Origin of the sequence: Streptomyces sp. NPDC007856, from assembly GCF_042868225.1 — a bacterium.
Classification (GTDB): domain Bacteria; phylum Actinomycetota; class Actinomycetes; order Streptomycetales; family Streptomycetaceae; genus Streptomyces.
The window spans coordinates 1-56,088 of sequence record NZ_JBIAEC010000002.1 but is presented as its reverse complement, the minus strand read 5'-3'; the positions used below and the strand labels follow the sequence as shown (position 1 = coordinate 56,088).

At 70.6% G+C, this 56,088-nt stretch carries 52 protein-coding genes (1 of these 52 only partly in view); 36 read left to right on the top strand and 16 right to left on the bottom strand.

The window, feature by feature from the left end; all coding sequences use genetic code 11:
* From yvcK to ACFYOH_RS04620, 11 genes are all read left to right on the top strand, one after another.
* Positions 1–894, top strand: the 3' portion of a protein-coding gene (gene yvcK / locus ACFYOH_RS04670) for a uridine diphosphate-N-acetylglucosamine-binding protein YvcK (RefSeq protein ID WP_388621174.1). It extends 198 nt beyond the left edge of the window; only the last 894 of its 1,092 coding nucleotides appear in the window; the start codon falls outside the window, past its left edge; it ends in the stop codon at positions 892–894.
* Positions 885–1,874, top strand: coding sequence for a DNA-binding protein WhiA (gene whiA / locus ACFYOH_RS04665; RefSeq protein WP_030583311.1), 990 nt, complete (start codon positions 885–887; stop codon positions 1,872–1,874). The genes yvcK and whiA overlap by 10 nt, the downstream gene beginning before the upstream one ends.
* A 173-nt stretch (positions 1,875–2,047) precedes the next feature.
* Entirely contained in the window at positions 2,048–5,011 is a 2,964-nt protein-coding gene (locus ACFYOH_RS04660; protein WP_388621172.1) for a M14 family zinc carboxypeptidase, read from the top strand.
* 343 nt (positions 5,012–5,354) lie between these two features.
* Positions 5,355–6,362: a type I glyceraldehyde-3-phosphate dehydrogenase gene (gap, locus tag ACFYOH_RS04655; protein ID WP_069781521.1), complete on the top strand. Its 1,008-nt coding sequence runs from the start codon at positions 5,355–5,357 to the stop codon at positions 6,360–6,362.
* A 145-nt stretch (positions 6,363–6,507) separates the two neighbouring features.
* Complete coding sequence (locus tag ACFYOH_RS04650) at positions 6,508–7,719, top strand: phosphoglycerate kinase (RefSeq protein WP_388621169.1); 1,212 nt, start codon at positions 6,508–6,510, stop codon at positions 7,717–7,719.
* Between the two features lie 6 nt (positions 7,720–7,725).
* Positions 7,726–8,502, top strand: a complete 777-nt coding sequence (gene tpiA, locus ACFYOH_RS04645; RefSeq protein ID WP_388621167.1) for a triose-phosphate isomerase — start codon at positions 7,726–7,728, stop codon at positions 8,500–8,502.
* Between the two features lie 108 nt (positions 8,503–8,610).
* Complete coding sequence (secG, locus tag ACFYOH_RS04640; RefSeq protein ID WP_388621165.1) at positions 8,611–8,847, top strand: preprotein translocase subunit SecG; 237 nt, start codon at positions 8,611–8,613, stop codon at positions 8,845–8,847.
* Between the two features lie 217 nt (positions 8,848–9,064).
* On the top strand, positions 9,065–9,400 hold the full coding sequence (locus ACFYOH_RS04635; protein WP_078066843.1) for an RNA polymerase-binding protein RbpA: 336 nt from the start codon (positions 9,065–9,067) through the stop codon (positions 9,398–9,400).
* A 146-nt stretch (positions 9,401–9,546) separates the two neighbouring features.
* Positions 9,547–10,791: an MFS transporter gene (locus ACFYOH_RS04630; RefSeq protein ID WP_388621163.1), complete on the top strand. Its 1,245-nt coding sequence runs from the start codon at positions 9,547–9,549 to the stop codon at positions 10,789–10,791.
* Positions 10,792–10,843: 52 nt separating this feature from the next.
* Entirely contained in the window at positions 10,844–12,496 is a 1,653-nt protein-coding gene (gene pgi, locus ACFYOH_RS04625; protein WP_388621161.1) for a glucose-6-phosphate isomerase, read from the top strand.
* Positions 12,497–12,583: 87 nt separating this feature from the next.
* On the top strand, positions 12,584–13,357 hold the full coding sequence (locus tag ACFYOH_RS04620) for a DsbA family protein (protein ID WP_388621159.1): 774 nt from the start codon (positions 12,584–12,586) through the stop codon (positions 13,355–13,357).
* A 5-nt stretch (positions 13,358–13,362) separates the two neighbouring features.
* On the opposite strand, the gene ACFYOH_RS04615 is transcribed toward ACFYOH_RS04620, so the two are convergent.
* The 3 genes from ACFYOH_RS04615 to ACFYOH_RS04605 are packed head-to-tail and all read right to left on the bottom strand — an operon-like array spanning position 13,363 to position 16,930.
* Positions 13,363–15,663, bottom strand: coding sequence for an ABC transporter permease (locus ACFYOH_RS04615; protein ID WP_388621157.1), 2,301 nt, complete (start codon positions 15,661–15,663; stop codon positions 13,363–13,365).
* 2 nt (positions 15,664–15,665) lie between these two features.
* A complete protein-coding gene (locus ACFYOH_RS04610; protein WP_388622306.1) occupies positions 15,666–16,457 on the bottom strand; it encodes an ABC transporter ATP-binding protein in 792 nt (263 codons plus the stop codon).
* Positions 16,415–16,930 (bottom strand): PadR family transcriptional regulator, encoded by a 516-nt coding sequence (locus ACFYOH_RS04605; RefSeq protein WP_388621155.1) that lies wholly within the window; start codon positions 16,928–16,930, stop codon positions 16,415–16,417. The genes ACFYOH_RS04610 and ACFYOH_RS04605 overlap by 43 nt, the downstream gene beginning before the upstream one ends.
* 130 nt (positions 16,931–17,060) lie before the next feature.
* On the opposite strand from ACFYOH_RS04605, the gene ACFYOH_RS04600 reads away from it, so the two are divergent.
* The 5 genes from ACFYOH_RS04600 (at position 17,061) to ACFYOH_RS04580 (ending at position 23,659) form a co-directional block, all read left to right on the top strand.
* The gene (locus ACFYOH_RS04600; RefSeq protein ID WP_388621154.1) at positions 17,061–18,332 is read left to right on the top strand and encodes an ABC transporter substrate-binding protein; all 1,272 of its coding nucleotides are present in this window, start codon (positions 17,061–17,063) and stop codon (positions 18,330–18,332) included.
* Between the two features lie 135 nt (positions 18,333–18,467).
* On the top strand, positions 18,468–20,078 hold the full coding sequence (locus tag ACFYOH_RS04595; protein WP_388621152.1) for a glycoside hydrolase family 13 protein: 1,611 nt from the start codon (positions 18,468–18,470) through the stop codon (positions 20,076–20,078).
* A 28-nt stretch (positions 20,079–20,106) separates the two neighbouring features.
* Positions 20,107–21,432 (top strand): ABC transporter substrate-binding protein, encoded by a 1,326-nt coding sequence (locus ACFYOH_RS04590; RefSeq protein WP_388621150.1) that lies wholly within the window; start codon positions 20,107–20,109, stop codon positions 21,430–21,432.
* 12 nt (positions 21,433–21,444) lie between these two features.
* The gene (locus tag ACFYOH_RS04585; RefSeq protein ID WP_388621147.1) at positions 21,445–22,797 is read left to right on the top strand and encodes an ABC transporter permease subunit; all 1,353 of its coding nucleotides are present in this window, start codon (positions 21,445–21,447) and stop codon (positions 22,795–22,797) included.
* Between the two features lie 22 nt (positions 22,798–22,819).
* The gene (locus tag ACFYOH_RS04580) at positions 22,820–23,659 is read left to right on the top strand and encodes a carbohydrate ABC transporter permease (RefSeq protein WP_388622304.1); all 840 of its coding nucleotides are present in this window, start codon (positions 22,820–22,822) and stop codon (positions 23,657–23,659) included.
* Between the two features lie 65 nt (positions 23,660–23,724).
* On the opposite strand, the gene pgl is transcribed toward ACFYOH_RS04580, so the two are convergent.
* Genes pgl through tkt form a run of 5 tightly spaced genes read right to left on the bottom strand, consistent with a single transcriptional unit; the run spans position 23,725 to position 30,335 of the window.
* Entirely contained in the window at positions 23,725–24,507 is a 783-nt protein-coding gene (pgl, locus tag ACFYOH_RS04575) for a 6-phosphogluconolactonase (RefSeq protein ID WP_388621145.1), read from the bottom strand.
* Complete coding sequence (gene opcA / locus ACFYOH_RS04570) at positions 24,504–25,559, bottom strand: glucose-6-phosphate dehydrogenase assembly protein OpcA (RefSeq protein ID WP_388621143.1); 1,056 nt, start codon at positions 25,557–25,559, stop codon at positions 24,504–24,506. Before opcA ends, pgl begins: the two co-directional genes overlap by 4 nt.
* Positions 25,556–27,094 (bottom strand): glucose-6-phosphate dehydrogenase, encoded by a 1,539-nt coding sequence (gene zwf / locus ACFYOH_RS04565; protein WP_388621142.1) that lies wholly within the window; start codon positions 27,092–27,094, stop codon positions 25,556–25,558. Before zwf ends, opcA begins: the two co-directional genes overlap by 4 nt.
* A 1-nt stretch (position 27,095) precedes the next feature.
* Complete coding sequence (gene tal, locus ACFYOH_RS04560) at positions 27,096–28,214, bottom strand: transaldolase (RefSeq protein WP_388621141.1); 1,119 nt, start codon at positions 28,212–28,214, stop codon at positions 27,096–27,098.
* A 33-nt stretch (positions 28,215–28,247) separates the two neighbouring features.
* On the bottom strand, positions 28,248–30,335 hold the full coding sequence (tkt, locus tag ACFYOH_RS04555; protein ID WP_388621139.1) for a transketolase: 2,088 nt from the start codon (positions 30,333–30,335) through the stop codon (positions 28,248–28,250).
* Positions 30,336–30,711: 376 nt separating this feature from the next.
* Here tkt and ACFYOH_RS04550 point away from each other — a divergent pair, with 376 nt between their 5' ends.
* The 4 genes from ACFYOH_RS04550 to ACFYOH_RS04535 all read left to right on the top strand — a co-directional run bounded on the left by ACFYOH_RS04550 (position 30,712) and on the right by ACFYOH_RS04535 (position 34,071).
* Positions 30,712–31,668 carry a heme o synthase gene (locus ACFYOH_RS04550; protein WP_388621137.1) on the top strand — a complete coding sequence of 319 codons (957 nt, stop codon included), beginning with the start codon at positions 30,712–30,714 and terminating at the stop codon, positions 31,666–31,668.
* A gap of 69 nt (positions 31,669–31,737) precedes the next feature.
* Positions 31,738–32,058 (top strand): hypothetical protein, encoded by a 321-nt coding sequence (locus ACFYOH_RS04545; protein WP_388621135.1) that lies wholly within the window; start codon positions 31,738–31,740, stop codon positions 32,056–32,058.
* Positions 32,059–32,205: 147 nt separating this feature from the next.
* Positions 32,206–33,312: an amidohydrolase family protein gene (locus ACFYOH_RS04540; protein ID WP_388621133.1), complete on the top strand. Its 1,107-nt coding sequence runs from the start codon at positions 32,206–32,208 to the stop codon at positions 33,310–33,312.
* Positions 33,313–33,330: 18 nt separating this feature from the next.
* Complete coding sequence (locus tag ACFYOH_RS04535; protein ID WP_388621131.1) at positions 33,331–34,071, top strand: nucleotidyltransferase domain-containing protein; 741 nt, start codon at positions 33,331–33,333, stop codon at positions 34,069–34,071.
* A 1-nt stretch (position 34,072) separates the two neighbouring features.
* On the opposite strand, the gene ACFYOH_RS04530 is transcribed toward ACFYOH_RS04535, so the two are convergent.
* Genes ACFYOH_RS04530 through ACFYOH_RS04515 form a run of 4 tightly spaced genes read right to left on the bottom strand, consistent with a single transcriptional unit; the run spans position 34,073 to position 37,673 of the window.
* On the bottom strand, positions 34,073–35,083 hold the full coding sequence (locus ACFYOH_RS04530; RefSeq protein ID WP_388621129.1) for a heme A synthase: 1,011 nt from the start codon (positions 35,081–35,083) through the stop codon (positions 34,073–34,075).
* A 48-nt stretch (positions 35,084–35,131) separates the two neighbouring features.
* Positions 35,132–35,848: an ABC transporter permease gene (locus tag ACFYOH_RS04525; protein WP_388622302.1), complete on the bottom strand. Its 717-nt coding sequence runs from the start codon at positions 35,846–35,848 to the stop codon at positions 35,132–35,134.
* 53 nt (positions 35,849–35,901) lie between these two features.
* Entirely contained in the window at positions 35,902–36,825 is a 924-nt protein-coding gene (locus ACFYOH_RS04520) for an ABC transporter ATP-binding protein (protein ID WP_388621128.1), read from the bottom strand.
* Positions 36,826–36,878: 53 nt separating this feature from the next.
* On the bottom strand, positions 36,879–37,673 hold the full coding sequence (locus ACFYOH_RS04515) for an aminoglycoside N(3)-acetyltransferase (RefSeq protein WP_388621127.1): 795 nt from the start codon (positions 37,671–37,673) through the stop codon (positions 36,879–36,881).
* Positions 37,674–37,855: 182 nt separating this feature from the next.
* Here ACFYOH_RS04515 and ACFYOH_RS04510 point away from each other — a divergent pair, with 182 nt between their 5' ends.
* The 8 genes from ACFYOH_RS04510 to ACFYOH_RS04475 are packed head-to-tail and all read left to right on the top strand — an operon-like array spanning position 37,856 to position 44,403.
* Entirely contained in the window at positions 37,856–38,590 is a 735-nt protein-coding gene (locus tag ACFYOH_RS04510) for a helix-turn-helix transcriptional regulator (RefSeq protein ID WP_388621125.1), read from the top strand.
* Complete coding sequence (sufB, locus tag ACFYOH_RS04505) at positions 38,587–40,008, top strand: Fe-S cluster assembly protein SufB (RefSeq protein ID WP_388621124.1); 1,422 nt, start codon at positions 38,587–38,589, stop codon at positions 40,006–40,008. Before ACFYOH_RS04510 ends, sufB begins: the two co-directional genes overlap by 4 nt.
* 56 nt (positions 40,009–40,064) lie before the next feature.
* On the top strand, positions 40,065–41,249 hold the full coding sequence (sufD, locus tag ACFYOH_RS04500) for a Fe-S cluster assembly protein SufD (RefSeq protein ID WP_388621123.1): 1,185 nt from the start codon (positions 40,065–40,067) through the stop codon (positions 41,247–41,249).
* Positions 41,246–41,563: a bifunctional 3-phenylpropionate/cinnamic acid dioxygenase ferredoxin subunit gene (locus ACFYOH_RS04495; RefSeq protein WP_153535175.1), complete on the top strand. Its 318-nt coding sequence runs from the start codon at positions 41,246–41,248 to the stop codon at positions 41,561–41,563. Before sufD ends, ACFYOH_RS04495 begins: the two co-directional genes overlap by 4 nt.
* Positions 41,564–41,570: 7 nt before the next feature.
* Positions 41,571–42,335, top strand: a complete 765-nt coding sequence (gene sufC / locus ACFYOH_RS04490; RefSeq protein ID WP_388621121.1) for a Fe-S cluster assembly ATPase SufC — start codon at positions 41,571–41,573, stop codon at positions 42,333–42,335.
* Positions 42,332–43,588: a cysteine desulfurase gene (locus ACFYOH_RS04485; protein ID WP_388621119.1), complete on the top strand. Its 1,257-nt coding sequence runs from the start codon at positions 42,332–42,334 to the stop codon at positions 43,586–43,588. Before sufC ends, ACFYOH_RS04485 begins: the two co-directional genes overlap by 4 nt.
* 18 nt (positions 43,589–43,606) lie before the next feature.
* Positions 43,607–44,074 carry a Fe-S cluster assembly sulfur transfer protein SufU gene (sufU, locus tag ACFYOH_RS04480; RefSeq protein ID WP_388621118.1) on the top strand — a complete coding sequence of 156 codons (468 nt, stop codon included), beginning with the start codon at positions 43,607–43,609 and terminating at the stop codon, positions 44,072–44,074.
* On the top strand, positions 44,071–44,403 hold the full coding sequence (locus ACFYOH_RS04475) for a metal-sulfur cluster assembly factor (RefSeq protein WP_100825566.1): 333 nt from the start codon (positions 44,071–44,073) through the stop codon (positions 44,401–44,403). The genes sufU and ACFYOH_RS04475 overlap by 4 nt, the downstream gene beginning before the upstream one ends.
* Before the next feature lie 68 nt (positions 44,404–44,471).
* Here the strand turns inward: ACFYOH_RS04475 and ACFYOH_RS04470 are convergent, their stop codons facing one another.
* On the bottom strand, positions 44,472–45,263 hold the full coding sequence (locus ACFYOH_RS04470; protein WP_388621115.1) for an AbfB domain-containing protein: 792 nt from the start codon (positions 45,261–45,263) through the stop codon (positions 44,472–44,474).
* A 128-nt stretch (positions 45,264–45,391) separates the two neighbouring features.
* Between ACFYOH_RS04470 and ACFYOH_RS04465 the strand changes: the two genes are divergently transcribed.
* From ACFYOH_RS04465 to dapD, 3 genes are all read left to right on the top strand, one after another.
* Positions 45,392–45,715 (top strand): DMT family transporter, encoded by a 324-nt coding sequence (locus ACFYOH_RS04465; RefSeq protein WP_388621113.1) that lies wholly within the window; start codon positions 45,392–45,394, stop codon positions 45,713–45,715.
* Positions 45,715–46,248, top strand: a complete 534-nt coding sequence (locus ACFYOH_RS04460; protein WP_388621112.1) for a TetR/AcrR family transcriptional regulator — start codon at positions 45,715–45,717, stop codon at positions 46,246–46,248. The genes ACFYOH_RS04465 and ACFYOH_RS04460 overlap by 1 nt, the downstream gene beginning before the upstream one ends.
* A 64-nt stretch (positions 46,249–46,312) precedes the next feature.
* Entirely contained in the window at positions 46,313–47,299 is a 987-nt protein-coding gene (dapD, locus tag ACFYOH_RS04455) for a 2,3,4,5-tetrahydropyridine-2,6-dicarboxylate N-succinyltransferase (protein WP_388621111.1), read from the top strand.
* A gap of 68 nt (positions 47,300–47,367) precedes the next feature.
* Here the strand turns inward: dapD and ACFYOH_RS04450 are convergent, their stop codons facing one another.
* Together ACFYOH_RS04450 and dapA are read right to left on the bottom strand one after the other, a co-directional pair.
* The gene (locus tag ACFYOH_RS04450) at positions 47,368–47,871 is read right to left on the bottom strand and encodes a hypothetical protein (protein WP_388621109.1); all 504 of its coding nucleotides are present in this window, start codon (positions 47,869–47,871) and stop codon (positions 47,368–47,370) included.
* 106 nt (positions 47,872–47,977) lie between these two features.
* Positions 47,978–48,880: a 4-hydroxy-tetrahydrodipicolinate synthase gene (dapA, locus tag ACFYOH_RS04445; protein WP_388621107.1), complete on the bottom strand. Its 903-nt coding sequence runs from the start codon at positions 48,878–48,880 to the stop codon at positions 47,978–47,980.
* Positions 48,881–49,048: 168 nt separating this feature from the next.
* Here dapA and ACFYOH_RS04440 point away from each other — a divergent pair, with 168 nt between their 5' ends.
* The 3 genes from ACFYOH_RS04440 to ACFYOH_RS04430 all read left to right on the top strand — a co-directional run bounded on the left by ACFYOH_RS04440 (position 49,049) and on the right by ACFYOH_RS04430 (position 50,725).
* Positions 49,049–49,198 (top strand): hypothetical protein, encoded by a 150-nt coding sequence (locus ACFYOH_RS04440; protein WP_388621105.1) that lies wholly within the window; start codon positions 49,049–49,051, stop codon positions 49,196–49,198.
* On the top strand, positions 49,195–49,896 hold the full coding sequence (locus ACFYOH_RS04435) for a hypothetical protein (protein WP_388621104.1): 702 nt from the start codon (positions 49,195–49,197) through the stop codon (positions 49,894–49,896). The genes ACFYOH_RS04440 and ACFYOH_RS04435 overlap by 4 nt, the downstream gene beginning before the upstream one ends.
* 304 nt (positions 49,897–50,200) lie before the next feature.
* Positions 50,201–50,725, top strand: coding sequence for a DUF3618 domain-containing protein (locus ACFYOH_RS04430; protein ID WP_388621102.1), 525 nt, complete (start codon positions 50,201–50,203; stop codon positions 50,723–50,725).
* Between the two features lie 90 nt (positions 50,726–50,815).
* Here the strand turns inward: ACFYOH_RS04430 and ACFYOH_RS04425 are convergent, their stop codons facing one another.
* On the bottom strand, positions 50,816–52,642 hold the full coding sequence (locus tag ACFYOH_RS04425; protein WP_388621100.1) for an endonuclease/exonuclease/phosphatase family protein: 1,827 nt from the start codon (positions 52,640–52,642) through the stop codon (positions 50,816–50,818).
* 266 nt (positions 52,643–52,908) lie between these two features.
* Here ACFYOH_RS04425 and ACFYOH_RS04420 point away from each other — a divergent pair, with 266 nt between their 5' ends.
* Together ACFYOH_RS04420 and ACFYOH_RS04415 are read left to right on the top strand one after the other, a co-directional pair.
* Positions 52,909–54,336 carry a hypothetical protein gene (locus ACFYOH_RS04420; protein ID WP_388621098.1) on the top strand — a complete coding sequence of 476 codons (1,428 nt, stop codon included), beginning with the start codon at positions 52,909–52,911 and terminating at the stop codon, positions 54,334–54,336.
* A 184-nt stretch (positions 54,337–54,520) separates the two neighbouring features.
* A complete protein-coding gene (locus ACFYOH_RS04415; RefSeq protein WP_388621096.1) occupies positions 54,521–55,975 on the top strand; it encodes an alkaline phosphatase PhoX in 1,455 nt (484 codons plus the stop codon).
* Positions 55,976–56,088: the final 113 nt, after the last annotated feature.

Below are 56,088 nucleotides of genomic sequence, written 5' to 3'. Positions count from 1 at the left end.
ATCACCGGCGACCTCACCGCCGTCGTCACCGTGGCCGACGACGGTGGCTCCAGCGGCCGGCTGCGCGACGAACTGGGTGTGCTGCCGCCCGGCGACCTGCGCAAGGCGCTGGCCGCGCTGTGCGGCGACGACGAGTGGGGCCAGACCTGGGCCCGGGTCATCCAGCACCGCTTCCAGTCCAAGGGCGATCTGCACGAGCACGCGGTCGGCAATCTGCTGATCGTCGCCCTGTGGGAGCAGCTCGGCGACCATGTGCAGGCCCTGGACCTGGTCGGCAGGCTGCTCGGCGCGCACGGCCGGGTGCTGCCCATGTCCGCCGTGCCGCTGGAGCTGCAGGCCCTGGTCAAGGGGCATGATCCGGAGCGCCCGGAGGACGTGGACACCGTGCGCGGGCAGGCGAACGTCGCCCTCACGCCCGGCGAGGTCCAGTCGGTGCACCTGGTGCCGAACGACCCGCCGGCCGTGCCCGAGGCCGTGGCGGCGGTCCTGGACGCGGACTGGGTGGTGCTCGGCCCCGGCTCCTGGTTCTCCTCCGTGATCCCGCACCTGCTCGTACCCGAGCTGCTGGACGCCCTCACGCAGACGAAGGCACGCAAGGTGCTGTCGCTGAACCTCGCCCCGCAGCCGGGAGAAACCGAGGGGTTCTCACCGCAGCGTCATTTGGAGGTTTTGGGGCGACACGCCCCTAAACTCGCCCTGGACGTGGTGCTGGCCGACGAGGCCGCCGTGCCCGACCGCGACTCGCTCACCGAGGCCGCCAAGCGGCTGGGAGCCGCGGTCGAGCTGGCGCCGGTGGCCCGGACCGACGGAACACCCCGGCACGACCCGGAGCTGTTGGCCGCCGCGTACGACCGTATTTTTCGGATGCATGGAAGGATCGGCCCATGGCGATGACGGCAGCGGTGAAGGACGAGATCTCCCGGCTACCCGTCACCCGGACCTGCTGCAGGAAGGCGGAGGTCTCCGCCATCCTGCGGTTCGCCGGCGGCCTTCACCTGGTGAGCGGGCGCATCGTGATCGAGGCGGAGCTGGACACCGCGATGGCGGCCCGCCGTCTCAAGCGGGACATCCTGGAGATCTTCGGCCACAGCTCCGAGCTGATCGTGATGGCGCCCGGCGGGCTGCGCCGGGGCTCGCGGTATGTCGTGCGGGTCGTCGCGGGCGGTGACCAGCTGGCACGCCAGACGGGGCTCGTGGACGGCCGGGGCCGCCCGATCCGCGGCCTGCCCCCGCAGGTGGTCTCGGGGGCCACCTGTGACGCCGAGGCAGCCTGGCGCGGGGCCTTCCTGGCACACGGTTCGCTGACCGAGCCCGGCCGTTCCTCCTCGCTCGAGGTGACCTGCCCGGGGCCGGAGGCCGCGCTCGCGCTGGTCGGCGCCGCCCGTCGGCTGTCGATCGCCGCGAAGGCCCGCGAGGTGCGGGGCGTGGACCGGGTGGTCGTGCGTGACGGCGACGCGATCGGCGCGCTGCTGACCCGGCTCGGCGCGCACGAGTCGGTGCTGGCCTGGGAGGAGCGCCGGATGCGCCGCGAGGTGCGGGCCACGGCCAACCGGCTCGCGAACTTCGACGACGCCAACCTGCGCCGTTCGGCCCGGGCAGCGGTGGCCGCCGGAGCGCGGGTGCAGCGGGCGCTGGAGATCCTGGGCGACGAGGTCCCCGAGCACCTCGCCGCCGCCGGACGCCTGCGCATGGAGCACAAGCAGGCCTCGCTGGAGGAGCTGGGCGCGCTCGCCGACCCGCCGCTGACGAAGGACGCGGTCGCGGGCCGTATCCGCCGGCTGCTGGCCATGGCCGACAAGCGCGCCGCCGACCTGGGCATCCCGGGCACGGAGGCCAACCTCAGCGAGGAGCTGGCGGACAACCTGGCGGGCTGACCGGCCCACCTCAACAGGCCGGTGCCGAGGCCCAGTCGGGGCTGCGGCACCGGCCTTCCCGTGCCTGGCAAGCCTTCATTTACATGGCCGTGAGGCGCTCTTGACTCGATCATCGTCTGACATGAGCCTGGCAACCTGTTCGCCGCTGTGGCGGACCACCGCTAGGGGGGTTCATGAGACACAGAGCGAGATCGATCCTCGCTGTCGGCGCGCTTCTGATCGGCGGAGCGAGCCTTGCACCCGTAGCCCAGGCACAGAGCGGAAGTCCGGCGAAGTCCGACCCGGACGCGGTCAAGGTCTTCCGTGCCGACGTCACCAAGCAGCAGATACCCCTGCTTCTCAAGGCCGGCCAGGACGGCGACGAACTCGCCGAGCAGGTCAGCGGAGGCGGAAAGGCCGGAAAGTCCGAGGTCGAGGTCTACCTCACCGAGCACCAGGCCGCCCAACTCCGGCGACAGGGCGTCGACCTCACCGAGCACACCGTCCCGGCCAGGGCGGAGGCCCGCATCGAGAAGGCGTCCCAGGGCGTGTTCCGCCCCTACAGCGGAAGCGGTGGGCTCAAGGAGGAGATCCTGCGCACCGCCCAGGCCAATCCCCGCCTGACCAAGGTCGAGTCCATCGGTAAGACGGTGGACGGCCAGGACATCCTCGCCCTCAAGCTGACCAGGGACGCCAGGCAGACGAAGGACGGCGCCAAGCCGTCCGTGCTGTATCTGTCCAATCAGCACGCGCGCGAGTGGATCACCCCGGAGATGACCCGGCGTCTGATGCACTACTACCTGGACCGCTACAGGACCGACAAGCGCATCCGGAGGATCGTCGACTCCACTGAGCTGTGGTTCGTCATCTCGGCCAACCCCGACGGCTACGACTACACGTTCAAGAACTCCACGACTCGCCTGTGGCGCAAGAACCTGCGGGACGTCAACGGCGACGGCGTCATCGGCACGGGCGACGGCGTCGACCTCAACCGCAACTTCCCCTACAAGTGGGGCTACGACGACGAGGGATCGTCCCCCGATCCGACCAGCGAGACCTACCGCGGCGCGAGCCCCGAGTCCGAGCCCGAGACCAAGGCGCTGGACGGCTTCGAGAAACGCGTCGGGTTCAGATACGCCGTCAACTACCACTCCGCCGCCGAACTCCTGCTCTACGGCGTCGGCTGGCAGGTCGCCACCCCCACCCCGGACGACGTCCTCTACAAGGCGCTCGCCGGCACCCCGGACGATCCGGCCATCCCCGGCTACCGTTCGCAGATCTCCTCGGAGCTGTACACCACCAACGGTGAGGCGGACGGGCACGCGTCGAACGTCAACGGCATCGCGATGTTCACCCCCGAGATGTCGACCTGCCAGACCGCGTCGGAGATCGACCCGAACGACGCCTGGAAGCCCGAGGACTGCCAGTCGGTCTTCAACTTCCCCGACGACGAGAAACTCATCCAGCAGGAGTTCACCAAGAACATCCCCTTCGCGCTCTCCGTCGCCGAGACCGCCGCGCACCCTGACCGGCCGGTCTCCTCGGTCGGGCTGAGCGCCGCCGACTTCACCCCGGCCACGTTCGCCACGTCGTACTCCCGGGGCGCGGACCAGGAGGTCTCCGTCGTCGTCCGCAAGGCGATCCGCGACAAGGAGCTGAAGTACCGCGTCGACGGCGGCCGTACGCACGACCGGGCGCTGCGGCGCTGGAAGGGCGGCAGGACCTACGGCGGCCACGACGACCTGTACTTCGACGAGTACCGGGCCAGGGTGCGGGGCGGCGAGCCGGGCGACAAGGTGGAGGTCTGGTTCACCGGCGAGGAGAAGGGCGGCAAGAAGGTCTCCAGCCCGCACTTCACCTACACCGTCGCCGAGCGGCCCGAGGCCGACACGCTCGTCGTCGCCGAGGAGGGCGCGGCGGCCGCACAGGCGCAGAAGTACCTGGACGCGGTGAAGGCGGCCGGGCACCGGGCGATCGTGTGGGACGTCGCCACGCAGGGCGCCCCGGACGCGCTCGGCGTGCTGAAGCACTTCCGCACGGTCGTGCACTACTCGGGCGCGAACGGCCCCGGCAACGCCACCCAGCTCCAGCTGCGCGCCTACCTCAACGAGGGCGGTCGGCTGATCGAGGCCGGTGAACTGGCCGGCGGCAGCGTCGACCTCGGCGGCGGCACCCTCTCGGACGACTTCAGCCAGTACTACCTGGGCGCCTACAGCCGTACGTCGACCAAGGGAGCCACCGGCTTCACCGGCACCGGCGCCCTGGACGGCTACTCCGGCGCCCTCGGTGACGCGCCCGGGAACCCGCTGGACGAGGCCGGTACCTACGGCGTCACCTCCGACGAGCTTCCGGCGTCCGCGTACCCGCAGTTCAAGAGCGCGGGCGCGGGCCGGTTCGCCGGGGCGGTGAGCCCCTACGGGCCTTACTCCGGCTCGTACATGGCCGCCGCCGTGCACACCGACGACGCCTACAAGCGCCTCACCCGCACCATCGACCTCACCGGTGTCAGCGCCGCCGACAAGCCGGCCCTCACCACCCGGCTGTTGTGGGACACCGAGCCGGGCTACGACCACGCGGTGATCGAGGCGCACACCGTGGGCGCCGACGACTGGACCACGCTGCCGGAGGCCGGGGGCGCCACGAGGACGGCCGTGCCGGCGGACTGCGGGCAGGGATTCCTGATCGCCGAGCATCCCTGGCTGAAGCACTACCTGACGCTCGCGAACAACGCCTGCACCGCGACCGGCGCCACCGGCTCCTGGAACAGCCTCACCGGCAGCTCCGGCGGCTGGCGGCAGGTCGGCTTCGACCTGAGCGCCTACGCCGGGAAGTCCGTCGAGGTCTCCATCAGCTACATCACCGACCCGGGCACCGGCGGACACGGAGTCCTCGCCGACGACGCCTCCCTCGTCGTCGGCGGGACGGCGAAGGAGACCGAGGGCTTCGAGTCGTCGCTGGGCGCCTGGCACGTGGCCGGACCGCCCGCGGGCAGCCCGCCGGTCCTGAAGGACTGGGCGCGCTCCGGAGCGCTGTTCCAGACGTACGGGGCGGTCACCACGGACCACACCGTGCTGCTCGGTTTCGGCCTGGAACAGGTGTCGTCGGCGGCCGACCGGGCAACCCTGGTGCGGAAGGCGTTCGCGGCGCTCGGAGGGTGAGGGGCGCCACGTTGACAGATCCCGCTCGCCTTGTTCCAACAGGTGAGCGGGAGCCCTCTCAACGGTGCGCGAAACGGGCCCTGATCAAGTGAGCCGACCCGCTCACGAACGAGTGAAGACGACGCGAAAACCGCCCGACATTCCGTACTAAATACGAGTGAAACCACTGCCGTTCCGGCACGGTCCGTACCCCTACTGGCGGGTACGGACCGCCTGCCCGTGTATGGGCCATCTCGATGTCACCCCGGGGCCCTCCGGGAGGTAGGGTCGGTGGTGGTCGGGGACATCCCAAACAGAGCTCGCCGGCACCGCATGGCCGGCGTACCAACGAGGAGATCGGTTCGTGACGATCCGCGTAGGCATCAACGGCTTCGGCCGCATCGGGCGTAACTACTTCCGCGCGCTGCTGGAGCAGGGGGCGGACATCGAGGTTGTGGCTGTCAACGACCTGGGTGACACCGCGACCACCGCTCACCTGCTCAAGTACGACACGATCCTGGGTCGCCTCAAGCAGGAGGTCTCCCACACCGCCGACACCATCACGGTGGACGGGCACACCATCAAGGTGCTCTCCGAGCGCAACCCGGCCGACATTCCCTGGGGCGAGCTGGGCGTCGACATCGTCATCGAGTCGACCGGCATCTTCACCAAGAAGGAAGACGCCGCGAAGCACATCGCCGGCGGCGCCAAGAAGGTCCTCATCTCGGCTCCGGCCAAGGACGAGGACATCACCATCGTGATGGGCGTCAACCAGGACAAGTACGACCCGGCGAACCACCACGTCATCTCCAACGCCTCCTGCACCACCAACTGTGTGGCCCCGATGGCGAAGGTCCTCGACGAGAACTTCGGCATCGTCAAGGGTCTGATGACCACGGTGCACGCGTACACGAACGACCAGCGCATCCTGGACTTCCCGCACAAGGACCTGCGCCGCGCCCGTGCCGCCGCCGAGAACATCATCCCGACCACCACCGGTGCCGCGAAGGCCACCGCGCTGGTCCTGCCGCAGCTCAAGGGCAAGCTGGACGGCATCGCCATGCGCGTCCCGGTCCCGACCGGCTCGGTCACCGACCTGGTCGTGGAGCTCGGCCGCGAGGTCACCAAGGAAGAGGTCAACGCCGCCTTCCAGAAGGCCGCCGAGGGCGAGCTGAAGGGCCTCCTCGACTACACCGAGGACCCGATCGTCTCCTCCGACATCGTCAACGCCCCGGCCTCCTGCACCTTCGACTCCTCCCTGACCATGGTCCAGGAGGGCAAGAACGTGAAGGTCATCGGCTGGTACGACAACGAGTGGGGCTACTCCAACCGCCTCGTGGACCTCACGGTCTTCGTCGGCAACCAGCTCTGATCGCCGCAGACCGCGGCAGCAGGACCTTGAAGTGAGAGCAGGGCTCGGGCAGCGCACCGCCGCGCTGTCCGGGCCCTGTCTCGCGTACGGACCACGTCCTTTTACGATCAGGTGCACCACGAGCCCTCCTTTGGAGTCCACCTCAATGAAGACGATCGACGAACTTCTCGCCGCCGGCGTGAGCGGCAAGCGGGTCTTCGTCCGCGCCGACCTCAACGTGCCGCTGGAGAGCGGCACCATCACCGACGACGGCCGGATCCGCGCCGTCCTGCCCACCGTCAAGGCCCTCGCGGACGCGGGCGCCAAGGTGGTCGTCGCCTCGCACCTGGGCCGCCCCAAGGGCGCCCCGGACCCCGCCTTCTCCCTCGCGCCGGCCGCCTCCCGCCTGGGTGAACTCCTCGGCTCCGCCGTGGCCTTCGCGACCGACACGGTGGGCCCCTCCGCCCAGGACACGGTCGCGGGCCTCACCGACGGCCAGGTCGCCGTCCTGGAGAACCTGCGCTTCAACCCCGGCGAGACCAGCAAGGAGGAGAGCGAGCGCGGCGCCTTCGCCGACCGGCTCGCCGCGCTCGCCGACGTCTACGTCGGTGACGGCTTCGGTGCCGTGCACCGCAAGCACGCCTCCGTCTACGACCTGCCGAAGCGGCTTCCGCACTACGCCGGCCACCTCATCGCCACCGAGGTCGGCGTCCTGAAGAAGCTCACCGAGGAGGTCAAGCGCCCGTACGTCGTCGCGCTCGGCGGCGCCAAGGTCTCCGACAAGCTCGCAGTCATCGACCAGCTGCTCGGCAAGGCCGACCGGCTGCTCATCGGCGGCGGTATGGCCTACACCTTCCTCAAGGCCAAGGGCTACGAGGTCGGCATCTCCCTCCTGCAGGAGGACCAGATCCCGGCCGTCACCGAGTACATGGAGCGCGCCGAGAAGCAGGGCGTCGAGCTCGTGCTCCCGGTCGACGTCCTCGTCTCGCCGGAGTTCCCCGACCTGAAGACCAAGGCCCCGGCCAACCCCACGACCGTCGACGCGGACAAGATCCCGGCCGACCAGGAGGGCCTGGACATCGGCCCGAAGACCCGAGAGCTGTACGCCTCGAAGCTCGCCGACGCCGCCACCGTGTTCTGGAACGGCCCCATGGGCGTCTTCGAGCACCCCGACTACGCCGAGGGCACCAAGGCGGTCGCCCAGGCCCTCGTCGACTCGAACGGCTTCACCGTCGTCGGCGGCGGTGACTCGGCCGCGGCCGTGCGTACGCTCGGTTTCGACGAGAACGCATTCGGCCACATCTCGACCGGTGGCGGCGCCTCCCTCGAATACCTCGAGGGCAAGACGCTCCCCGGCCTCGCCGCACTGGAGGACTGACCCCGCATGACCACTCGCACGCCGCTGATGGCGGGCAACTGGAAGATGAACCTCAACCACCTCGAGGCCATCGCGCACGTCCAGAAGCTCGCCTTCGCCCTGGCCGACAAGGACTACGAGGCCGTCGAGGTCGCCGTCCTGCCTCCCTTCACCGACCTGCGCTCCGTACAGACCCTGGTCGACGGCGACAAGCTCAAGATCAAGTACGGCGCCCAGGACATCTCGCAGCACGACTCCGGCGCCTACACCGGCGAGATCTCCGGTCCGATGCTGGCCAAGCTGAAGTGCTCGTACGTGGTCATCGGCCACTCCGAGCGCCGCCAGTACCACAACGAGACCGACGAACTCGTCAACGCCAAGGTCAAGGCGGCCTACAAGCACGGCCTGACCCCGATCCTGTGTGTCGGCGAGGAGCTGGACGTCCGCGAGGCGGGCAACCACGTCACCCACACCCTCGCCCAGGTCGAGGGCGGTCTGAAGGACCTCCCGGCCGAGCAGGCCGAGACCGTCGTGATCGCCTACGAGCCGGTGTGGGCCATCGGCACCGGCAAGGTGTGCGGCGCCGAGGACGCCCAGGAGGTCTGCGCCGCCATCCGCGCCAAGATCGCCGAGCTGTACTCGCCGGACGTGGCCGACAAGGTCCGCATCCAGTACGGCGGCTCCGTGAAGTCCGGCAACGTCGCCGAGATCATGGCGCAGGCCGACATCGACGGCGCCCTGGTCGGGGGCGCCTCGCTGGACGCCGACGAGTTCGTCAAGATCGTGCGGTTCCGCGATCAGTGACGCACGCTGTGAGTAGGCGGTAGCGGCGATACGTCGTACCCTTGCGGGGGCACAGCCGAGACGCTGTGCCCCCGTCGTCCATCCGAATCCGAGGAAGTTGGTCCAGCCGTGGTTTTGGGGTTCTCGATCGCCCTGATCGTCTTCAGCCTGCTGCTGATGCTGCTGGTGCTGATGCACAAGGGGAAGGGCGGCGGCCTCTCCGACATGTTCGGTGGCGGCATGCAGTCCTCTGTCGGCGGCTCCTCCGTCGCCGAGCGCAACCTGGACCGGATCACCATCGTGGTCGGCCTGCTGTGGTTCGCGTGCATCCTCGTCCTCGGCATCCTGATGAAGACGAACAGCTGACACCCGCACAGCACCCACATCACGCATATTCGGCACGTATGGCCCCATGTTCGGTACGCGCTCCTGGGCGCGGCCTATCATGGGGCTTGCGTCTAGGAGCGGGGCCCTTGTAACTCCAATCACTGGACGCGCGTTGGGCCTTACGTAGACTGAGGCGCTCGCGGCGAAGCGAAACGCCGACTCGCTTCGCGGCACCATCACGCAGGGAGTTACGACCGTGGCAAGTGGCAACGCGATCCGAGGAAGCCGGGTCGGGGCGGGGCCGATGGGCGAGGCCGAGCGCGGCGAGTCCGCGCCGCGGCTGCGCGTCTCCTTCTGGTGCTCCAACGGGCACGAGACGCAGCCGAGCTTCGCCAGCGACGCGCAGGTTCCCGACACCTGGGACTGCCCGCGCTGCGGCTTCCCGGCAGGTCAGGACCGGGACAACCCGCCGGACCCACCGCGCACCGAGCCGTACAAGACGCATCTCGCGTACGTACGGGAGCGGCGCAGCGACGCGGACGGCGAGGCGATCCTCGCCGAGGCGCTCGCCAAACTGCGGGGCGAGATCTAGCACTTGACACCGGCCGGGCGCCTTGAGGTGCCTGGCCGGAGCCGTATCCGCCCGCCGGCGGCCGGACGATTGTCAGTGGCTCCCTCTACCTTGTGTCCATAGACGCATGGTGAGGGGGAGCTGTGGCGACGGTCGAGGAAGGGCGCGTGACGGCGCCCGGTTGGCGCGGGGGATTCGGGCGGCTGTGGACGGCCGCCGTGGTCTCCCGGTTCGGGGACGCGTTACGGACGTCCGCCCTGCCCCTGCTCGCGGTGCGGCTCAGCGACGAACCCCTGGTCATCGCCTCGGTGACGGCCTGCGGCTATGTGCCGTGGCTGCTGTTCGGGCTGCTCGGCGGGGCCGTGGCCGACCGGGTCGACCAACGCCGGGCGATGTGGGCCGTGGACACGGTCCGTGGCCTGCTGGTGGCCGCGTTCGCCGTCGTCGTGGCACTGGGCCACGCCTCGATCCCGCTGCTGCTCGCCCTCGCCTTCGCGCTGACCACGCTCCAGACCCTCTTCGACAACGCCTCCACGGCCCTGCTGCCCGCGCTCGTGGACCGCGCGGCCCTGGGCGGCGCCAACGCCCGGCTGATGACCGGACAGCAGATCGCCGGCGGTCTGCTCGCCGCCCCGCTGGTGCCACTGCTGCTGACGGCGGGCGCCTTCATGCCGTTCGCGGCCGACGCGAGCACCTTCCTGGCCGCCGCCGCCCTGGTGGCGTCCCTGCGGATACGTCCGCCGGAGCGCGAGCCGCACCCGGCCGGCAGCACCCTGCGGACGGAGATCGTGGCGGGCCTGCGCGCCCTGTGGGGCGACCGGGCACTGCGCGCGACCTGCATGGCCACGCTGCTGTGCAACATCGGCATGGGCGCCCTGATCGCCACGCTTGCGCTGCACGTGACGCGCTGGCTGGATGCGGGCAACACCGGATACGCGGCCGCGATGACGGCATTCTCGGCCGGCAGCATCACCGGCGGATTCCTCGCCCAGCGCCTCGCGCGCCGCACCGGCCGGGTGCGGGCGCTGCTGGTCGCCGGCTGCGTCCAGACATCGTCCCTGCTGCTCATCGGATCCGTCCGGCACCTGACCGCGCTCGCCACCGGCATGCTGCTGCTCGGCGCCATGAACATGGTGTGGAACGTCAACCAGGTCACTCTGATGCAGCAGCGCAGCCCCGAGGCGATGGTGGGCCGTATCGCCTCCGCGTTCCGCACCTCCTCCACGTCCGGCGCCCCGCTCGGCGCGCTCCTCGGCGGAGTGGCGGCGCGGACGTACGGACTGAACGGTCCGGCGCTGCTCGCCGCCGTCCTCTTCGCCCTCGCCGTCACCTCGCTGATACCGGCCCGCAAGGCGGACGTACCTGTTGTTGCGCCGGGCGACGACGTCACGACGGCTCGTGCCGCGCGCTGATCAAATAGGTTGGAACAGCTGGGACAGGCACGAAAGAAGGCTGAAGTCGGAAATGAACGCAGACGGCCGTACCAGGCTCAACCAGACGCCCGAATGGACCGCGCTCGCCAAGCACCGGGAGGAGCTGGCCGACACCCATCTCAGGGAGCTGTTCGCCGGCGATCCCGGACGCGGCGAGGAGTACACGCTCCAGGTCGGCGATCTGTACCTCGACTACTCGAAGCACCTGGTCACCGACGAGACACTGCGGTTGCTGCGCGAGCTGGCCGCCGCCACGGACGTGTTCGGCCTGCGGGACGCCATGTTCCGCGGCGAGAAGATCAATGTCACCGAGAACCGTGCGGTCCTGCACACCGCGCTGCGCGCCCCGCGGGACGCGGTGATCGAGGTCGACGGGGAGAACGTCGTCCCGAAGGTGCACGCCGTCCTCGACAAGATGAGCGACTTCGCCGGCCGCGTCCGCTCCGGCGAGTGGACCGGCCACACCGGCAGGCGCATCAAGAACGTGGTCAACGTCGGCATCGGCGGCTCCGACCTGGGCCCCGCGATGGCCTACGAGGTGCTGCGCAGCTTCACCGACCGCGCTCTGACGGTCCGCTTCGTCTCCAACGTGGACGGCGCCGACCTGCACGAGGCCACCCGGGACCTGGACCCGGCCGAGACGCTGTTCATCATCGCGTCGAAGACCTTCACCACCATCGAGACCATCACCAACGCGACCTCCGCGCGGACGTGGCTGGTGGACGCGCTAGGTGACGACTCGGCGGTCGCCAAGCACTTCGTGGCGCTGTCCACGAACGCCGAGAAGGTCACCGAGTTCGGCATCGACCCGGACAACATGTTCGAGTTCTGGGACTGGGTCGGCGGCCGGTACTCGTACGACTCGGCGATCGGCCTGTCCCTGATGATCGCGATCGGACCCGACCGGTTCCGCGAGATGCTCGACGGCTTCCGGCTGGTCGACGACCATTTCCGCACCGCACCCGCCGAGGCCAACGCACCTTTGCTGCTGGGCCTGTTGGGCATCTGGTACGACAATTTCCACGACGCCCAGTCGCACGCGGTCCTGCCGTACAGCCACTACCTGTCGAAGTTCACCGCCTACCTGCAGCAGCTCGACATGGAGTCCAACGGCAAGTACGTGGCGCGGGACGGCCGGCCGGTCGAGTGGCAGACCGGGCCGGTGGTGTGGGGCACGCCGGGCACCAACGGGCAGCACGCCTACTACCAGTTGATCCACCAGGGCACCAAGCTCGTCCCGGCGGACTTCATCGGCTTCGCCGAGCCGGTGGGCGAGCTGAGTGACCAACTCAAGGCCCAGCACGACCTGTTGATGGCCAACTTCTTCGCCCAGACCCAGGCGCTGGCCTTCGGCAAGACGGCCGAGGAGGTCCGCGCGGAGGGCGTGCCCCAGGAGCTGGTCGCGCACAAGACCTTCCAGGGCAACCGGCCGACGACGACCATCCTGGCCAGGGAGCTCACCCCGTCCGTCCTCGGCCAGCTGGTCGCGCTCTACGAACACAAGGTGTTCGTGCAGGGCGCGGTGTGGAACATCGACTCCTTCGACCAGTGGGGCGTGGAGCTGGGCAAGGTGCTGGCCAAGCGGGTCGAGCCGGCGCTGACCGAGGGCGCGGAGGTGCCCGGCCTCGACGCCTCCACCAAGACGCTGGTCGCCAAGTACAGGCAGCTGCGCGGCCGGAGCTGATCCCCGCCCGAGCCGCCGCGGCAGAACCCTCTGTGTGCCCGCTGTGCGCATCCCCTAGGGTTGGGCGACTTCAGGGGAGGAAGGCGCATGGTGCACAGAGGGTTCGCCGCGGCCGTCGCGGTGGCCGTGGTGGGGATGTCGGCGGTGGGCTGCGGCAGCGGCGACCCGTCGGCGGAGGGCAGGAGCGGCCGGTCGTCCGCCACGACGAAGGCCGCGCCGGCCTACTCCGGGCTGTCCCAGGTGCCGGAGCGGTTGGGAAACGACGGCACGACCATCATGGTCGGGGATCCCGCCGCCCGGGTGACCGTGCACCTGTACGAGGACCCGCGGTGCCCGGTGTGCAAGCAGTTCGAGACCACCGGCGGTGCCGCGCGGCTGCGCGAGGCGACCATCCGGCGTCAGGCCGAGACCGAGTACACCCTGGCCTCCTTCCTGGACGGCCGGCTCGGCGGCTCGGGTTCCGCGAAGGCGGTCAACGCGCTGCGGGCTGCGCTGGACAAGGGCAGGTTCGCCGAGTACCACGACGTGCTCTACGCCCACCAGCCCGCCGAGAGCGTCGACGGGTTCACCGACGCCTGCCTCCTCAAGCTGGCCGCGCGGGTCCCGGGGCTGCGCGGGCCGGACTTCGACTCCGCGGTGCGGACCATGAAGTACCGCTCGTTCGTCACCCGGGCCGAGAAGGCCTACGAAGACGCAGGCGGAGCGCAGGACCCCCGGGGCCCCGGCACCCCCACCGCCGAGATCGACGAGGTGCGTATACCGCCCGAGTACAACGCCGTGCTGTTCGACGCGGACGCCTTCGCCGGTCTGCTCACCAAGATCCGGGCACACCCCGAGCAGTGGCGGCAGACGACTCCCTGACCCGGTCAGGCCACCGCGCTCAGCGTGTCCGCGAGCCGTCTGCGGGCGGCACGGCCCGCCGGCAGCGCGGACAGCAGAGCGGCACCCAGGACCGCGGCGAGGCCGACCGACAGCAGCAGCACCGGCGAGGGGGACTGGGCGATCCCGGCGCCGATGCCGCTGGAACTGCCCTGGGCGTCGATGAGCCGGCGGCCCAGCGGCAGCCCCAGCGCCGTGCCGGCGATCACCGCGGCCAGGGCCGTACAGCTCGTCGCCGTGACGGTGATCGCGGTGATCTGCCGCGGCGACATGCCGATCGCCTTCAGCGCCAGCACGTCCCGCTCGCCCTCCCGGACGCTGCCGCCGATCGCGGTGAGCAGCTCGACCAGACCGATCAGGGCCAGTACGGCGATCAGCCCGGCGACGACCGCGCGCAGCGGGGACAGGCCGTCGGCCGGGTTCGTCACCGTGTGCACGTCGAGGTGGCCGTGGCCGGCCCGGGCCAGTGCGGCGGCCACGTGCTGCGGGGCGGTGCCGGGGCGCAGCCGCAGTTCGTAGAAGGCGGGGGTCAGCGCGGGGTCGTTCTCGCGGAGGGTGTCCAGGGAGGTGGTCACCACCCGGCCGGCGTTCTGCGGTTCGATGCTGCGCCCCACGATGTGCAGGATCTGCGGCCGGTCGCCCACGGTCATGCGCACCCAGTCACCGACCCGGGCGTGCAGCAGGTCCAGCAGGCCCTGGCCGGCCACCGCCTCGTCCGGTCCGCGTGCGGCCCGGCCCTCGGCGAGGGCGTAGGGGTAGGGCTCGGCGCGGGTGCCGACGCCGCGCAGCGCGATGGTGCCGGTCTGGCCGGGGACCAGCGCGGCGACCTCGACGCCGGGATAGGCGGCGGCGACCCCGTGATCGCCGCTGAGCAGGGCCCGTACGGCGGATGTGTCCAGATCGCCGTCGGAGCGGACCGTCAGGGCCGTCGGCAGACCCATGCGGTCCGGGCTGTTGTGGAAGCGGTCGATCGTGGTCCAGGCGCTGAGCGCCACCACGATCAGCAGCAGCGGCAGGGTCAGCCGGGCCATGGTGGCCAGTGAGCGGCCGCGCCCCGTGAACGCCTTGTGGCAGCCGAGGACCAGCGCGGCCGGCAGCCGCAGCCCGAGCGCCCGCCGGGCCGGTCCGGTCAGCCGGCCGCCGGCCGGTGCGGCCGGGCGCGGCACCGGAACCGGCGGCACCCGCCCGGCCCGCCACGCCGCGAGCCCCGTGGTCAGACCGATGAACAGGACCGCGCCCACGGGCACCACGAGCAGCGCCACGGTGTGCCCCGGCAACCCCTGCCACACGCCCACGGCGTCACCGAGCCGGCCGGGGATCCGGCGGCCCAGGGCATCGGTGAGCGCCGCGGCGGCCACCGAGCCGAGCAGCGCGTACGCCAGGTGCTGGAGCAGGAAGATCCGGACGACCTGACCGGGTGTGAAGCCGATCGCCTTCAGCACCGAGATGTCCCGCAGATGCCCGCGGATGCGGGTGGCGATCGCCCCGTGCACGGCGAACCCCGCGGCGATCAGGGCGCCGAGACCGAACAGGCCGAGCACCTGGCCGAGCAGCCGGTTGTCACCCTGGGCCGCGGCGCGTTCCTGCTGCCAGGTGGAGACCTCGCCGACCGCGCCCGCGCCCAGCACCGTGACGGCCCGCTGCACCGCGTAGTCCGTGTCGCCCGGGTCGCCGAGACGCAGCCCGATCACCTGGCCGCCGGGAGCATGTACGGCGGCGGGCAGCGCCCACACCAGCCCCGGCTGCTCGCCCGCGCTGTAACGGGGCTCGGCGCTGTCCGCGATGCCCTCGACGGTCAGGGCGCGGGCGGTACCGGGCAGGGTGAGGGTGTCCCCGGGCTCCGCCAGCAGCGCCCGGGCCAGGCTGCTCTCCAGCACCACGCCGTCCGGTTCGGCCGGATCCAGCCAGTGCCCGGCGGTGAGCAGCGGCCGGCCGACAGCGGGCAGCTCGGGCATGCCGCGCAGCTCCACGGAGGCGCGGGTGCCGCGTACGGAGACGGTGGCGGACTCGGTGCGGTAGGGGCCGGCCACGGACTCGACACCCGGCAGCCGGGCCAGCCCGCGGGCGTCGGCCGACGGCACGGTGTGGATCCACACGTGTGCCCCGCGGGCCTGTGTGAAGACCCGCTGCCAGGGGTTGGTGGCGTATCCGAACAGGGCGGTGGCCAGCAGCAGCGAGACGACGATCCCGGCGGTGGCCAGCACGAGGAACAGCGCTTCACCACGGTGGGTGCGCAGGTCCGACTGCGCCCAGCGCAGGGTGGCTCGTACGTCCCGGAGATCCAGCACCGTCAGTCCCTCAGCTCCAGCACGCCCGAGATCCCCGGCTTCCTGGGCGGCGGGGTGCCGTCCAGCGCGGCGTCGTCGGCTATCCGGCCGTCGAAGAAGCTGATCACGCGGTCGGCGGCGCTGGCCAGCCGGGCATCGTGCGTGACCAGCACGATCGTCTGGCCCCGTCCGTGGAAGCGGGACAGCAGCCGCATGACCTCGCGCGTGCCCTTGCTGTCCAGGCTGCCGGCGGGCTCGTCGGCCAGCAGCAGCGGGGGATGGTTGACCAGGGCCCGGGCGAGCGCGACCCGCTGCTGTTCGCCGCCGGACAGCTCGCCCGGCATGCTGCGCTCCTTGCCCCGGAGCCCCAGCTCGGCCAGCAGCTCCTCGCGCTCGGCGCGGGCCTTCTTCGGCGGGACACCGGCGAGCAGGGCGGGCAGCTCGACGTTGTCGGCGACGGACAGGTTCGACACCAGGTTGAAGAACTGGAACACGATCCCGATGGCCTTGCGGCGCTCCACCGCCCAGCGCGCCTCGCTGAAGGAGTCCGTGCACCGGCCGTCCAGCCAGATGCTGCCCTCGTCGGGGCGCTGCAGCCCGCCGAGCAGATGCAGCAGCGTCGACTTGCCGGCGCCGGACGGGCCGGTGATCGCCACGAACTCGCCCCGCGCCACGGACAGGTCGACCCCGCGTACGGCGTGCGCGGGCGCGCCCTCGCCGTGATGGGTCTTCACCAGACCCGCGGCGCGCAGCACCGGAGTGCCGTCCGTGCTCACTGAAGGTCCTCCAGTTCCTCCTGGCACCGTTCCAGCCAGTCGAGGTCGGCCTGCAGATGCAGCATCGCGCCCTCGATGAGCAGATGGGCGATGCGGTTGTCCCGGTTCTCGGCCGCGGCCAGCTTCGACAGGTTGCGCATGGTGTTGAGGTACTGGCGCCGCTGGCGGTTGATGAGGGCGATCTGGTCGGTGAGACCGGTCTGCGGGGCGAGGGCGAGCTTCATGAAGAACTCGTCCCGAACCCGCGGCTCGTCCTCGGTCTCCTCGAACCAGGCGTGCAGCGCCTCCCGCCCGGCGTCGGTGAGGTGGTAGACCTTCTTGTTGGGCCGGCTGGACTGCTCGACGTCCTCGCCCTCGATCAGTCCCGACTTCTCGAGGCGGCCGAGGGTGACGTATATCTGGCCGACGTTGGGCTGAGGGTACGCGGAGCCCAGCAGTTGCTCAAGGTCCTGCTTCAGCTCGTAGCCGTGGGCGGGGCCGCGGGCGAGGAGTGCCAGGAGGGGCAGGCGCACTCGTGCTCTCCTCCTAGTCTGCGTAATGTGCTCCAGGCCCTAGTATCGCCCATACCTAACAGGTATACATGGCCTCTGACTCCCGGGCGAGGGTGCCCGGAGCCTTGTGTACGTGTTCAGGGAGGAACCTATGCGGTGGATGCGCGCCGCCGGTAGGGGCCTTCTCGTTCTCGCCGTGATCATGACCGGGTACGTCGCCTCCGGCGCCCATGCCGACGAGGCCGCGGGCGACGGCCGCGGCCCGCTCACCCTGGCCACCGCCGGCGATCTCACCGGCTATCTCGCCCCGCTGCTGCAGGGCTGGAACCGCACCCACCCCGGCGAGAAGGTCACCCTCGTCGAGCTGCCGGACTCCGCCGACGAGACCCACGCCCAGATGACCACCGACCTGCGCGGCGGCGACCGGGGCCGGTTCGACGTCCTCAACATCGACGTCAACTGGACCTCGGAGTTCGCGGCGGCCGGCTGGATCCGCCCGCTGCCGCGCGACCGCTTCCCGCTGAAGAGCTTTCTGCCGCCGGTCGTGGACACGGCCACCTACGACGGCCGGCTGTACGCGGTGCCGTACGTCACGAATGCCGGACTTCTCCTGTATCGCAAGGACATCCTCGCCAAGGAGGGCGTACCGCCGCCGCGCACCTGGGCCGAGCTGGAGCGCGACGCGAAGACCATCGCGCCCACGTACGGACTCGGCGGCTACGCGGGCCAGTTCCTGCCCTACGAGGGCCTCACCGTGAACGCGGCCGAGGCCGTCTACTCGGCGGGCGGCACGATCCTCGGCGGCGAGGGCACCCGGGTCACCGTCGACTCCTCCGCCGCCCGCGAGGGCATCGGCTTCCTCGCCCGTGGCGTCCGCGAGGGCTGGATACCCAAGGTGGCGCTGACGTACAAGGAGGAGGAGTCCAAGCAGGCCTTCCAGGACGGCAGGCTGCTCTTCCTGCGCAACTGGCCCTACGCCTACGTCGTCGCCTCCGCCAAGGGTTCCAAGGTCGCCGGGAAGATCGGCGCCGTACCACTGCCCGGACCCGACGGACCGGGGACCAGTGTGCTCGGCGGCTCCAACCTGGCCGTCAACTCCCATACGCCGCACCCCGATTCGGCCGCCCGCCTGATCGCCTATCTCACCAGTGCGCCCGTCCAGCGCCAGGTGCTCACCCGGGGTGCGCTGCCTCCGGTGCGCGCCGCGCTCTACGAGGACCCCGGACTCGTACGGCGCTTCCCGTATCTGCCGACCCTGCGCACCGCCGTGCTCACCGCCCGGCCGCGCCCCAAGAGCCCGCACTACGACCAGGTCAGCCTGGTGGTGCAGGCCGTGATGCAGGACGCGCTCACCGGGCGCCAGACACCCGAGCAGGCCGTGCGCCGGCTCGCGCGCGAGCTCGACGCGATCGCCCGCCGATAGTTACTTGTTAAGTAACGCGCAGATCTCATCTCGATGCGTGATGCCCGGTTAAGTCCGATTTTGCGCCCTCAACTCACCGGTAGCTTCCGTTCTTTTCGTTGACACCCTCACGACACGCCTACCTAACATGCATGCATGCTGAGTAAGTACCACTGGTGGCGTGACGCGGTGATCTACCAGGTCTACGTCCGCAGCTTCCTCGACAGCACCGGCGACGGCGTCGGCGATCTGGCCGGCGTCCGGGCCGGGCTGCCGTACCTGAAGAAGCTGGGCGTCGACGGGATCTGGCTGAGCCCGTTCTATCCCTCGCCGCAGCACGACCACGGCTACGACGTGGCCGACTACTGCGGGGTCGACCCGCTCTTCGGCGACCTCGCCGAGTTCGACCTGCTGATGGCCGCCGCGCACCGGCTCGGCATCAAGGTGCTCCTCGACATCGTCCCCAACCACTGCTCCAGCGAGCACCCGTGGTTCCGCGAGGCGCTGGACAGCGAGCCCGGCAGCCCGGCCCGCGCGCGCTTCCACTTCGCCGACGGCCGCGGCCCGGACGGCGGCGAGCCGCCCAACAACTGGCACGCCATGTTCGGCGGCCCCGCCTGGACCAGGGTCGCCGACGGCCAGTGGTACCTGCACATGTTCACGCCCGAGCAGCCCGACTGGAACTGGCGCACCCCCGAGGTCGCCGCCGAGTTCGACCGCGTCCTGCGCTTCTGGCTCGACCGGGGCGTCGACGGCTTCCGCATCGACGTCGCCGCCGGCCTCTACAAGCACCCCGAACTGCCCGACTCCGAGGACCCCGAGGCCGACGCCCGCACCCGCGACTCGGTCAACCCGCTCGCCTGGAACCAGCCCGAGGTGCACGCGGTGTGGCGGCAGTGGCGCGCGACATGCGAGGAGTACACCGCACGCGACGGCCGCGAACGCCTCCTCGTCGGCGAGGTCTCCGTCCCCACCGCCCGCGAACACGCCCTGTACGTCCGCCCGGACGAACTCCACCAGGCCTTCTTCTTCGACCTGCTCGGCGCCCCCTGGGACGCCGACGCCTTCCGCAAGGTCATCTCCGAGGCCATGCAGGACATCGCCGGCACCGGCTCCACGGTCACCTGGGTCCTCAACAACCACGACCAGGTCCGCACCGTCACCCGCTACGGCGAACCCGCCCCCGAGGGCAGCGGCCTCGGCGCCGCCCGCGCCCGCGCCGCCGCGCTGCTCATGCTGGCGCTGCCCGGAGCCGCGTACATCTACCAGGGCGAGGAACTGGGCCTGCCCGAGGTCGTCGACCTGCCCGACGACGTCCTCACCGACCCCATATTCCGCCGCACCGGAAGCCGCGCCCGCATCCGGGACGGCTGCCGGGTGCCGCTGCCCTGGTCCGGTCAGGCCTCTCCGTTCGGCTTCACCTCCGGTGTCGAAGGGGCGAAGCCCTGGCTGCCCCAGCCGGACTACTTCGCCGAGTACGCCACCGACCGCGCCCTCGTCGACACCCGCTCCTTCTGGCACCTTTACCGCGACGGACTCCAACTCAGGCGCTCCCTGCCGCAGTTGGGCGAGGGTGCGCTGAGCTGGCTGGACACCCCGCCCGGCGTCCTCGCCTTCACCCGCGGCGACGGCCTGGTCTGCGCCGTCAACTTCGGCACGGCTCCCACGCCCGCCCCCGTCTCCGGCACCCCCCTGCTCTCCAGCGGCCCCTGCCCGGCCGGCGTCCTGCCCGCCGCCACGGCCGCCTGGTGGCTCAGCGACCTGTGATCAACCACTTCTCGAAGGGACATCGACGATGATGCGACGCCGTACCACCCTGCTCACCAGCTGCACCGCCCTCGCCCTGGCGCTCGGCGCGACCGCCTGCGGCGGCGGCCCCGTCTCGGCCGGCGGCGGCGACAAGGCGCTCAGCGGCCAGACCGTCACCGTGGCCGGCGTCTGGACCGGCAGCGAGCAGAAGAACTTCCAGAAGGTCCTGGACGCGTTCACCGCCAAGACCGGCGCCAAGACGCAGTTCATCTCCACCGGCGACAACGTCTCCACCGTCGTCGGCAGCAAGATCGAAGGCGGCAACGCGCCCGACGTCGTGATGGTCCCGCAGGTCGGCGTCCTGCAGCAGTTCGCCAAGAAGGGCTGGCTCAAGCCGCTGTCCCCGACCGCCCAGCAGACGGTCACCGCCGACTACGCGCCCGTGTGGAAGAAGTACGGCAGCGTCGACGGCACCCTGTACGGCCTGTACTTCAAGGCCGCCCACAAGTCCACCGTCTGGTACAGCCCCGACGCGCTCACCCAGGCCGGGGTCAAGCCGCCGAAGACGTACGACGAGCTGCTCAAGGCCGGCCACACCGTCTCCGACTCCGGGCTCGCCGCCTTCTCCGTCGCCGGTGAGGACGGCTGGACCCTCACCGACTGGTTCGAGAACATCTACCTCTCCCAGGCGGGTCCCGAGAAGTACGACGCCCTCGCCGCGCACCAGCTGAAGTGGACCGACCCCTCCGTCGTCAAGGCGCTCACCACCCTCGGCAAGCTGTTCAAGGACAAGCAGCTGATCGCGGGCGGCCAGAAGGAGGCCCTGAACACCGACTTCCCGAGCTCGGTGGAGAAGGTGTTCGGGCCCAAGCCCGAGGCCGGCATGGTCTACGAGGGCGACTTCGTGGCCGGGGTCGCGCACGACCAGTTCGGCAAGGCGATCGGCAAGGACGCGAACTTCTTCCCGTTCCCGGCGGTCGACGGCGGCACGGCACCGGTCGTCAGCGGCGGTGACGCGGCCGTGGTGCTGAAGGACGGGAAGAACGCCAAGGCCGGTATGAAGCTCCTGGAGTACCTGGCGAGCCCCGAGGCGGCGGCCGTGTGGGCGAAGGCGGGCGGCTTCCTGTCCCCGAACAAGAAGCTCGACCTCGCCTCCTACGGCGACGACGTCGCCCGCGCCACCGCCAAGTCCCTGATCGACGCGGGCGACTCGGTCCGCTTCGACATGTCCGACCAGGCCCCGGCGGCCTTCGGCGGCACCAAGGGCGCCGGCGAGTGGAAGCTGCTCCAGGACTTCCTGCGCGACCCGTCCGACCCGAAGGGCACCGCGGCGAAGCTGGAATCCGCGGCGGCCAAGGCCTACCAGGGCTGACCGGCAGCGAACATGACCGCCACCACTCTTGTGAAACAGCAGGCGGGCCCGCGGGCCGCCGGCGAGGCGCGCGGGCGCCGCAGCCGGCGGCGCGCCCGGCTGATCGCCCTGCTCTTCGTCTTCCCCGCGCTGCTGCTGCTCGGCGCGCTCGTCGTCTACCCCGTGTTGTTCTCCGTCGGCCGCAGCTTCTTCGACGCCTCCGGCACCCGGTTCGTGGGCGGCGACAACTACGCCGAGATGTTCCGCGACCCGGCGACCCTGAAGGCCATCCGCAACACCGCCATCTGGGTGGTGGTGGCCCCGTCCCTGCTGACCGGCCTCGGCCTGATCCTGGCCGTGCTGGTCGAGAAGGTCCGCTGGGCCACCGCCTTCAAGCTCCTGCTCTTCATGCCGATGGCCGTGTCCTTCCTGGCCGCCGGCATCATCTTCCGGCTCGCCTACGACCAGGACCCGAACAAGGGCGTGCTGAACGCGGCCGTCGTCTCCGTCCACGACGCCTTCGAGGGCACGTCGTCGTACCCGACGGCGCGCGGCCGCCAGGGCCTGCTGACCCAGGACCCCGACGGCTCGTACCGTACGACCGCCGCCGCCGGCCACACGGTGGCGCTCCCGATGGTCGGGGTGCTGCCCAAGGACCTGCCGAAGGGAGCCGAGCCCGCTGCTGCGGCGGCCTCTCGCAAGGCCGCGCCCGGCGAGCTGCGCGGTGTCGTCTACCTCGACTTCACCCCCGGCGGGGGCGGTAAGCCGGGCCGGGTCGACCCGAAGGAGAGCGGCCTGCCCGGCATGCGCGTCCAGGCGGTGCGCGACGGGCAGACGGTCGCGAGCACGACCACCGCGGCCGACGGTTCCTTCCGCTTCCCCGGGCTGCGCGCGGGCTCGTACACGGTGAAACTGCCCGAGTCCAACTTCGCGGCGCCCTACCAGGGCGTCTCCTGGCTCGGGCCGACGCTGGTCACCCCGGCGATCATCGGCGCGTACCTGTGGATCTGGACGGGCTTCGCGATGGTGCTGATCGGCGCGGGCCTGTCGACCCTGCCCCGGGACGCGCTGGAGGCGGCCCGGATGGACGGGGCGAACGAGTGGCAGATCTTCCGGCGCATCACCGTGCCGCTGCTGGCGCCCGTGCTCACCGTCGTCTTCGTGACCCTCGTCATCAACGTGATGAAGGTCTTCGACCTCGTCTACATCATCGCGCCCGGACCGGTGCAGGAGGACGCCACGGTGCTCGCGACCCAGATGTGGCTCGTGTCCTTCGGCGGCGGCAACAACCAGGGCCTCGGCAGCGCGCTGGGCGTGCTGCTCCTGCTGCTGGTCATCCCGGCGATGGTCTTCAACGTCCGCCGTTTCCGCCGTAGTCAACGATGAGGAGCCAGCGATGAACTCGGCCATGAACGCGATCAGGCGGGGCCTGGGCAACGGCCTGGTGCAGGCTTTCCTGGTGGTGATCGGCCTGGTCTGGCTGACCCCGCTCGCCGGCCTCTTCGTGTCCTCCCTGCGCTCGGCCCAGGACACCGCGAAGGGCGGCTGGTGGACCGCGCTCACCAGCCCCGGCCGGCTGTCCTTCGACAACTACTCGGCCCTGCTGAAGAACTCCGGTATGACGCAGGCCTTCTGGAACACGGTCCTGATCTCGGTGCCGGCCACGACGCTCGTCGTGGTCATCGCCGCCCTCGCCGGATACGCCTTCGCCTGGCTGGACTTCCCCTTGCGGGAGCCCCTCTTCCTGCTGGTGGTGGCCCTGTTGGTGGTGCCGGTGCAGATCGGCCTGCTGCCGGTGGCCAAACTCTTCGGCACGTTGGGCTTGTTCGGCACGATCCCCGGAGTCGTCCTGTTCCATGTGGCGTACGGCCTCCCCTTCGCCGTGTTCCTGCTCCGCAACTACTTCGCGGAGATGCCGAAGGAGATGCTGGAGGCGGCCCGGATGGACGGGGGCAGCGAGTGGCGCATCTTCACGCGCCTGGTCCTTCCCGTGGGCCGGCCCGCGATCGCCTCCCTCGCCATCTTCCAGTTCCTCTGGGTCTGGAACGACATGCTGGTGGCGTTGCTGTTCGCCGACAGCTCCTCCCAGCCGCTGACCGTGGAACTCCAGTCCCAGATCCGCCAGTTCGGAAGCAACATCGACGTCCTGGCGCCGGGCGCCTTCCTGTCCCTGATCGTGCCGGTGGTCGTGTTCTTCGCGTTCCAGCGGCACTTCGTGCAGGGCGTGATGGCGGGTTCGGTGAAATGAGGGACGGCGGGGACCGAAGTCCCCGCCGTCCCCATCCGTGCGCCGTCCCTATCCGTGAAAGAGCGTCACGGCGAAGCCGGCGGATACAGCGACCGCGGCAGCTGCGAAGCCGCGGCGGCGTCCAGCAGCCACAGCGTGCGCGAGCGGCCGTGCGCGCCCGCCGCCGGGGCCTGGATCTCGCCCGCGCCAGACAGGGCGATGGCCGCGGCCTCCGCCTTGTCCTCGCCGGCCGCGAGGAGCCAGACCTCGCGGGCCGCGCGGATCGCCGGGAGGGTGAGGGAGACCCGGGTCGGCGGCGGCTTGGGGGCGCCGTGGACGCCGATCACCGTGCGTTCCGTCTCCCGTACCCCCGGATGCTCCGGGAAGAGCGAGGCCACGTGGGTGTCCGGGCCGACGCCCAGCATCAGGACGTCGAAGGTCGGGACCGAGCCGTGGTTCTCCGGCCCGGCCGCCTTCGCCAGCTCCGCCGCGTACGCCTCCGCCGCCGCGTCGACGTCCGTACCGTACGGCCCGTCGGAGGCGGGCATGGCGTGCACGCGCTCGGGGTCCAGCGGGACCGAGTCGAGCAGGGCCTCGCGGGCCTGCGTGACATTGCGCTCGGGGTCGCCCTCGGGCAGGTAGCGCTCGTCGCCCCACCACAGGTCGAGCCGGCCCCAGTCGATGGCGTCCCGGGCCGGGGCCGCCGCCAGCGCGGCCAGCAGGCCGTTGCCGTTGCGGCCGCCGGTGAGGACCACGGACGCGGTGCCCCGGGAGGCCTGCGCGTCCACGATCTTCGTGATCAGGCGGGCCGCGGCGGCCTGTGCCATCAGTTCCTTGTCGCGGTGGACGACCAGCTGCGGAGTGCTCACTTCGCCGCCGCCTTCCTCGCAGGTGCCTTCTTCGCGGTCTTGGCCGCCGCCCTCTTGGCCGGTGCCTTGGCCGCTTCCGCTTCGGGCTGGGGCTCGGCGACCGGCTCCTGACCGGACTGCTCCGGGACCGTGTTCAGCCGCTCCACGCCGTAGCGCAGCGCCGACGCGTAGGTGTCGTCCGGGTCGAGCCGGCGCAGCTCCTCCGCGATCAACTCGGCGGTCTCCCGCCGCTTCAGCGCCACCGCGCGGGCCGGCTGGCCCTCGATGGACAGCGTGGCCAGCGTGCCGTCCGCGCGGTCCAGGACGATCGGGCCGCAGCTGGTGTCCAGGCGGACCGCGGTGAGGCCCGGGCCGCCCGACAGCGACCGCTTCACCGGTACGTCCAGCCGGTCCGCGAGCCACATCGCCAGCAGCTCACAGCTCGGGTTGAACTCCTCGCCCTCCACCTCGACGGCCCGCACCTCACAGGTGACCTGGTCCAGGGCCGCCGCGAGCATCGAACGCCACGGCGTGATCCGGGTCCAGGACAGGTCGGTGTCGCCGGGCGTGTAGGCCTCGGCGCGGGCGGACAGCTCCCGCACCGGCTGCTCGGCGGCGTAGGTGTCGGTGACCCGGCGCTGGGCGAGCGCGCCCAGCGGGTCCTTCGCCGGGTCCAGCGGGGCGTTCACCGGCCACCACACGACCACCGGGGCGTCCGGCAGCAGCAGCGGCAGCACGACCGAGTCCGCGTGGCCCACGACCTCGCCGTACAGCCGCAGCACGACCGTCTCGCCGGTGCCCGCGTCCGCGCCCACCCGCACCTCGGCGTCCAGACGCGAGGAGGTGCGGTCGCGCGGGCTGCGGGAGACCCGCTTGATGACCACCAGCGTGCGCGAGGGGTGCTCGCGGGAGGCGTCGTTGGCGGCCTTCAGCGCGTCGTAGGCGTTCTCCTCGTCGGTGACGATGACGAGGGTCAGGACCATGCCGACGGCGGGGGTGCCGATGGCGCGGCGGCCCTGGACGAGCGCCTTGTTGATGTCGCCGGCGGTGGTGTCGGTCAGGTCTATCTTCATGGGCGGCGCCAGCTCCGTCCGTCTCGTGCGAGCATCTCGTCCGCCTCGGCGGGGCCCCAGGTGCCCGACTGGTACTGCGCGGGCCTGCCGTGCTTGTCCCAGTACTCCTCGATCGGGTCGAGGATCTTCCAGGACAGCTCGACCTCCTCGGTGCGCGGGAAGAGGTTGGCGTCGCCCAGCAGCACGTCCAGGATCAGGCGCTCGTACGCCTCCGGGCTGGACTCCGTGAAGGACTCGCCGTAGGCGAAGTCCATGGAGACGTCCCGGATCTCCATCGAGGTGCCCGGCACCTTCGAACCGAACCGCACGGTCACGCCCTCGTCCGGCTGGACGCGGATGACGATCGCGTTCTGGCCCAGCTCCTCCGTCGCCGTGGTGTCGAAGGGGGAGTGCGGGGCCCGCTGGAAGACGACGGCGATCTCCGTCACCCGGCGGCCGAGGCGCTTGCCGGTGCGCAGATAGAAGGGGACGCCCGCCCAGCGGCGGTTGTCGATCTCCAGCTTGATCGCCGCGTACGTGTCGGTCTTCGACTTCCGGTCGATGCCGTCCTCTTCGAGGTAGCCGATGACCTTCTCGCCGCCCTGCCAGCCGCCCGCGTACTGCCCGCGCACGGTGCTGCGGCCCAGGTCCCTGGGCAGCCGTACCGCGCCGAGCACCTTCTCCTTCTCCGCGGCCAGCGCGTCCGCGTCGAAGGAGGCGGGCTCCTCCATGGCGGTCAGCGCCATGAGCTGGAGCAGGTGGTTCTGGATGACGTCACGGGCGGCGCCGATGCCGTCGTAGTAGCCGGCCCGGCCGCCGATGCCGATGTCCTCGGCCATGGTGATCTGCACATGGTCCACGAAGGACCGGTTCCAGATCGGCTCGAACATCGTGTTGGCGAAACGCAGCGCCAGGATGTTCTGGACGGTCTCCTTGCCGAGGTAGTGGTCGATGCGGAACACCTGGTCCGGCTCGAACACCTCGTGCACGACCTTGTTGAGCTCCTCGGCCGACTTCAGGTCGTGGCCGAACGGCTTCTCGATGACCGCGCGCCGCCAGGAACCGCTCGACTGGTCGGCCAGCCCGTGCTTCTTCAGCTGCTGGATGACGACCGGGAAGGAGCGCGGCGGCACCGACAGGTAGAAGGCGAAGTTGCCGCTCGTGCCCTGTGCCTTGTCCAGTTCGTCGATGGTGGAGCGCAGGCGCTCGAAGGCGTCGTCGTCGTCGAAGGTGCCCTGGACGAAGCGCATCCCCTGGATGAGCTGCTGCCAGACCTCCTCGCGGAACGGTGTACGGGCGTGCGCCTTGACGGCGTCGTGGACCTCCTGCGCGAAGTCCTCGTGCGCCCACTCGCGGCGGGCGAAACCCACCAGCGAGAAGCCCGGCGGCAGCAGACCCCGGTTGGCGAGGTCGTACACCGCGGGCATCAGCTTCTTGCGGGACAGGTCGCCCGTGACACCGAAGATGACCAGACCGGACGGCCCCGCGATACGCGGGAGCCGTCGGTCGGCCGGGTCACGAAGCGGGTTCGCTCCGGAACCGGAAAGGGGTGACAACTCAGCCCTCCGAAGGGGCAAGGCGCTCGAGCTCCGCCTGAGTGGACTTCAGCAGGTCGTTCCAGGACGCCTCGAACTTCTCGACGCCCTCGTCCTCCAGCACCTGCACGACGTCGTCGTACGAGATGCCGAGCTTCTCCAGCGCGTCGAGGTCGGCACGCGCCTGCTCGTAGGTGCCGGCGATGGTGTCGCCGCTGATCTCGCCGTGGTCCTCGGTGGCCTCCAGCGTGGCCTCCGGCATGGTGTTGACCGTGTTCGGCGCGACCAGCTCGGTGACGTACAGCGTGTCCGGGTACGCCGGGTCCTTCACACCGGTCGACGCCCACAGCGGGCGCTGCTTGTTGGCGCCCGCGTTCTCCAGCACCTGCCAGCGGTCGGAGGAGAAGACCTCCTCGTACGCCTGGTAGGCGAGGCGCGCGTTGGCGACGGCGGCCTTGCCGCGCAGCGCCTTGGCCTCGTCGGTGCCGATGCCGTCCAGGCGCTTGTCGATCTCGGTGTCCACGCGGGACACGAAGAAGGACGCCACGGAGTGGATCAGCGACAGGTCCAGGCCGCGCTCCTTGGCCTTCTCCAGGCCGGAGAGGTAGGCGTCCATGACGGCCCGGTACCGCTCCAGGGAGAAGATCAGGGTGACGTTGACGCTGATGCCGTGACCGATCGTCTCGGTGATGGCCGGCAGACCCGCCTCGGTGGCCGGGATCTTGATCAGGGTGTTGGGACGGTCCACCAGCCAGGCCAGCTGCTTGGCCTCGGCGACGGTGGCCCTGGTGTTGTGCGCCAGGCGCGGGTCGACCTCGATGGAGACCCGGCCGTCCTTGCCGCCGGTGGCGTCGAAGACCGGGCGCAGGATGTCGGCGGCGTCGCGGACGTCCGCCGTGGTGATCATGCGGATGGCCTCCTCGACGGTGACCTTCCGGGCGGCGAGGTCGGCGACCTGCTGCTCGTAGCCGTCACCGCCGCTGATCGCCTTCTGGAAGATCGTCGGGTTGGTGGTGACGCCCACGACGTGCTGCTGGTCGATCAGCTCGGCGAGGTTGCCGGACGTGATCCGCTTGCGCGACAGGTCGTCCAGCCAGATCGCCACGCCTTCCTCGGAGAGGCGCTTCAGTGCGTCTGTCATGGAATTACATCTCCTACGTGTCGTATATGAGCGTCAGCGCTGGGCGGCGGCGATGGATTCCCGGGCCTTGGCGGCCACATTCTCGGCAGTGAAGCCGAACTCGCGGAAGAGCACCTTGCCGTCGGCGGAAGCACCGAAGTGCTCCAGGGAAACGATGCGGCCGGCGTCCCCGACATAGCGGTACCAGGTCAGCCCGATGCCCGCCTCCACGGCCACACGGGCCCTGACGGAGGGCGGGAGCACGGAGTCCCGGTACCCCTGGTCCTGCTCCTCGAACCACTCGACGGACGGCATCGACACGACACGCGTCGGCACGCCCTCGGCCTGGAGCCGCTCACGCGCCTCCACGGCCACGTGCACCTCGGAACCGGTGGCGATCAGGATCACCTGCGGCTCGCCGCCGTCGGCCTCGAACAGGACATAGCCACCCTTGGCCGCGTCCTCGTTGGGCTCGTACGTCGGCACGCCCTGGCGGGTGAGCGCGAGGCCGTGCGGCTGGCCCTTGCCGAACTCCTTCGTCCAGCGGCCCAGGATCTCCCGCCAGGCGATGGCGGTCTCGTTGGCGTCCGCCGGGCGGACGATGTTCAGGCCCGGGATGGCGCGCAGCGAGGCCAGGTGCTCGACCGGCTGGTGGGTGGGGCCGTCCTCGCCGAGGCCGATGGAGTCGTGCGTCCACACGAACGTCACCGGCAGGTGCATCAGGGCCGACAGGCGCACCGCGTTGCGCATGTAGTCGGAGAAGACGAGGAACGTACCGCCGTAGACACGCGTGTTGCCGTGCAGCGTGATGCCGTTCATCTCGGCGCCCATGGAGTGCTCGCGGATGCCGAAGTGGATGGTGCGGCCGTACGGCTTGGCCTCGGGCAGCGGGTTGCCCTCGGGCAGGAACGAGCTCTCCTTGTCGATGGTGGTGTTGTTCGACCCGGCGAGGTCGGCGGAGCCGCCCCACAGCTCGGGGATCACCGCGCCGAGCGCCTGCAGCACCTTGCCGGAGGCGGCACGCGTCGCGACGCCCTTGCCCGGCTCGAAGACCGGGATCTTCTCCTCCCAGCCGGTGGGCAGCTCGCCCTTGCTGATGCGGTCGAACTCGGCGGCACGCTCGGGGTTGTCGTCCCGCCACACCTGCAGGGACTTCTCCCACTCGGCGCGCGCCTGGGCGCCGCGCTCCAGGGCCTTGCGGGTGTGCGTGATCACCTCGTCCTCGACGGCGAAGCTCTTCTCCGGGTCGAAGCCGAGGACGCGCTTGGTGGCCGCGACCTCCTCATCGCCCAGCGCCGAGCCGTGCGCGGCCTCGGTGTTCTGGGCGTTCGGGGCCGGCCAGGCGATGATCGAGCGCATCGCGATGAAGGACGGCTTGTCCGTGACCCTCTTCGCCTCCTGGATCGCGGTGTAGATGGCCCGCGGGTCCAGGTCGCCGTTCTCCTGGGCCTCCACGCGCTGCACATGCCAGCCGTAGGCCTCGTAGCGCTTGACGGTGTCCTCGGAGACGGCCGTCTCGGTGTCGCCCTCGATCGAGATGTGGTTGTCGTCCCACAGCAGGATCAGGTTGCCGAGCTTCTGGTGGCCGGCCAGCGAGGACGCCTCGGCGGAGATGCCCTCCTGGAGGCAGCCGTCACCGGCGATGCAGTAGATGAAGTGGTCGAAGGGCGACTCGCCCTGCGGCGCGTCCGGGTCGAACAGACCGCGCTCGTAGCGGGCGGCCATCGCCATGCCCACCGCGTTGGCGACACCCTGGCCGAGCGGACCGGTGGTGGTCTCGACACCCTTGGTGTGCCCGTACTCCGGGTGACCCGGGGTCTTCGAACCCCAGGTGCGGAAGGACTCCAGGTCCTGGAGCTCCAGGCCGAAGCCGGCCAGGTAGAGCTGCGTGTAGAGGGTCAGGGAAGAGTGGCCGGCGGACAGCACGAAGCGGTCGCGCCCGACCCACTCCGGGTCGGCCGGGTCGTGCCGCATCACCTTCTGGAAGAGGGTGTAGGCGGCCGGGGCCAGGCTCATCGCCGTACCGGGATGGCCGTTGCCGACCTTCTGTACGGCGTCGGCGGCCAGGACCCGGGCGGTGTCCACGGCCCGCTGGTCCAGCTCGGTCCACTCAAGGTCTGTGGTGGTCGGCTTGGTGCTCACCCTGGGTCAGGGCTCCTCTCCACATGTCGGTCGCCGGTCTTCGGGGCATGCGCCCACCCGGCCGCCGGCGCGCTTCTGCCCGCCGGCCGCTGACGAGCCTACCCTCGCAAGGACGTGCATTTTTTCGAGTGTTTCCAGACTGCCGGGACTCTGTCGGATCCGCCTCCCGACTGCGCCGACACGGCATTTGGCACATGAATACGGACCTGGTCATCTGAGCGCTCAATCGAGTGACCCGTCCCCTCTTATGGGGCGTGCGCCAACACGACCCCACCCCCGCGAAGGCCGGGGTATGGGCAACGTCTAAAGTGGCGTGGTACGCGCGAGCCTTTACCGCGACTTCACCGGGAAGGCTCGCTGGGAGTCTCTGTCAGGGGTGTGCGTGACGGCCGTCGAATCCCGTCCAGCGGGTGTGGTTCGTGGTGCGAGCCAGGGCCCGGTTCACCGGCCGTTCGGGGCCCGTGTCAAGGCGTTCGTGGCTCTGACCAAGCCGCGGATCATCGAGCTGCTGCTCATCACCACCGTTCCGGTGATGTTCCTGGCGCAGCAGGGTGTGCCGGACCTGGGGCTGGTCCTGCTCACCTGCATCGGCGGCTACCTCTCCGCGGGCGGCGCCAACGCGCTCAACATGTACATCGACCGGGACATCGACGCCCTGATGGACCGCACCTCGCAGCGCCCGCTGGTGACCGGCATGGTCAGCCCGCCCGAGTGCCTCGCCTTCGGCATCACCCTCGCGGTCGTCTCGACGCTCCTGTTCGGATTCACCGTCAACTGGCTGAGCGCCTGGCTGTCCCTCGGCGCACTCCTCTTCTACGTCGTCGTCTACACGATGCTCCTCAAGCGGCGTACCTCGCAGAACATCGTGTGGGGCGGCATCGCGGGCTGCATGCCCGTGCTCATCGGCTGGTCGGCCGTGACCGACTCGCTCTCCTGGGCGCCGGTCATCCTGTTCCTGGTGATCTTCTTCTGGACCCCGCCGCACTACTGGCCGCTGTCCATGAAGGTGAAGGACGACTACGCGCGCGTGGGCGTGCCGATGCTGCCGGTGATCGCCTCCAACAAGGTCGTCGCCAAGCAGATCGTGATCTACAGCTGGGTGATGGTCGCCGTCTCCCTGCTGCTCACCCCGCTCGGCTACACCGGCTGGTTCTACACGGCCGTCGCGCTGGCCGCCGGCGGCTGGTGGCTGTGGGAGGCGCACGCGCTGCAGAACCGGGCCAAGGCCGAGGTCACCGGCGTGAAGCTGAAGGAGATGCGGCTGTTCCACTGGTCGATCACCTATGTGTCGCTGCTGTTCGTGGCGATCGCGGTGGACCCGTTCCTGCGCTGACACACGCCGGGCGTACGTCACAGAGCCCTGCTCTCGCCAGTCGATCTACCCACGAGTAGCATCCTGGCCATGGCAGACACGCAGCAGGTTGACGCGAGGGCCGACCGCAAGGCCGCAAAGCTCGCCCGGGAGATCAGCGCCTTCGCCAAGGCCCACGGCGGCGCCGAGGGCCAGGTGGCCTACATCGGCGAGCGCGGTGCCCGCATCGTCCTCGTCGGCGAGGACGGCGGCTGGGGCGACCTGGTGGCCCCCAGCACCGAGATCGCCCAGCAGGCGGTGGAGAAGGCCGGTATCACCGTCCACGAGTCCTTCGACGGCGAGTTCGCGGCGAAGGTGAAGACGGGCTCGTACGAATGGAAGCGGATGGCCGGCATTCAGATCGGCGGCTGAACAGCGCGCCCCTGAAGGGGGCAGGGAACTGCGGGCGACCATGACGGACCGGTAGCCGCAGACGAACGCCCATTCCCGAGCCCATCCGCGACCTCGAACCCCGTTCACTCGTTAAGCCGCGAAAGCCGGTGCAACGGGGAGTCCGGGATGATCGAAACGCCGTCCCTCGTGGACCAGTACTGCCACGGCGTACTGCGAACAGAGCTGGGCCTCGGCACCTTCGAGGCCCAACTCGCCCGCACCGAGGGCCCACCCGCAGCGGGCACCACCCTCTTCGACACCCAGACGGGATTCGCCGTACGGCGCTGGTGCCCGCCCCTGCTCGGACTGGAACCGCACTGCCCGCCCGCCCGCTATCTGGCCCGGCGCCGGGAACTGGGCGTCCTGGAAGCGGGCCGCAGGCTGCTGCGCGGCAGCGGCATCACCACCTACCTCGTCGACACCGGCCTGCCCGGTGACCTCACCGGCCCGGCCGAGCTGGCGTCCACGGGCGATGCCGACGCCCGTGAAATCGTCCGGCTGGAGCAGCTCGCAGAGCAGGTCGCCGACACCTCCGGCACCGTCGAGTCCTTCCTCGCCAACCTCGCCGAGTCGGTGCACGGCGCCGCCGCGAACGCGGTCGCCTTCACCTCCGTCGCGGGGCTGGGACACGGCCTGGCGCTCGCGCCCGAGCCGCCGGGACCGGGGGAGGTGCGGGGCGCGGCGGGCCGTTGGCTGGCCGGTCGGCGGGTCGGCGGGCCGCTCACCGACCCGGTGCTGTTACGGCATCTGCTGTGGATCGCCGTGGCCTCCGGCCTCCCGCTCCAACTGCACGCCGGGCTCGGCGAACCGGCGTCCCGCATCGACCGTACCGACCCCGTGCTGCTCACCGACTTCGTGCGGGCCACGGCGGGCCTCGGCACCGACCTGATCCTGCTGCACGGCTACCCGTACCATCGCCACGCCGCGCATCTGGCCGGCGTCTTCCCGCACGTCTACACCGACTCCGGCGCCGCACTGGTCCGCACCGGCGCCCGTGCGGCCACCGTCCTCGCCGAGATCCTGGAGCTGGCCCCCTTCGGCAAGATCCTCTTCTCCACGGGCGCCCATGGCCTGCCCGAGCTGCACGTCGTCGGCGCCCGGCTGTTCCGCGAGGCGCTGGCCCGGGTCCTGGGCATCTGGGTCGCCGAGGGCGCCTGGTCCCTGGAGGACGCCCAGAGGGTGGCCCAGATGGTCGCGGCGGACAACGCGCGCCGGGTTTACGGACTGGAGTGAGCTGCCCAGACTGGGCGGATGCCGACCGCATCGCTGCTCGACCGGTTCCTCGACGGACTCACGCCGCTGCGGCCCCGCGCGGTGTGGGCACACGGCTCACTGGCCGGCGGTGACTATCAGGAGGGCCGCAGCGACCTGGACCTGATCGCCGTACTGCCGGGCCCGGTGCGCCTCGGGACCGTACGGCGGGTGGCGGCCCTGCACCGGCGGCTGCGGGCCGAACCCCTCGCCCCGAAACTCCACTGCAGCTATCTGACCCCGGCCACCCTGGGCGACCTGGACCGCTCGCACCTCACCTGGGCCCACGGACGCGTGCTGCGCCGCCCGGTCACCCCCGTCACCCGGCGCGAGCTGCACGACTTCGGGCGGGTGCTGTACGGCGGATCCCCGGCCGGGCTGCTCCCGCGGGTGCCGGAGCGGCAGTTGCACGACTTCGTCGTACGGGACCAGCGGGACTACTGGCGCCCGGCGGTGGACAAGGCCCGGCTGTGGCGGCAGGACGTGTGGGTGGACCTGGGCCTGCTCACCTTCGCCCGGGCCACCGTGACCCTGCGCGACGGGCGGCTGGTCTCCAAGCGGGAGGCACTCGCCGAACTCCCGGCGTTGGGCGCTCCTGTGGAGGTCGTCGAGGACATCACCCGCCGGCGTTACGACGACGACCCCGCCCCGGCCGCCCAGGACTGGCGCGACCGCCGTGCCGAGCTGACCCGTGCCTACCTCGGCCCGGCGATCGACACGCTGGTCACCACCTACGGGTGACTCACGCGCGCGTGCCCACCGTCATCTCGGCCGAGGGGCCGGGCAGGTCCGGCATGGCCTCCGGGCGTTCGCGCAGCGCCAGCAGGACGCGCAGCACACCGATCCACACCAGGCAGGAGCCGAGCATGTGCAGGCCCACCAGCAGCTCGGGCAGGTGGGTGAAGTACTGCACGTAACCGATCACACCCTGGCCGAGCAGGATCAGGAACAGATCACGGGTGCGCGCGAGCGGGCTCTTCGGCGCGTCCACCGCCTTCAGCACGAACCACAGCGCGAAGGTCAGCGTCACCACGATCCAGGCGAGCACGGCGTGCAGCTTGGCCACCGTCTCCCAGTCGATGGGGATCCGCTTGACGTCGCTGGAGTCGCCCGCGTGCGGCCCGGCTCCGGTCACCACCGTGCCGATCGCGATGAGCAGCAGGGACGCGGCCACCAGGAACCACACCAGCTGCTGCACGGCCTTGCCGACCAGCGGCCGGGGCGCGCCGTCGCCCTCGCGGGTGCGCTGCCACATCAGCGCGGCGACGGTCGTCAGGGCCGTCGCCAGCAGGAAGTGGGCCGCGACCGTGTACGGGTTGAGGCCCACCAGCACCACGACGCCGCCGAGGATCGCGTTGCTCATCACCAGCCAGAACTGCGCCCAGCCCAGCCGGGTCAGACTGCGCCGGTACGGCTTCTCGGAGCGGGCGGCGATGATCGCCCAGCCGACCGCGGCGCACAGCACGTACGTCAGCATCCGGTTGCCGAACTCGATCGCGCTGTGGTAGCTCAGCGCGGTCGTCGGCGTCAGCGAGCCGTCGGTGCACTCGGGCCAGGTCGGGCAGCCGAGGCCGGAGCCGGTCAGACGGACGGCGCCGCCGGTGACGACGATGACCACCGACATCACGAGCGCGGCGAGGGCCGCCCGCTGGACCGTCCGGGGAGAGGGGGTCCAGCGTTCGGCGATGAAGGCGAGCGGGTTGCGCACGGCCGCTGCGGCGTCGGCGGGGTTCAGCTTGGGCACGCCCACCATCGTAGGCCGCCGCTTGTGCACGCTTTCACGAGGGTCCGCCGTGCGGGCTCACTCCCAGCGGAAGAACTTGCCCGCCGCGGCCAGCCCGACGACCGCCCACACCGCGAGGATGCCCAGGTCGCCCCACGGCATCCCGGCGCCGTGCTGGAGCACGTCCCGCAGCCCGCCGGAGAGCGCCGAGATGGGCAGCAGCCCGAGCACGTGCTGTGCGCTTGAGCCGAACTTCTCCAGCGGCACGATGACGCCGCCGCCGACGAGGAGCAGCAGGAAGACCAGGTTGGCGGCGGCCAGGGTCGCCTCGGCCTTCAGCGTGCCCGCCATCAGCAGGCCGAGGCCGGAGAAGGCGGCCGTACCGAGGATCAGCAGGAGCAGGACGGCGGCTGGGTTGCCGTGCGGGGACCAGCCCAGCGCGAACGCGATCGCCGTGAGCAGGATCACCTGGAGGACCTCGGTGACCAGCACGGACGCGGTCTTCGCGGTCATCAGGCCCCAGCGGGGCAGCGGCGAGGAGGCGAGCCGCTTGAGCACGCCGTAGCGGCGCTCGAAGCCGGTCGCGATGGCCTGCCCGGTGAACGCGGTCGACATCACCGCCAGCGCCAGGATGCCGGGGGCGAGGAAGTCGACCGCCTCGCCCTTGCCGGTGTCCACGATGTCCACCGAGCTGAAGAGCGCCAGCAACAGGGTCGGGATGACCACGGTCAGCAGCAGCTGCTCGCCGTTGCGCAACAGCATCTTCGTCTCCAGGGCCGCCTGCGCCGCGATCATGCGGGGGAGCGGCGCCGCGCCCGGCTTGGGGGCGTACGTACCGGTTGCAGTCGTCACGAGCGCAGCTCCTTGCCGGTCAGCTCCAGGAAGACGTCCTCCAGGGTGTGCCGCTCCACCGAGATCCGCTCCGGCATCACTCCGTGCTGGGCGCACCAGGAGGTCACGGTGGCCAGCAGTTGCGGGTCGACCTTGCCGACGACCCGGTAGGCGCCCGGGGTGAGTTCTGCGGCCGTGCAGTCGGCCGGAAGGGCCTTCAGCAGGGAGCCCACATCGAGGCCGGGGCGGCCGGTGAAGCGCAGGGTGTTCTCGGCGCCGCCCTTGCACAGCTCCTCCGGGGAGCCCTGGGCGATGACCCGGCCGCCGTCGATGACCGCCACGTCGTCGGCGAGCTGCTCGGCCTCTTCCATGTAGTGGGTGGTGAGGATCACCGAGACGCCGTCGGCGCGCAGGTCCTTCACCAGGTCCCAGGTGGCCCGGCGGGCCTGCGGGTCCAGGCCGGCCGTCGGCTCGTCCAGGAACACCAGCTCCGGGCGTCCGACGACGGCCATGGCGAGCGCGAGGCGCTGCTGCTGGCCGCCGGACAGCCGCCGGTAGCCGGTCCGGCCGCAGCTGCCGAGGCCCAGCCGCTCGATCAGGGCGTCCACGTCCAGCGGGTGCGCGTGCAGCTTGGCCACGTGCCGGAGCATCTCGTCGGCCCGGGCGCCGGAATACACGCCGCCGGACTGGAGCATCACGCCGATACGGGGACGCAGCTCGGCGGACTGGCGTACGGGGTCGAGGCCCAGGACGCGCACCGTGCCGGAATCCGGCTTCCGGTACCCCTCACAGGTCTCGACCGTCGTCGTCTTCCCCGCCCCGTTGGGACCGAGTACGGCGGTCACGCCCGCCCCGGCCACCAGGTCGAGGCCGTCCACCGCGGTCTTCGTGCCGTACCGCTTCACCAGGGCCTGGACCTGGACCACAGGCTCACTTCGCATGGTCCCAGAGTCTAGGGAGACCGCTTGCCGTCCGGACCGGCGGGTAGGGGAACTCACTCCTCCCGGGGTCGGTGCAGCGGCAGCCACCGCTCGGCGTAGGCCACCGCGTCCGCCACCGGGAACAGCCGGGCGTCCGCCGCGCCCACCTTCCCGCGCACCACGGGCCGGTCCCGCTCGAAGTCGTGCCCCAGCTCGTCGAACCGGTCGGCGTCGATCGACACCTCGACCACCGTCTCCCAGCCGCCACCAGGAGCGGGCCGCCCGACCTCCACCAGCGGGGCGGGTATCCGGTACTCGGCCAGGTGGAAGGCGGTGCAGGAGTCGTAGCCCGCGCCGAGCAGCAGGACCCGGGCGCCCAGCTTCTCCAGCCGGGCCAGCGGGCTGTGCTCGCCGAGCCGGCAGTCGGGGGCGTGGCCGTCGGTGATCTCCCGCGCGCGGGGGCCGAGCGCCGCGAACGAGGTGTGCGGGTGCGCGCTGCGCAGGGCACCCGGCCAGGTCCGTACGGTCTCCGGGATCACGCCGACCCCGCGGGTGGGGGTGATCAGCGGGTCGTACGGCGGCATGGTCGCCCGGATCCGGTCCCACCACTGCCGGGGCACGGGCGGTCTGCTCCACAGCGCGGGGTCCGACAGGTCGGCCGACTGGGCGGGGACGACGAGCGTGCCCGAAGGGCCCAGTGTGTCGAGCAGTCCCTGGACGACCGCGACGGCTCCTCCGTTCACCCAGCCGAGAGAGCTGAGCGAGGAGTGGACGAGGAGGGTTTCCCCGGTCTCGACACCCAGAAGGCGCAGCTGTGCGGCGAGGATGTCGCGGGTGACGAGAGGGCCGGTGGGAGGGGGTGTCGGCATGGTCGCGAGTCTTCCGGACGGGCCCGCGTGCCGCCACCGAATTGCCTGCTCAGGACAGTGCCCGTGATCGATCAGAGATCGTTTCCGCAGGTCACATTAGGTATGCCTAAGTGACGCAGGGCACCGCTCGATGATCCGGACGGCGCTTGTCAGGCTCCGCGGAATTACGCAACAATGGCGTTGTGAAAAACGTCGGCGAGGCTCGGGAGACCCCCCTGGGGGTCCCGCAGGAGGAACTCGCGACCGGTGAGCGCTCCACGCGCAACCGCGTCGCGCGCTCCATCCTGGACCACGGCCCGTCGACCGTCGCCGAACTCGCCGGCCGGCTGGGGCTGACCCAGGCGGCCGTTCGGCGCCACCTGGACGCACTGGTCGCCGACGACGTCGTGGAGGCCCGCGAACAGCGTGTGTACGGCACGCGCACGCGCGGCCGCCCCGCCAAGGTCTTCGCGCTGACCGACTGCGGCCGGGACGCCTTCGACCAGTCGTACGACAAGCTCGCCGCGGACGCGCTCCGCTGGATCGCAGAGCAGGGCGGAGGCCCCGAGGCGGTCGCGGCCTTCGCCCGCGCCCGGATCGCCGCCCAGGCGAGCGCGTACCGCAAGGCGATCGAGGCGGTCACGCCGGACAAGCGAGCCGAAGCCCTGGCCAAGGCCTTGAGTGTCGACGGGTACGCTGCTACGGCGCGCAACGCACCGGTCGGCGAGCAGCTGTGCCAGCACCACTGCCCGGTCGCTCATGTCGCGGAGCAGTTCCCGCAACTGTGCGAGGCGGAGACGGAGATCTTCGCCGAGCTGCTGGGTACCCACGTCCAGCGACTGGCGACCATCGCGCACGGCGACGGCGTCTGCACGACGTTCATCCCCAAGACATCCACTGACGCACCTGCAACCACGGCCGGGAGGAACCCCGCATGACTCTCCCCACGGAGACTGTCCACCCTGAGCTCGAGGGCCTGGGCAAGTACGAATACGGCTGGGCCGACTCCGACGTGGCCGGTGCCTCCGCCAGGCGCGGCCTGAACGAGGAGGTCGTCCGCGACATCTCCGGCAAGAAGTCGGAGCCGGAGTGGATGACCAAGCTGCGCCTGAAGGGCCTGAAGCTCTTCGAGAAGAAGCCGATGCCGAACTGGGGCTCCGACCTCTCGGGCATCGACTTCGACAACATCAAGTACTTCGTGCGCTCCACGGAGAAGCAGGCGGAGTCCTGGGAGGACCTGCCCGAGGACATCAGGAACACCTACGACAAGCTGGGCATCCCGGAGGCCGAGAAGCAGCGCCTGGTCGCCGGTGTCGCCGCCCAGTACGAGTCGGAGGTCGTCTACCACCAGATCCGCGAGGACCTGGAGGAGCAGGGCGTCATCTTCCTCGACACCGACACCGCCCTGAAGGAGCACCCGGAGCTCTTCAAGGAGTACTTCGGGACCGTCATCCCCGCCGGTGACAACAAGTTCGCGGCCCTGAACACGGCCGTGTGGTCCGGCGGCTCCTTCATCTACGTGCCGAAGGGCGTGCACGTCGAGATTCCGCTCCAGGCCTACTTCCGCATCAACACGGAGAACATGGGCCAGTTCGAGCGGACGCTGATCATCGTCGACGAGGGTGCCTACGTGCACTACGTCGAGGGCTGCACCGCCCCGATCTACAAGTCGGACTCGCTGCACTCCGCGGTCGTCGAGATCATCGTCAAGAAGAACGCCCGCTGCCGCTACACGACCATCCAGAACTGGTCGAACAACGTCTACAACCTGGTCACCAAGCGCGCCGTGGCCTACGAGGGCGCGACCATGGAGTGGATCGACGGCAACATCGGCTCCAAGGTGACGATGAAGTACCCGGCCGTCTACCTGATGGGCGAGCACGCCAAGGGCGAGACCCTCTCCATCGCCTTCGCGGGCGAGGGCCAGCACCAGGACGCCGGTTCGAAGATGGTCCACATGGCGCCGAACACCTCGTCCAACATCGTCTCCAAGTCGGTGGCGCGCGGTGGCGGCCGTACCTCGTACCGCGGCCTGGTCGAGATCGGCGAGGGTGCCCACGGCTCCAAGTCGAACGTGCTGTGCGACGCGCTGCTGGTCGACACCATCTCCCGCTCCGACACGTATCCCTACGTCGACGTCCGCGAGGACGACGTGTCCATGGGTCACGAGGCGACCGTCTCCAAGGTCTCCGAGGACCAGCTCTTCTACCTGATGAGCCGCGGCCTCTCCGAGTTCGAGGCGATGGCGATGATCGTGCGCGGCTTTGTCGAGCCGATCGCCAAGGAGCTGCCCATGGAGTACGCCCTCGAGCTCAACCGGCTGATCGAGCTGCAGATGGAAGGCGCGGTCGGCTAAGGCCCGCCCCATCGGTCAGCACACGTCTTACTCAGAAAGCGAGCACTACGACAGCCATGGCTGAGGCTCAGAACACCCCGGTGGGCTCCACCACCGCCGGCCAGATCGCGGTCGCCGCGGAGTCGACCGTCGTCTCGCGCATGAGCGCGCCCCCGTCCTTCGACGTGGCGGACTTCCCGGTCCCGCACGGCCGCGAGGAGGAGTGGCGGTTCACCCCGCTGGAGCGCCTGCGCGGGCTGCACGACGGCACCGCCGTCGCGAACGGCGGGGGCGTGAAGGTCACCGTCCAGGCCCCCGAGGGCGTCACCGTCGAGACCGTCGGCCGCGACGACGCCCGCCTCGGCAGGGCGGGCACCCCGGTGGACCGCGTCGCCGCCCAGGCGTACTCGGCGTTCGAGAAGGCCGGCGTGATCACCGTCCCCAAGGAGACGGTGCTCACCGAGCCGATCCGGATCGCCGCGCACGGCGAGGGCGGGGTCGCCTACGCCCACCAGGTGATCGAGCTGGGCGCCTTCGCCGAGGCCGTCGTGGTCATCGACCACACCGGTGACGTCGTGCTCGCCGCCAACGTCGACTACGTCCTGGGCGACGGCGCCAAGCTGACCGTCGTCTCCGTCCAGGACTGGGACGACAAGGCCGTCCATGTGGCCCAGCACAACGCGCTGGTCGGCCGGGACGCCTCCTTCAAGTCCGTCGTCGTCACCTTCGGCGGTGACGTCGTCCGCCTGCACCCGCGCGTGACCTACGCCGGCCCCGGCGGCGAGGCCGAGCTGTTCGGCCTGTACTTCACCGACGCCGGGCAGCACCAGGAGCACCGCCTGCTGGTCACCCACAACACCCCGCACTGCCACTCGAACGTCGTCTACAAGGGCGCGCTCCAGGGCGACGACGCGCACGCGGTCTGGATCGGCGACGTGCTCATCGAGGCCAAGGCCGAGGGCACGGACACCTACGAGATGAACCGCAACCTCGTCCTCACGGACGGCGCGCGCGTCGACTCGGTGCCGAACCTGGAGATCGAGACCGGCGAGATCGTCGGCGCCGGCCACGCCTCCGCCACCGGCCGCTTCGACGACGAGCAGCTCTTCTATCTGATGGCCCGCGGCATCCCGGAGCACGAGGCCCGCCGTCTGGTGGTCCGCGGCTTCTTCGCCGAGCTGGTCCAGCAGATCGGCGTCGCCGACATCCAGGAGCGCCTGCTCGCCAAGATCGAGGAGGAGCTGGAGGCTTCGGTCGCATGACCTTCGTACGTGTCTGCGGGCTGAGCGAGCTGGAGGAGGACACCCCGAAGCGGGTGGAGATCGACAGCACGCCGGTCTCGGTCGTCAAGACCGAGGGCGAGGTGTTCGCGATCCACGACATCTGCTCCCACGCGAACGTCTCGCTCTCCGAGGGCGAGGTGGAGGACTGCCAGATCGAGTGCTGGCTGCACGGCTCCTCCTTCGACCTGCGCACCGGCAAGCCGTCCGGCCTCCCGGCCACGCGCCCCGTCCCCGTATACCCCGTCAAGATCGAAGGGGACGACGTTCTCGTCTCCCTCACCCAGGAGTCCTGAGGCACCCATGGCAACGCTTGAAATCCGAGACCTGCACGTCACCGTCGAGGCCGACAACGCCACGAAGGAGATCCTCAAGGGCGTCGACCTCACCGTGAAGCAGGGCGAGACGCACGCCATCATGGGCCCCAACGGCTCCGGCAAGTCGACCCTCGCCTACTCCCTCGCGGGTCACCCGAAGTACACGATCACCAACGGCACCGTCACCCTCGACGGCGAGGACGTCCTGGCGATGTCCGTCGACGAGCGGGCCCGCGCCGGCCTGTTCCTGGCGATGCAGTACCCGGTCGAGGTCCCCGGCGTCTCGGTCTCCAACTTCCTGCGCACCTCCGCCACCGCCGTCCGCGGCGAGGCCCCCAAGCTGCGCACCTGGGTGAAGGAGGTCAAGGAGGCCATGGAGCGCCTCAACATGGACCCGTCCTTCGCCGAGCGCAACGTCAACGAGGGCTTCTCCGGCGGTGAGAAGAAGCGCCACGAGATCCTCCAGCTGGAGCTGCTCAAGCCGAAGGTCGCGATCCTCGACGAGACGGACTCCGGTCTGGACGTCGACGCGCTCCGCATCGTCTCCGAGGGCGTCAACCGCGTCCGCGGGACCGGCGAGGTCGGCACCCTGCTGATCACGCACTACACGCGCATCCTGCGCTACATCAAGCCCGACTTCGTCCACGTCTTCTCCGGTGGCCGGATCGTCGAGTCCGGCGGTGCCGAGCTGGCCGACAAGCTGGAGGACGAGGGCTACGAGGCATACACGAAGGGTGGCGTATCCGCGTGACACAGCTGCCGGGCCTCCTCGACACCGAGGCGATCCGCAAGGACTTCCCCGTCCTGGACCGACAGGTCCACGACGGCAAGAAGCTCGTGTACCTGGACAACGCGGCGACCTCGCAGAAGCCGCGCCAGGTGCTGGACGCCCTGAGCGAGTACTACGAGCGCTACAACGCCAACGTCCACCGCGGTGTGCATGTGCTCGCCGAGGAGGCCACGGCGCTGTACGAGGGCGCGCGCGACAAGGTCGCCGCGTTCGTCAACGCGCCGAGCCGCGACGAGGTGATCTTCACCAAGAACGCCTCCGAGTCGCTGAACCTCGTGGCGAACATGCTGGGCTGGGCCGAGGAGCCCTACCGGGTGGACCACGAGACCGAGATCGTCATCACGGAGATGGAGCACCACTCCAACATCGTGCCGTGGCAGCTGCTGGCGCAGCGCACCGGCGCGAAGCTGAAGTGGTTCGGTCTGACGGACGACGGCCGGCTGGACCTGACCAACATCGACGAGATCATCACCGAGAAGACGAAGATCGTCTCCTTCGTGCTGGTGTCGAACATCCTGGGCACGGTCAACCCGGTCGAGGCGATAGTGCGCCGCGCCCAGGAGGTCGGCGCGCTGGTCTGCATCGACGCCTCCCAGGCCGCCCCGCACATGCCGCTGGACGTGCAGGCCCTGCAGGCCGACTTCGTGGCCTTCACCGGCCACAAGATGTGCGGCCCGACGGGCATCGGCGTCCTGTGGGGCCGCCAGGAGCTGCTGGAGGACCTTCCGCCCTTCCTGGGCGGCGGCGAGATGATCGAGACGGTCTCGATGCACTCCTCCACCTATGCCCCGGCGCCGCACAAGTTCGAGGCGGGCACGCCCCCGATCGCCCAGGCGGTCGGTCTCGGCGCGGCGATCGACTACCTCCAGTCGATCGGCATGGAGAAGATCCTCGCCCATGAGCACGCGCTCACCGAGTACGCGGTGCAGCGACTGCAGAAGGTCCCGGACCTGAGGATCATCGGCCCCACCACGGCCGAGGACCGGGGTGCCGCGATCTCCTTCACGCTCGGTGACATCCACCCGCACGACGTGGGCCAGGTCCTCGACGAGCAGGGCATCGCGGTCCGTGTGGGCCACCACTGCGCGCGGCCCGTCTGCCTCCGGTACGGAATTCCTGCGACCACGCGAGCGTCGTTCTATCTGTACTCCACGCCGGCCGAGATCGACGCACTGGTCGAGGGGCTGGAGCACGTACGGAACTTCTTCGGCTGAGAGGCGTGAGCTGAAACCGTGAAGCTGGACTCGATGTACCAGGAAGTCATCCTGGACCACTACAAGAACCCCCATGGGCGTGGTCTGCGGGATGGCGACGCCGAGGTGCACCATGTGAACCCGACGTGCGGCGACGAGATCACCCTCCGCGTGAAGTACGACGGCACGAAGATCGCGGACGTCTCGTACGAGGGCCAGGGCTGCTCCATCAGCCAGGCGAGCGCGTCGGTCCTCAACGAACTGCTGGTCGGCAAGGAACTGACCGAGGCGCAGAAGATCCAGGAGACCTTCCTGGAGCTGATGCAGTCCAAGGGCAGGATCGAGCCCGACGACGCGATGGAGGAAATCCTGGAGGACGCGGTCGCGTTCGCCGGTGTCTCCAAGTACCCCGCGCGGGTCAAGTGCGCCCTCCTGAGCTGGATGGCGTGGAAGGACGCGACGGCCCAGGCTCTGGGTGGCGCCGACGCCGAAAGGAAGACGGCATGACCGACACCGCAGAGATGAAGCCCGCCTCCGAGGAGGAGCTGCGCGAGGCCCTGATGGACGTGGTCGACCCCGAGCTGGGCATCGACGTCGTCAACCTCGGCCTGATCTACGGCATTCACATCGACGACTCCAACGTGGCGACCGTCGACATGACCCTGACCTCCGCGGCCTGCCCGCTGACGGACGTCATCGAGGACCAGGCCAAGTCCGCCACGGACGGCCTCGTCAATGAACTCCGCATCAACTGGGTCTGGATGCCCCCGTGGGGCCCCGACAAGATCACCGACGACGGCCGCGAGCAGCTTCGGGCGCTCGGCTTCAACGTCTGACACAGCGCCTGTGAAAGGGGCCATGGCCGTGTGCCGTGGCCCCTTTCGCGTGGCCGGGCTTCGGGTGCTCAGCCCAGCCCGTCCACCAGCAGGAACGCCGAGTCGGCGCGGTAGAGGCCGGTGTTCTGGTACGGGTCCAGCCTCAGCTGGAAGTTCTGGTGGCGCAGGAAGCGGCCGGGGTAGTTGACCGACTCCAGCATGGTCGCTCCGCCGATGGAGGAGGGGCGGGGGCAGAAGGTGGCGTCCTGGCGGAACAGGGGCGTGCCGTCGTCGTGTTCGGCGCGCAGGAGGAAGTTCCGGTGGCGCAGATAGCCGCCGTCCGCCGTCGCGAAGGAGTAACAGGAGCTGTCGGCAAGGCCTTTGACGACAGTGAAGCTCGCGGCGCGGCGGTCGGCCGGGGTGGTGACCGGGTCGAGCCGTACGAAGTCGCCGCTGATGTGCCAGTAGCGGTCGGGGTAGTTCAGGGAGCGGACCGATCGCCGGGTGGAGGCGGGTTTTGTGGAACTCCCCTGCTCGGCCGGTGACTTGGACGGTGTGGGTTTCGGGCTCTGGGTCGGGTACGGGGCGGTGGCGGGTGGTGTCACCGACGCCGCCGTGGTTCTGCCTCCGGCCGCAGCGGCCGTACTCGCCGACGGCGAGGCGAAGGAGAGCAGGCCGGGGCCGTTGTCCGTGGGGGCTCCGGTCGGCTGTGCGGCGGTCGTGGTGTGCGGCGGTCCGTCGTTCACCGCCAGCGCCGTGATGCAGGCGGTGACCACCGCGAGCGCCAGCGCGCCGGCCAGCCAGAGTCTTCGGGTGCCGGAGGAGCGGGAGGAATCGGCGGTCCAGCCGGTCTCCCAGGGATGGGGGGTGTGGTCGGGCATGGCCCCGCACATTAGCGCCGGAAGACGGCTCAGCGAGCGGTTTCTATGAAAGTGAAATTTCCTCCTTGCGTACGCTCGTACGTATCGGTTGTGTACGCCCGTACGCATCCTTGTGTACGCTTGTACACATGGGATATCTGACACTCGCCGGCGCCATCGCCGCCGAGGTCGCCGCGACGACGGCGATGAAGTACAGCGAGGGGTTCAGCCGGTTCTGGCCCTCGCTCGTGACGGCTCTGGGCTACCTCGTCTCCTTCGCGCTGCTCGCCCAGACGCTGAAGACCGTCCAGATCGGCACGGCGTACGCGATTTGGTCCGGCGTGGGCACCGCGGCCATCGCCCTCCTCGGACTGCTGCTGTTCGGGGAGGGGCTGGGCCTGGCCAAGGTAGGCGGCATCCTGCTGATCGTCGGCGGAGTAGTCGTGCTGAACCTGGGCGGGGCGAGTCACTGATGCCCCGCCGCTACGACCCCGACCGGCGCCGGCGCCTCATCGACGCGGCGATCCGCGTGGTCGGCCGGGACGGCATCGCAGGCCTCAGCCACCGCTCGGTCGCCGCCGAGGCGGACGTACCGCTCGGCTCCACGACGTACCACTTCGCCACCCTCGAAGAGCTGATGGTGGCCGCGCTGCGGCAGTCGAACGAGAACTTCGGCCGGGTGCTGGCCGAGCAGCTGCCCAAGGACGGCGAGGGCGATCTCGCCGCCGAACTCGCCCGCGCGCTCGGCGCGTGGCTGGACGGCGACCGCACGGGCGTGGAGCTGGAGTACGAGCTGTATCTGGAGGCCCTGCGCCGGCCCGCCCTGCGCCCCGTCGCCGCCGAGTGGACCGAGGCGGCGGCGGCCCTGCTGGCCCGCCGCACGGACCCGGTCACCGCCCGCGCCCTGCTCGCCCTGCTGGACGGGATCTGTCTCCAGGTGCTGCTGACGGGCGGTTCGTACGACGAGGGGTACGCCCGCGCCGCCCTGTCTCGGCTGATCCCCTGAAGCGGCGCCCGGCACGTGAGACGCGGTTCGCCCTGACCACCCCGCCCACGTTAGGTTTTCTTCCATGACCGACTCTGCTTCCCGCACCACCGGCGCCGTCGCCGCCGGCCTCGCCACCCTCGCCTCCGACGGCACCGTTCTCGACACCTGGTTCCCGGCCCCCGAGCTGGTCGCGGAGCCGGGCCCGGCCGGCACCGAGCGACTCACCGCCGAGCAGGCGGCTGAGCTGCTGGGCGGCGGCGCGACCGCGGCGATCGGCCCGGACGCCCGCCGGGGCGTCGAGGTGGTCGCGGTCCGCACGGTCATCGCCTCGCTCGACGAGAAGCCGATCGACGCGCATGACGTCTATCTGCGTCTGCACCTGCTCTCGCACCGCCTGGTCAAGCCGCACGGCCAGAGCCTGGACGGCATCTTCGGCCACCTCGCCAACGTCGCTTGGACCTCGCTCGGCCCGGTCGCCGTGGACGACATCGAGAAGGTGCGGCTGAACGCCCGCGCCGAGGGCCTGCACCTGCAGGTCACCTCGATCGACAAGTTCCCGCGCATGACCGACTACGTCGTCCCCAAGGGCGTCCGCATCGCCGACGCCGACCGGGTCCGCCTCGGCGCGCACCTCGCCGAGGGCACCACGGTCATGCACGAGGGCTTCGTCAACTTCAACGCCGGCACGCTCGGCACCTCCATGGTCGAGGGCCGGATCTCCGCCGGAGTCGTGGTCGGCAACGGCTCCGACATCGGCGGCGGCGCCTCCACCATGGGCACCCTGTCCGGCGGCGGCAACGTGATCATCTCCATCGGCGAGCGCTGCCTGATCGGCGCCGAGGCGGGCGTCGGCATCGCGCTCGGCGACGAGTGCGTGGTCGAGGCCGGCCTCTACATCACCGCCGGCACCCGGATCACCATGCCCGACGGCCAGATCGTCAAGGCCCGCGAGCTGAACGGCGCCTCGAACATCCTCTTCCGCCGCAACTCGGTCACCGGCGTGGTCGAGGCCCGCCCGAACAACGCGGTCTGGGGCGGCCTGAACGACATCCTGCACAGCCACAACTGACCCGACCGCGCCTCAGCGCCCTCCGCCGTGTGTGGTGGAGGGCGCTGTGTCATGCGGATGGCGCTGTGTCATACGGACGTCGGCGTCGCGAACTCCCGCAGTGCCGCGAAGTCGTCCTCGCGCAGGCCGATTCTCGGGTTCACGTGATGGAGCAGGGCCGGGGCGGGGTGACGGGCGGCCACGTACGCGGTGTCCGCCGCGCTCTGCTCGTCGTCGACCCAGGCGAACGGGCGGCCATCGGCGTACGCCACGATCGCCTCGGTCTTCCAGTGCACGCCGTCCGGTCGCTCGGCGAACAGGCCCGTGCCGAAGTCGAGGTACGGCAGCTCCGGCAGGCCCACGACGGGGGCGATCCAGACATTGGCCTCGGCCATCCAGCTCGTCGCCCAGACCAGTTCGTAGCCGAGCCGGAGCAGGGCCGGGCCGTGGCGGGGGTTCAGCCAGACGCGCAGCGGGCGCCGGGAGAACTCGGGCACCCGGATCGTCGTATAGCCCTCGGGGCGGCGTTCCGGCTGGGCCGCGTACGGGTTGAGGGGGCCGTCGACGTCCAGGAACAGCAGGGGGCGGCTCACCGGGCCACCGTACGACAGGGGAGGCGGGCCGGTCCTCGGGGTTTTCTCCGGCTCCGGACGGGATCCTCGGTCGTCGCCCGGGGCGGCAAGCGGTGCCGAGTGTTGATCAGGCCGTCGTGAGCGCCTCGTGGCGCGCCAGCAGTCCGTCGGCCGCCTCCTGGTCGGCGGGCAGCAGGGGTGCGCGCACCGGGCCCGCGGGCAGGCCCAGGCGGGCGAGAAGGGCCTTGGCGGTGACCGTGCCGGGCAGGCCCGCGCCCATCATTGCCTCGATCAACGGCGTCGCGCGCAACTGGAGTTCGGCCGCCCGGGCGGTGCCGCCGGCGTCGAAGGCGTCGAGGATCGCGGCGATCCGGCCGGGTACGGCGTTCGCCACCGTGCTCACACAGCCCGCCGCGCCGACCGCGTACAGCGCGAGTACGTGCTCGTCGCAGCCCGCGTAGTACGCCAGGTCCGTGTGGGCCAGCACCTTCTGGGTGCCGAGGAAATCGTAGGAGCAGTCCTTGACGGCCACGATCCTCGGGTGCGCGGCGAGGCGGATGATCGTGTCCGGTTCGATCCGGGTACCGGTGCGGCCCGGGATGTCGTAGAGCATCACGGGCAGTCCGCTCGCGTCGGCGACCGCGCGGAAGTGCGCCTCCACCGCCTGCTGTGGCGGCCTGCTGTAGTACGGCGTCACCACCAGCACGCCGTCGGCGCCCGCCTGCTCGGCCGCCAGGGCCAGCTCGACGGTGTGCCGGGTGTCGGCGCTGCCCACGCCCGCGACCAGGGACACCCGGTCGCCGACCGCCTCCCGGACGGCCGTGACCAGCTCCGTCTTCTCCGCGTCCGTGGTGGTGGGCGATTCGCCCGTGGTGCCGTTCAGCACCAGGCCGTCGCACCCCTCGGCCACCAGCCACGCGGCCAGCTTCCGGGCGCCGTCCAGGTCGAGGGCGCCGTCCTCGGTGAACGGCGTGATCATCGCGCAGAGCGTGCGGCCGAAGGGGCGGGTGGTGGTGCGTGAGGTTGTCATACGGGTAGTGTCGGCGGCCTGTCGGTGAAGCTCTACTTAAATTCTCTACATGGTATTGATAAGCATTGCTGAGGGGTTCGGGTCGGTGGCCGAAGGTCCTGTGTCCAACTCGGCCCATCATGGGTCACTATGGCCGGTGGGTCACCGACGTCCGTCATGGGAGGCACCATGAAGCTCGGCAAGGCACTGGCCACGGGAGTCGCCGAGGAGCGGCCGCACGTCGAGGAGGAGCAGGCCTCGCTCCCCGCGGAGATCGCCGTCCCCGGCGAAGTCGGACCGGCCGAGCCGGCCCGTGAAGAGGTTCCGGCCGTCCGATGAGGTTCCGGCTCCCCGCGGAACGCCCGACGGAGCCGCCGACCGGATACAAGATCGCCCACCCGGTGCTGTCCCAGGACGGCACCCGGGCCGGGTTCACCGGCGTGTCGCTCGGCGGCGCGCTGCCGTACGCCGTGCTCGACGACGCCGCGTGTGTCTATGGCCGCCGGCACCGGCCGCCGGCCCGGCTGTGCGACTGCGGCTTCCACTGTGTCCACGACCGCGGTGCCGCCGAGGCCATGCTGTGCACCGCCGAGCACCGGACCGCCCTGCTGCTGGAGGTCTCCGTGCTCGGTGCCTACATCCGCTTCGAGCGCGGCTTTCGCTATGCCCGGCAGCGGGTGCGCTCGGCCACCGCCGGTCCGTGCGCCTGTGGTGCCACCGCGGTCGCGCTCGGCGACGCCGGCTGGGGCAGGCCCGGCTGGCGGGCCCTCGCTCCCGTCTGCGGCGGCTGTGTGCGCGGCCGTACGTCGGTTTCGCTCGTCGGTTTCGCCCGGCTGGCCGGGCACGGGGTGCGGGTGGTGGCACGGGGTGGTGACATCGGGGTCCCGGCCGCCGAGTCGGCGGGTGCAGTGGAGCCCGGGGTGCCTGAACTCGTCGCCGAGGCAGCGTTGTTGCAGGCGCGACTCGACTGGTTTCAGAGCCAACTCGCGCGCCTCGGCGAGCGCGGGGGCGGGGGCGGGGGCGTCGAGCGGGACTGACTGTCTTCGGGCCGGGTACCCGACGTCTGGAGCGTGGGTGCGGATGCCTGGGGCGGCTCGTGCGGGTGCGTCGTGGCCGGGGTCGCGCCTACGGTGGGTTGTGGGTCGGTGCCGCGCCGGGTGGTGTCCGGCCTCGGTGCGGCGCGCTGTCCTTCGAGGGCGCGCGTTTTCGCCGGCCGCTGCGGGCGGAGACCACGCGCCAGGTCCCCTCCCCGCCGGGCGCGGCCTCAGGAGGCATCATGCTCAGCGCTACAGCGGCGAAGGCGGAGCCGTTCGTCGACGCGATCAGGGAAAGGGCACATCGATGAAGCACAGGATTCCGCACGGGTCGGGCGCCAAGGGGCCCGACGAGCTGCGGCAGCAGATCGAGCACACCAGGCACCAACTCGGCGAGACCGTGGCCCAGTTGGTCGGCAGGGCCGATGTGAAGGGCCGGGCCCGGGTGCGGGCCGCCGACCTGAAGGACAAGGCCGGTGCCATGACCGTGCAGCTGCGCGAGAGCGCCGCCCAGGCCGGCCACGTGGTGCAGGGGCGGGCGGCACAGGCGGGGCACGTGGTGCAGGGCCGGGCCGCTCAGGCGGGGCATGTGGTGCAGGGCCGGGCCGCGCGGGTGGGGCATGCGGCGCAGGGCCGGGCGAGTCGTGCCGGGCATGCCGTCCAGCACCGGGCCGGACGCGCCGGCCATGCCGTCGAGGACTCCGTCCCGCAGCCCCTGCGCGGCGCGCTGCGCGCGGGCATGCGGCATCCGGGACCGGTCCTCGCCGTGGGCGTGCTGGGCGCGGCCGCGGTGACGGCCGGTGTCGTCCGGCGCCGGCAGCGTCACCATTGACCGCCCCATGGGGGTCGGAGGAATTCGAGGTCGTCCGCCTGGCAGGGCTGGCTGAACGGAGTGTTCAGCCAGCCCTGAGAGCGGCTTCGCTCACGGACGGAAGCGCAGCACCTGCGGGTCGTGGTCGCTGATCTGGTCGTTGAACTCCGAGTTGGTGTGGACGGAGTCGTAGTCGAAGTCACAGCCGCGCCGGATCGCCGGGCTGATCAGGATCTGGTCCAGGACCTGCTCGTTGCCCTGGTAGTCGTAGGTGTAACGCTCGCTCCTGGGCAGCGACTTGATCGCCGACCACAGCTCGCCGTCGCCCTCGAGGATCTTCGCCGTCCCGGAGAACTCGAAGTCGTTCATGTCGCCGAGCGCGATGACGTTCGCGTTCTTCTGGACGGCCAGGATGTCCTTGACGAACGCGTTCACCTCGGTCGCCTGTGCGTGGCGCTGGATCTCCGAGCTGCGCGTCGGAGGCTGGTACTGCGAGGTCAGGCCCTGGTCGCCGCCCTTGGAGATCAGGTGGTTGGCGATCACGAAGACGGTCTTGCCCCGGAAGACGAACTGGCCGACCAGCGGCTTGCGGCTGTCCTTCCAGGCCGCGTTCGCCGGGTCGATCCGGCCGGGGGAGACCGTCAGCTCGGCCTTGCCGTACTCCTTGGTGACGCCGACCGCGGTGGTGGAGTCGCCGCCCGCGCGGTCCACGAAGGACACCCGCTCCGGGTTGAACAGGAACACCTGGCGGATGTTGCCGCCCGGCTCGCCGCCGTCCTGGTCGTTGACCGGGTCGATCGAGCGCCAGTCGTACTTCGGGCCGCCCGCCGCGACGATCGCGTCGATCAGCTTGTTCACGGTGACGCTCGCGTCGACCGTGCCGTCGTCCGTGGCGCCGTTGTTGTCCTGGATCTCCTCCAGGGACACGATGTCCGGCGACTGCAGGTTGTTCACGATCGCGGCGGCGTGCTGGTCGAACGTCTTGTCCGACGGGTCGAGGTTCTCGACGTTGTAGGTGGCCACGGCCAGCTCGCGGCCCGACTGCTTGCGCGTGGTCTCGCGCTCCAGGCCGCCGCTCTGCAGAGTGCCGAGCTTGCTCGCCACCAGGGTGTAGCCGCCGTACTGGTTGAAGTCCAGCGGGCCGGTGGTGGCGCCCTCCAGGGTGTCGCCGACGTTCGCCTTCGGGAAGTCGGCGGTCGAGCCCAGCGACTGGATCTGCAGCCGGCCGGTGTTCTGGGAGTCGTAGGAGCCGTAGACCGTGCCGCCGCGCACGTTGCGGTGCTCCCACGGCTTCACCGTGACCCACAGCTCGCTGTACGGGTCGGTGCGGCCGACCACGCGGGTGTCCTCGACCTGGACGTTCATGCCCTCCAGGGACTCGTAGTAGTCCAGGGCGTACTTCGAGGGGTCCAGTGTCAGGCCGTTGATCGAGCCGCCGGCCGCGGTGTCGCCCTGCGGCGCGTACTCGTCCGGGACCGAGTCCTCGTCGATCACGACCGGCGCCGGGACCGCGTTGCCGGTGGAGACCGTCGTGATCGTCGGCTTGGTGATCTCGGTGACCGACTGGTTGCCGGAGTCGGTGCCGCCCGGGACGTACTCGGAGACCGTGCCGGTCACCGTCACCGAGTCGCCGACCGCGACCTTAGGCGTGGAGCTGGTGAAGACGAAGACGCCCTCGCTGGTGGCCGGGTTGTCGTCCGGGCTCGGATCCTGGATCCAGAAGCCTCTGGACGAGCCGTACGTCCGCGTGGCCGTGACGATGCCCGGCACATCCGTCACCTTCTGGCCCGCGAACGGCGATATTCGGGTGGTGCCCTGAACGTCGTGGATGCGCACCGAGTCGGCGTGCGCGGGAGAGGTGAGGACGACGGCGGACGCCGCGCTGCAGACGGCGGCGACGGTGAGCGCGGCGAGGCGCGCGGTAGACCTGCTCGGCAAGGGTTCCCTCCGGGGACGTGACGATGCGCCGGGACGAGGGTGGAACAGGAGCGTGTGGGGGTCGTAGCCCTCCGTGACACGCGTAGAGCCGAGTGAACAGTTGTCCCCCCAACTTCTACGCGCGTCAATCTCCTGCCTGACGACGGGAGTTGTCAAGGTTTCGGCCATGTACGGCGGCCGACGGAGAGATGAACCGGGCGGCATGGGTGGAAATCCGTCTAGGCTGAGCGGCTGAGCCCGTATCACGGTCCGAGGAGAACCAGCCGATGTCAGACAGCGCCCCCCTGCCGCCCGTACGGCTGCACCCCGAAGCGGAGCTGGCACGCGCCGCGCTGTCCACCCCGCTGCTCTCCCGCGCCGCCCGCCTCGCCCGCTGGGCCGGGCCCGACACCCGGGTGGACGCCGGCGGCGGACTGGTCGAGGAGCAGCTTCCGGCCGCCGCCGACCTGCTCGCCCTGAGCGGTGACGACGCCGCCGCGTATGCCAGTGAGGCCTGGCGGGTCGCCATGGACGCGGGGCTGGTCGGGATCGTGGACGAGGAGGCCGGGACGGTCCGGGCCGGCGAGGAGCTGAAGCTGCTCACCGGGGGCGCCCCGGCCGATGTGCTCGCCGTGTGGCTCGCCGCGCTGGAGACCGTCGTCGCCGACGCCAGCGTCCCCGACCTGGACGATCTGGTCGATGCCCTGGACGAGGGCGGCGAGATCGATTTCTCGTCACTCGACTGGGACCCCGAGGCGGAGGCGGAGTTCCTGGACGGCGTCCTCGGCAACCTCTATCTGCTGACGGTCAGTGAGGACGGCCCCGGCGAGGGGCCGGTGCCGCTGCCCGCCCTGGCCGCCTCCATGATCCTCCCCGACGGCATGGCCGAGCCCACCAACGACGTCCTGGAACAGGTCTCCGACGCGATGATGCGGCTGGACGACCAGTTCCGGGCGCTCGAGCCGGTCGGGCTCGTGGAGTACCAGCCGGTGGACGAGGTGTTGATGACCGATGCCGAGGAGGAGCTGGCGGCGCAGCTCGACGACACCGATGTCTCGCGCTACGGCATGGTCCGACTGACCCCGCTCGGCGTGTACGGGCTGCGGGCGCGGCTGCTGGAGGCCGGATTCCAGGCACCGGCCGTCGGTGAGCTCGCCGACAAGGGTGCGGACGCGCTGCTCGACGGTACGGCCGGGTTCGGGCAGTCCGCCGCCCGCGCCGAGACCGAGCTGTGGCTCGCGCGGCGCGAACCGCTCGACGCCGCACGGGAGTTGCTGGCGGCGGCACGGGGTGCGGACGCGGGCGCGCCGCTGCGCCGGCTGCGCTGCCAGCAGGCCCTGTCGCTGATCGGCGGGGAGGCGGAGCCGGCGCTGCGGGAGGTGCTGGACGATCCGGAACTGGGCGGGCTGGCCCGGGTGTGGCTCAGCGAACGGGGCGCGGCGGGTGTGCCGGCGCCGTCCGAGGAGCTGGTGTTCTGGCTGACCATCGACACGGTGGCCGCGCAGCTGGCGGCCGAGGGCAACTCCGAGGAGCTCCAGGCGCTGGTGGAGGGGCTGGCCGCGCAGCACAGCGGGTTCTTCTCCGCGGCCTGGCGGGTGGGGCACCCGGCCACGGCCGATGTGCTGGAGGCGATGGGGCGGCTGCATCCGGACAAGAAGGTCGCGAAGGAGGCGCGGAAGGCCGCGTTCAAGGCACGGTCGCAGCACGGGGCCTGAAAAACTCCTTGAGCTGGTCATGGCGTGACTTGGGGCGGTCATGGGGTGGCGCATACGGATTCTTGAACAAGGGCCTTTGAAGTAGTCCGTTGTTCAAGTCCCGTTCAAGGTGTGGCGGGAGCGTGTGCGCCGAACCGGGGTCCGCCACCCTCCACGGCACTCCCACCGTCTCAGGAGACACACCATGTCGCTCACCCGCAGGGACTTCGCCAGAAAATCCGCGATCACCGGTGCCGGGGTCGCCCTGGCGGGCAGTGTCGGCGCGCTGGCCACGGCGCCGAACGCCCTCGCTGCGACGGACACCGACATCGACAGCGCCGAGACGGATTCGGCGTACGGCGACCACCGCGGCGTCGGCTACGGCCCGCTGGTCCCCGACCCGAACGGCATCCTCGCCCTGCCCGTCGGCTTCGCGTACGAGATCATCACCTACAGCGGCAGGACCAGGCTGGAGTCCGGCGAGTTCACCCCGTCCAACCACGACGGCACCGCCACCTTCGAGGGCCCCCGCGGCACCACCCTGCTGGTCAACAACCACGAACTGGCCGGCGCCCGCGCCAACTGGCCGCACCCGGTGCCGCTGACCGAGGGGCTCGTCTACGACCCGGCGGCGGCCGGCGGCTGCACCGTCGTCGAGGTCCGCCGCGGCGGCGAGGTCGCCGAGTGGGTCGGCATCGCCGGCACCGCCACCAACTGCGGCGGCGGCAGCACCCCCTGGGGCACCTGGCTGACCTGCGAGGAGACCGAGGGCAAGGCCGGCAGATACGGCTTCACCAAGGACCACGGCTATGTCTTCGAGGTCGACCCGGAGGACCGCCGGGCCAACCGCGACCCCAAGCCCGTCAAGGCGCTGGGCCGCTACGCCCACGAGGCCGTCGCCGTCGACCCCAAGCGCGGCCACCTCTACCTGACCGAGGACGCGGCCGGCCCCAACGGCCTGCTGTACCGCTGGACCCCGCCGGAGGACTTCCGCCACGGCCGCGGCGCGCTGCGCACCCTCGCCGACGACGCCGGCGTGCTCCAGGCCTTCAAGTGCTTCGACTCCGGCGGCAAGTTCGTGGACGACCTGTCCCGCGCCACGAAGACCGGCACGGTCTACGGCGTCGACTGGATCGACGTCCCCGACCGCGATGCGAAGACCGTGTCGGTACGCAAGCAGTTCGCCGACGGCCAGATCACCCGCGCCCGCAAGCTGGAGGGCATGTGGTGGGGCGACGGCGGCGCCTACATCGTCTCCTCCTACGCCCGTGCGGAGAGCCCGGTCCAGCACGACGGCCAGGTCTGGTTCTACGACCCGCGGCGCCGGACCCTCACCCTGAAGGTGCTGTTCGGCGTGAACCCCGACCCGGGCAAGGACGGCGCCTTCGAGGGCCCCGACAACATCACCGTCTCCCCGTACGGCGGCCTGGTCATCGCCGAGGACGGCGAAGGCGTCCAGCACCTGTTCGGCGCCACCGAGAGCGGCCGTACCTACCCGATCGCCCGCAACGAACTGAACATCGGCACCGAAGCGGCGCCGGAGTACAGCGAGTTCACCGGCGTCACCTTCTCGCCCGACGGCAAGACCCTGTTCGCCAACATCCAGACGCCCGGCATCATGCTCGCCATCACCGGGCCCTGGAAGCGGCAGCGGCGGTAACGCCCGAAGCGGGGACTAAGACGGTGTCCTATGTGGTGAGGCGGAGCAGTCGCTTGTAACAGCACAGTGCTGCAGCGAGGCCAAGAAAGGCGAGGTAGTTGCGGGGATGGCGT

Excerpts from the sequence above, each read along its gene's own strand:
- whiA (WP_030583311.1), top strand. The coding sequence starts at position 885 with ATGGCGATGACGGCAGCGGTGAAGGACGAGATCTCCCGGCTACCCGTC.
- ACFYOH_RS04660 (WP_388621172.1), top strand. The coding sequence starts at position 2,048 with ATGAGACACAGAGCGAGATCGATCCTCGCTGTCGGCGCGCTTCTGATC.
- ACFYOH_RS04650 (WP_388621169.1), top strand. The coding sequence starts at position 6,508 with ATGAAGACGATCGACGAACTTCTCGCCGCCGGCGTGAGCGGCAAGCGG.
- tpiA (WP_388621167.1), top strand. The coding sequence starts at position 7,726 with ATGACCACTCGCACGCCGCTGATGGCGGGCAACTGGAAGATGAACCTC.
- pgi (WP_388621161.1), top strand. The coding sequence starts at position 10,844 with ATGAACGCAGACGGCCGTACCAGGCTCAACCAGACGCCCGAATGGACC.
- ACFYOH_RS04620 (WP_388621159.1), top strand. The coding sequence starts at position 12,584 with ATGGTGCACAGAGGGTTCGCCGCGGCCGTCGCGGTGGCCGTGGTGGGG.
- ACFYOH_RS04600 (WP_388621154.1), top strand. The coding sequence starts at position 17,061 with ATGCGGTGGATGCGCGCCGCCGGTAGGGGCCTTCTCGTTCTCGCCGTG.
- ACFYOH_RS04595 (WP_388621152.1), top strand. The coding sequence starts at position 18,468 with ATGCTGAGTAAGTACCACTGGTGGCGTGACGCGGTGATCTACCAGGTC.
- ACFYOH_RS04590 (WP_388621150.1), top strand. The coding sequence starts at position 20,107 with ATGATGCGACGCCGTACCACCCTGCTCACCAGCTGCACCGCCCTCGCC.
- ACFYOH_RS04585 (WP_388621147.1), top strand. The coding sequence starts at position 21,445 with ATGACCGCCACCACTCTTGTGAAACAGCAGGCGGGCCCGCGGGCCGCC.
- ACFYOH_RS04580 (WP_388622304.1), top strand. The coding sequence starts at position 22,820 with ATGAACGCGATCAGGCGGGGCCTGGGCAACGGCCTGGTGCAGGCTTTC.
- opcA (WP_388621143.1), bottom strand. The coding sequence starts at position 25,559 with ATGAAGATAGACCTGACCGACACCACCGCCGGCGACATCAACAAGGCG.
- tal (WP_388621141.1), bottom strand. The coding sequence starts at position 28,214 with ATGACAGACGCACTGAAGCGCCTCTCCGAGGAAGGCGTGGCGATCTGG.
- ACFYOH_RS04545 (WP_388621135.1), top strand. The coding sequence starts at position 31,738 with ATGGCAGACACGCAGCAGGTTGACGCGAGGGCCGACCGCAAGGCCGCA.
- ACFYOH_RS04540 (WP_388621133.1), top strand. The coding sequence starts at position 32,206 with ATGATCGAAACGCCGTCCCTCGTGGACCAGTACTGCCACGGCGTACTG.
- ACFYOH_RS04535 (WP_388621131.1), top strand. The coding sequence starts at position 33,331 with ATGCCGACCGCATCGCTGCTCGACCGGTTCCTCGACGGACTCACGCCG.
- ACFYOH_RS04530 (WP_388621129.1), bottom strand. The coding sequence starts at position 35,083 with ATGGTGGGCGTGCCCAAGCTGAACCCCGCCGACGCCGCAGCGGCCGTG.
- ACFYOH_RS04525 (WP_388622302.1), bottom strand. The coding sequence starts at position 35,848 with ATGATCGCGGCGCAGGCGGCCCTGGAGACGAAGATGCTGTTGCGCAAC.
- ACFYOH_RS04520 (WP_388621128.1), bottom strand. The coding sequence starts at position 36,825 with ATGCGAAGTGAGCCTGTGGTCCAGGTCCAGGCCCTGGTGAAGCGGTAC.
- ACFYOH_RS04515 (WP_388621127.1), bottom strand. The coding sequence starts at position 37,673 with ATGCCGACACCCCCTCCCACCGGCCCTCTCGTCACCCGCGACATCCTC.
- sufB (WP_388621124.1), top strand. The coding sequence starts at position 38,587 with ATGACTCTCCCCACGGAGACTGTCCACCCTGAGCTCGAGGGCCTGGGC.
- sufD (WP_388621123.1), top strand. The coding sequence starts at position 40,065 with ATGGCTGAGGCTCAGAACACCCCGGTGGGCTCCACCACCGCCGGCCAG.
- ACFYOH_RS04495 (WP_153535175.1), top strand. The coding sequence starts at position 41,246 with ATGACCTTCGTACGTGTCTGCGGGCTGAGCGAGCTGGAGGAGGACACC.
- sufC (WP_388621121.1), top strand. The coding sequence starts at position 41,571 with ATGGCAACGCTTGAAATCCGAGACCTGCACGTCACCGTCGAGGCCGAC.
- ACFYOH_RS04475 (WP_100825566.1), top strand. The coding sequence starts at position 44,071 with ATGACCGACACCGCAGAGATGAAGCCCGCCTCCGAGGAGGAGCTGCGC.
- ACFYOH_RS04470 (WP_388621115.1), bottom strand. The coding sequence starts at position 45,263 with ATGCCCGACCACACCCCCCATCCCTGGGAGACCGGCTGGACCGCCGAT.
- ACFYOH_RS04465 (WP_388621113.1), top strand. The coding sequence starts at position 45,392 with ATGGGATATCTGACACTCGCCGGCGCCATCGCCGCCGAGGTCGCCGCG.
- ACFYOH_RS04460 (WP_388621112.1), top strand. The coding sequence starts at position 45,715 with ATGCCCCGCCGCTACGACCCCGACCGGCGCCGGCGCCTCATCGACGCG.
- dapD (WP_388621111.1), top strand. The coding sequence starts at position 46,313 with ATGACCGACTCTGCTTCCCGCACCACCGGCGCCGTCGCCGCCGGCCTC.
- dapA (WP_388621107.1), bottom strand. The coding sequence starts at position 48,880 with ATGACAACCTCACGCACCACCACCCGCCCCTTCGGCCGCACGCTCTGC.
- ACFYOH_RS04440 (WP_388621105.1), top strand. The coding sequence starts at position 49,049 with ATGAAGCTCGGCAAGGCACTGGCCACGGGAGTCGCCGAGGAGCGGCCG.
- ACFYOH_RS04435 (WP_388621104.1), top strand. The coding sequence starts at position 49,195 with ATGAGGTTCCGGCTCCCCGCGGAACGCCCGACGGAGCCGCCGACCGGA.
- ACFYOH_RS04430 (WP_388621102.1), top strand. The coding sequence starts at position 50,201 with ATGAAGCACAGGATTCCGCACGGGTCGGGCGCCAAGGGGCCCGACGAG.
- ACFYOH_RS04420 (WP_388621098.1), top strand. The coding sequence starts at position 52,909 with ATGTCAGACAGCGCCCCCCTGCCGCCCGTACGGCTGCACCCCGAAGCG.
- ACFYOH_RS04415 (WP_388621096.1), top strand. The coding sequence starts at position 54,521 with ATGTCGCTCACCCGCAGGGACTTCGCCAGAAAATCCGCGATCACCGGT.